Source organism: Pseudomonas paralactis, assembly GCF_001439735.1.
Taxonomy (GTDB): Bacteria; Pseudomonadota; Gammaproteobacteria; order Pseudomonadales; family Pseudomonadaceae; genus Aquipseudomonas; species Aquipseudomonas paralactis.
This window is the reverse complement of record NZ_JYLN01000015.1, coordinates 1-57671: the sequence shown is the minus strand read 5'-3', so window position 1 is coordinate 57671 and position 57671 is coordinate 1. Positions and strand designations below refer to the sequence as shown.

The window sequence follows — 57671 nt, the reverse complement described above, 5'->3', positions numbered from 1 at the left end:
GGTAGCTGTCCACATCGGCACTGGAATTACGGCGCTTGGCATCCAGGTCGCTGCGGGTGTAGCCGGCGGCCGCGCCGACGCGCCAGGCGTCGTCCACTTGCTTGTCGGTGCCGAGCAGGAAGCCGCTGAGATTGCGGTCCAGCTTGGCGGTGTTGCTGTCACCGCCCATATGGCCCCAGGTGCCGAGTACGCGCATCCAACCGACCATCTCGCCGTGGCAACCGGCACTGGTCAGACGGTTTTCGCTTGGCGCCAGGGCATTGCGTGGGTCATCCTCGCGGTAGCAACCGGGTTGGCGCATGCGCTCGTTGACCGCGTCACGTACGTACCGCGAATCTTCGAGCATCGCGCTGGCGGTGCTGGCATGAATCTCGCCAGACAAGCTGTCGAAGGCTGCGCGCGCCCCTGCCACGTCAGAATTGAGCAACGCGTTCTGCACCGCTGCGCCACCGACGGCTGCACCACTGCCCAATGCCGCCGCCACGCCGCGCTGGTTAGCGGTAGCCGCCACACTGGCGTAGCTGACGTTATTACGGCTGACCGCCAGGGCTACCTGGGTTGGGCTGTAGTTAAGCGCGGTAGTGAGGAACGCCAGGTTCTCCAGGTTGGTGGTGGCAAAGGTGCCGTTTACCGCGCCCGCGGTCAGCAGTGTGTAGGTGGTCGCGCCGGCATAGGGTGCCAGGTTGATCACATTCAAGGTGCCGCCCAGGTTAGCAGTGCCGCCCACGGCCAGGGAGCCGGTGGTGGACGGAGTGATTACCAGGTTCAGCGCGCCGGTGCTGGCGTTGGTGAAGTTGCCGGCCACGCTCAACTTGCCGCCATCAGGCGTTACCGAGCCGTTGTTGACCAGCGAACCGACGCTGCCGTTGCCGGTCAGGCCCGCACCGTTGGCCACGGTGACTTGGCCGCCGAGCACGGCGCCTGGGTTGGCCGCGTTGCCCACTTGCAACACGCCCTCTTCTACCGCCACGGTGCCGCTGAACGGCTGGTTGCCGGTCAGCAGGAGCGCGCCTGCGCCTTGCTTGATCAGCGCACCGGTGCCGCTCAAGGTGCCGCTGAATTGGCCATTGGTGCGTTGGGCAAACAACAACCGAGCGTTGTTGAGGATCCTGCCACGCAGGCTGGTGGTGGTGCCCGCAAGCGTACCGCCACTGACGGTAGTGCCGCCGGTGTAGGTATTCGCGCCAGTCAGCAGCAAGGTACCGGCATCCAGTTTGTTGATGCCGCCGGTTCCCACCAGCGGTGCATCGATCTGGGCCGTCACGCCGGAATTGACTCGCACCGCCGCCAGGCTGCCATCCGCCGCGTTGGTCGGGCTCAAGCTGCCGCCTTCGCCGGCCGTCAGCACGTAGCCGGCGTCCAGCACTTGCAGACCGGTAAAGCCTTGGTTACCGACAACCGTCACGGTACCGCCCTGCCCGCCAAATACGGCGAACTGGTTGGTGGACGCCTGCCCTTGGGTGCCGGTGGGGTCGGTCCAGTTGGTGCCCGGGCCCCAGGTACCACTGCCACCGATGATGGTGCCATCGGGGTTGGTGGTGCCGCCGTTCCAGAACTGGATCTGCCCTGGAGCGGTTTGCACCACCAGGTTGAGCTGGTTGGCCAGCGCGGTTTGCAGGCTCACGTTGCCCAAAGCGACGGGCAAGGTGCCAAAGGTCAGGCCGTTATCGGTCAGGCTGCCGCCATAGCGGAACAGTTGATACACGCCCAGACCAAAGCCGCCCGCATCACTGACGTTAAGCGTTCCGTCCAGGGTCAGGTTGCCGGCCACATTCACCGCCGTGCTCGAAGCACCCGGGGCGCCGAGGGCAAAGTCCAGCGTGGTGCCCGATGACAACGCCAGCGAGCCGACCGACAGCGGTGTTGCCGCGCCCGCCTTGAGCACCGAACCGTCCGCCATGCTCACCGCACCGCCCAGGGTGCCGCTGCCGCCCAGGGTTGCGCCGCTGGCTACTTGCACCGCAGCGCTGTTGAGGGTGCCGTTGACCAACAGGCTGCCGGTGTTGACGTTGGTAGCGCCGGTAAAGGTGTTGTTACCGGTCAGCAGCAACGCACCGGTCCCGGTTTTATTCAATACGCCAGTACCCGTGAGGTTGCCGGTGTAGGTACCGTCGGTGGCTTGCTCAAAGGTCAATGCCGCATTGTTGGTGATGGCGCCTTGCAGGCTGGTGGTATTGCCGGTTGTGGTGCCGCCGTTGAGCGTGGTACCACCGCTGTAGGTGTTGGCACCCGCCAGCAGCAAGGCGCCGCTGCCGTTTTTCACCAGGCTGCCGGTGCCGCTGACGACGCCGTTAAGGGCCAGGTCGTGGCTGCCGGCCAGAGTCAACGGGCCACCCAGGTTGATGGCATTGGCCAGTTGCAGGTCAGTGCCTCCATCCAGTTGCGCAGCGCCGCCGACAGTCAGGGCACCGCTGCCCAGTGCGGCGTTGTTGCCCAGCACCAGCTGACCGGCGTTGAGGCCCGTGCCGCCGCTGTAACTGTTGACGCCATTGAGGGTCAGGGCTGCAGCGCCGCTTTTCACCAGACTACCGCTGCCGCTGATGCCACCATTGAGGGTCAGCGCGTTGCTGCCGCCAACCGCCAAAGCGCCGTTGACTACTGCCGCATTGGCCAGGGTCACCGCCGCATTGCTGTCCAGGGTGGTGCCACCCGCCGCTGTCAGCACGCCGGTGCCCAAGGCACTGTTGTTGCCGACCACCAGGGTGCCGCCATTGAGCGCGGTGCCGCCGGTGTAGCCATTGGCGCCATTAAGCACCAGGGTGCCGCTGTCGAGCTTGGCCAGGGTACCGGCACCGTTGAGCGTGACACCGAGGGTAGCGGTAACGTTCGGGTCGACGCGCACCGCGGTGTTGCCGGTGCCGCCATTGACCAGGTTAAGCACCCCCGCAGCGCCGGAGGCCAGGTTATAGCCATCGGTGACGAACTGCATGCCGGTGATGTTTTGCGTGCCGTCCACCGTCACATTGCCGGCCGCGCCCTGGAACACTGCGAAGCTATTGGTCCAGCCTTGGTTGAGCGTGCCGTCGACATTGGTCCAGTTGGTATTACCGGCGCTCCAGGTACCGTTACCACCGTCGATGGCAGCGTTGCCGATCAGGTTATTGCCATCCCAGAACTGCACAGTGGTGTTAGGCGCAGTTACCAGCAGGTTGACCTTGTTGCTGATGGCGGTCTGCACTTGCAGATCGCCCGGCACCACGCTGCCCGGCAATACGCCGAGGGTCAGGCCGTTATTGGTCAGCGCCCCGCCGTAGTTGATGAGGTTGTAAACGCCACTGCCAAAGCCGCCGATATCGGTGACGTTGAGGTTGCCGTCCAGGGTCAGGTCGCCGCCGACATTCAGCAGCCCGGTGCCGCCGCCCAGCACCGGGGTGCCAAGGCCGACATCCAGGTTGGAATTGCCGCCCAGCACCAGCGAGCCCACCGACAGCGTGCTGCCGGTGTTCAGGCCGACATGGCCCCCGTCGGCAACGGTCACGGCACCGGCAAGGGTGCCACTGCCGGTCAGGGTCGCGCCGTTGTTGACCGCCACCGTGGCGCTGGCCAGGGAACCTGTGACATTCAAGGTGCCGCCATTGACATTGGCTGCGCCGCTGATGCCATTGGTGCCGCTCAGGTTGAGCACACCGCTGCCGTTTTTATCCAGGCCGCCGGTACCGCCCAGCGAACCGCCAAAGGTGTTGTCCAGGTTGCTGCCGCCCACCGCCAGCGTGCTACCGCCCGCCACCTGCACCGTGCCGTTGCCGGCCAGGGAATTGAGGCTGGCATTGCCACCCAGGTTGAGACTGGCGCCGCTGCCGACGGTCACGCCCGAGGTAGTGCCCAGCGCGCCGTTCCCCAGCGTGGTCACACTGCCGCCGGCCACGGTGAGTGGGCCGCTGAAGGTATTGCTGCCCGTCAGCAGCAGGTCCGCCGCGCCATTCTTGATCAGCGCCGCGTTGCCGGCCAGCACACCGGCCAGGGTCAGGTTATTGCTGCCTGCGACGGTCAGGTCGCCATTGAGATTGACCGCATTGGCCAGCACCAGTGGCGTGCTGTTGGCCAGGGTTGCCGCACCGCCGAGGGTCAAGGCGCCCGAGCCCAGGGCCGTGGCATTGCCCAGGGTCAACGTACCGGCATTCAGAGTTGTGCCACCGCTGAAGGTGTTGGCACCGTTGAGCACCAGGTTGGAGGCACCGGCCTTGATCACGGAACCGCTGCCGTCAACTACGCCATCAAGGCTCAGATCATTGCTGCCGCCGACTGTCAGCGCGGCATTAAGGCTGAGGTTATTGGCCAGGGCCAGTGCGGCGCTGGTGTCCAGAGTCGCCGCGCCATTGACCGCCAGGGCACCGCTGCCCAGGGCCGACGCGTTGCCCAGGGTCAAGGACCCCGCGTTCAATTGGGTGCCACCGAGGTAGGCATTGGTGCCATTGAGGGTCAAGTTGCCCGCACCGGTTTTGGTCAGGCCGCCCGCACCGCTGACCACGCCGTTCAGGCTCAGATCGGCAGTCCCCAGAATGCCCAGGTTACCCGCCAGGTTCACCGTATTGGCCAAAGCCACCGCCGTGTTGCTGTCAAGACTGGTACCGGCTGCCGCGTTCAAGGCACCACTGCCCAGTGCGGTGTTGGAGGCGACGATCAAGCCGCCGGCGTTGAGTGCGGTTGGCCCGGCATAGGTGTTGTTGCCACTGAGGGTCAGGTTGGCGATGCCATTTTTGATCAGGCTGCCGGTGCCCGCCACGTTACCGGCCAAGGTCAAGGCATTGCTGCCAGCGATGGTCAGCGCACCGTTGAGGTCCACATTATTGGCCAGGTTGACCGCCGCGTTGCTGTCCAACGTAGTGCCATTGGCGGTGGTCAACAGGCCGCTGCCCAGGGCACTGTCGTTACCGACCACCAGCGTGCCGCCATTGAGCGCGGTGCCGCCGGTGTAGCTGTTGGCGCCGTTGAGCACCAGGGTGCCTGTGTCGAGCTTGGCCAGGGTACCGCCACCATTGAGCATGACACCCAGGGTCGCGGTGACGCCAGGGTCGACCCGCACGGCGGTGTTGCCGCCGGTACCATTGAACAGGGTCAAGGCCCCCGCCGTGCCACCCGCCAGGTTGTAGCCATCCGTGACGAACTGCAACCCAGTGATGGCTTGCGCGCCGTCAACGGTGACGGTGCCCGCCGTACCTTGGAACACCGCGAAGCTGTTCGGCGCCCAGGCTGTGTTAAATGCGCCATTGACGCCGGTCCAGTTGCCGGTGCCTGCGCTCCAGGTGCCGCTGCCGCCTTCGATGGCGCCGTTGCCGGTGATCTGGCTGCCATCCCAGAACTGCACGTTGGTACTGCCGTTGACCAGCAGGTTGACCTGGTTGCCGATGGCGGTTTGCAGGTCCAGGTCGGCAGCCGGGATATTCACCGGCAGGCTGCCCAGTTGCAGGCCGTTATTGGTCAGGCCGCCGGTGTAGTCGATCAGGCGATAGATACCGGTGCCGAAGCCGCCGATATCACTCACGTTGAGCGTACCGTCCAGGGTCAGGTTGCCGTTGACCTGTACCAGTGCCGTACCGCCGGTGGATGGCGCGCCGAGGCCCGCATCCAGGTTGGAGTTGGCATTGAGCAGCAACGCGCCGGTGGTCAGGGTTGCGCCCGAGTTAACCGCCAGGTGGCCGCCATCGGCGATGACCACATTGCCCAGCAAGGTACCGGTACCGCCCAGGGTCGCGCCGCTGCCCACATTCACATTGGCGCTGGCCAATGAGCCGTTGACGAGCAGGCTGCCGCCATTGACCAGCGTATCGCCGGTCAACACGCTGAGGCCACCGAGGGTCAGGGCACCCGTGCCATCCTTGGCAAAGTTGCCGAGCCCCGCCAAAACGCCACCGAACGTGCTGTCGAGGTTATTGGCGCCGACACTCAAGGTATCGCCTGCCCCGACTGTCGCAAGCCCAGTGCCGGTGAGCGCGCCCAGGCTGGCGGTGCCGCCCAGGTTCAAGGAGGTACCGCCCGCCAGATTGACGCCGGCACCCACACCCAATGCGCCATTGCCCACGGTGGTAAGGCTGCCCGCTTGCACATCGAACAAGCCGTTGAAGGTGTTGTTGCCGGTCAGGCTCAAATCAGCCGTGCCGGTTTTGATCAGGTCACCGCTGCCTGCCAGCACACCCGCGAGGGTCAGGTTGTTATTGAGGCCGCCCACGGTCAGGCTCGCATTGAGGTTGATCGCGTTGGCCAGCACCAGCGGTGTGCTGTTGGCCAGGGTGGCCGCACCGCCGACCGTCAAGGCCCCGGTACCCAGCGCCGCTGCGGTGCCGAGGGTCAAGGTGCCCGCATTGAGGGTGGTGCCGCCTTGATAGATATTGACGCCATTGAGCGTCAGGTTAGCGGCCCCGTCCTTGACCAACGCGCCAGTGCCACTGAGCAGGCCAGCCATTGTCAGGTCATTGCTGCCGGCCACGGTCAGCGCCGAGTTCAGGATGGCATTATTGCCGACGGTCAAGGCTGCATTGCTATCCAGGGTTGCTGCCCCTCCGACGGTGAGATTGCCCAGCCCCAGCGCCGCCGCATTGCCCAGGGTGAGCGTACCGGCGTTCAGTGTGGTGCCGCCGAGGAAAGCATTGGCGCCTGTGAGGGTCAGGTTGGCCGCACCGTCTTTCGTCAGGCTGCCGGCGCCATTGACCGCACCGGTCAGCGCCAGGTCGGCGGTGCCGCCGATGCCCAGGTTGCCCGCCAGGTTAATTGCATTGTTGACGGTCAGCGCAGTGCTCGCATCCAGAGTCGTGCCGCCCGCCGCATTGAGTACACCATTGCCCAACGCGGTATTGGCCGCCAGCACCAGACCACCTGCGTTCAAGGCCACCGGGCCAAGGAAGGTATTGCTGCCGCCCAGGGTCACACTGGCGGCGCCATTTTTGATCAAGCCGCCTGCGCCGCCAATCACGCCGCTGAGCACCAGCGCGTTGCTGCCCGCCAGGTTCAAGTTGCCGTTGAGGGTAATGTCATTGCCAAGCGCTGCTGCGGTATTGCTGTCCAGGGTGGTGCCCGCCGCTGCGGTCAGGGCGCCAGTGCCCAGCGCGGTGTTGCTGCCGACCACCAACGTGCCGCCGTTAAGCAAGGTGCCCCCGGTGTAGCTGTTGGCGCCACCGAGTACCAGTGTGCCGGTATCGAGTTTATCCAGGACGCCCGCCCCGGTGATATCCACGCCAATAGTCGCGGTCGCCAGCGGGTCGACACGCACCGCGAAGTTGCCGCTGCCGGTGCTCAGCTGCCCGCCGGTGCCATTGACCAGGTTGTAGCCATCGGTGACGAATTGCATGCCGGTAAGAGCCTGCACGCCTTCCACGCTGACCGTACCCGCCGCGCCCTGGAACACCGCAAAACCACCGCCCCAGGTCTGGTTGAGAATGCCGTCGGCCGAGGTCCAGTTGGTGCCGCCCGCCGTCCAGGTGCCGCTGCCACCGTTAACGCTGCCGTTGGCCACGGTTTCGCTGCCGTCCCAGAACCGGATGTTCGGTGCCGACACCACCAGATTGACCTGGTTACTCAACGACGTTTGTACCAACAGGTCACCCAGGCCATAGCCCAACGGCACGCTGTTGACGTTTAATGCGCCGGTCAGGCTGCCGGTGTAGTTGATCAACCGATACACACCGGCGCCGAAGCCACCGGCATCGCTCACATTGAGGTTGCCGGCCAGGTCCACATTGCCCCCGACATTCAGCAACGACGTCAGCGAAGGCGCACCGAGCGCCACATCCAGATTGCCGCCAGCGCTCATGCTCAAGCTGCCGGCGGATAAGGTCGCCCCGCTGTTCAAGGCCAGGTGCCCGCCGTTATTGATATTCACAGCCCCCAACAGCGAACCGGTGCCGGTCAGGGTGCCGCCGCTGTTCACGTCAACCACTGCACTGCCCAGGGAACCGGTGAGGTTCAAAGTGCCGGCGTTGATCTGCGTGTTACCGCTGATGCCGTTGATCCCGGTAAGGTCCAGCGTGCCGGTGCCGACCTTGATCAAGCCACCCGCGCCACTGAGGCTACCGTCAAAAGTACTGCTGGTGCTCAGGCCACCTACGCTGAGATTGAAACCTCCGCCCACCGCCACGTCGCCCGTGCCGCTGAGGCCGGCCAGGCTGGAATCCACATTCAGGTTCAGCGCCGCACCGGCTGCCACGTTGGCGCCGGAACTGCCCGCCAGGGCATCGGCACTCAACAGTGTGACGCTGCCGGACAAAATATCCACGGCGCCAGTGAAGGTGTTACTGCCCGACAGCGCCAGATCGGCCAAGCCATTTTTGATCAGGCCACCCGCGCCGCTGATCACGCCGTTCAGGGCCAGGTCGTTGTTGCCTGCCAGGCTCAAGTCGGCATTCAGGGCAATGGCGTTGCCGATCCCGAAGGCTGCGCTGTTATCCAGGGTGACGGCGCCGCCGACCGTCAAGGCGCCGCTGCCCAGCGCGCCCGCTGTGCCGAGGATCAAGGTACCTGCATTGAGGGTGGCGCCACCGCTGAAGGTGTTGGTGCCGTTGAGGGTGAGGTTGGCCAAGCCGTCCTTGATCAGCGGGCCCGCGCCGCTGATGGCATTGCCCAGGGTCAGCGCGTTGGTGCCGCCCAGGGTCAGCCCGGCATTGAGAACAATGCCATTGTTCAGCGCAACCGCGGTGCTGCTGTCCAGGGTCGCCGCACCACCGACTGTCAGTGGGCCAAGGCCCAGGGCCGTGTTGCTGCCGACGGTCAGTGTGCCTGCATTCAGGGTGGTGCCACCCAGGAAGCCATTGGTGCCGCTGAGAATCAGGTTGGCCGCGCCGGTTTTAGTCAGGCTACCGGCACCATTGATGCCACCGCTCAGGGTCAGGTCGGCGGTGCCGCCGATGCCCAGGTTGCCCGCCAGGTTGACCGCATTGGTCAAGGTGACGGCCGTGCTGGCATCCAGAGTCGTGCCCGCCGCCGCATTCAAGGCTCCGCTGCCCAACGCGGTAGCGGAACCCACCACCAGCCCACCGGCATTCAGCGCGGTAATGCCGGTGCGGGTGTTGTTGCCGGTCAGGGTCAACAGGCCCGCACCGGTTTTGATCAGGCTGCCGGCACCGGACATGACCCCGCCCAACGTCAGCGGGTTGGTACCAGCCAGCGTCAGGTTGGCGCCCAGCGCCACGTTGTTGGTGAGTAACGACGCACCGCCCGCATTCAGGTTGGCAGCGCCCGTTACACTCAAGCTGCCACTGCCCAACGCCGTGTTATTGCCCAACACCAGCGTGCCGGCACCCAGGCTGGTGGTGCCGGTGTAACCGCTGTTGACACCGTTGAGGGTCAGGCTGCCCGCACCGCTGTGGGTGATCCCACTGGCGCCGGAAATCGCACCCCCCAAGGTCAGCGCACCGGCCACGTCGGTGGTCAGGTTGCCGTTCAGGGTCAGCGCATTACCCAGGCTGACAGTGCCGGGGGCTTGCAAGGTGGTGGCTGCGCTGACCGTCACCGCGCCGCTGCTCAAGGCGAGGTTATTGCCCAGTTGCACCGAACCGCCGGCCAGGTTTGTCGCGCCGGTGTAGGTATTGGCACCGCTGAGGATCAGTTGCCCGGTACCGGCCTTGGTCAAGCCGCCGGCCCCCGAGAGCACGCCGCTCAAGGTCAGGCCGGTCGAGGCCCCCTGTACCGTCAAGCCGCCCGTGCCCAGAGTCAGCAAATTGGACAGGGTCAAGCCATTGCCGGTGGCCTCGATGGTCCCGCCGTTGGTGGTCAGTACACCGGTGCCGAAGGTGGTGTTGCTATCGAACTGCGAGATGCCGCCATTGAGAGTGGTGCTGCCGCTGACCAAAGGCCCTTGCAGGGTCCAGGTGCCGCTGTTGATGGTCAGGTTGTTGAAGTTGACATAGTTGGCACTCGACGCGGTGCCCGTCCCCGTGGCACCACCGCCGACGCCGGTGGTGTTCTGCAAGATCAAGGTGTTGCTGCCCAGTGCGCCGCCGTCGACCTGGCCGGTGGGCGCGAATGTCAGGTTCACACCCAGCAGTCCGCCCAGGCTCAGGCCCGCACCGCCGCCGTTCGTTACGCTTGAACCCGTCACAGCAGTGAAGGTGTTGATGCTGCCGGCCCCCATCGACACACCGCCGGAGATGGTCCCGGTGTTGATAAAGGTGTTGCCGGTGGCGGAGCTTTCGAACGCTACGCGCCCGGTCAAGGTGCCGTTATTGGTCATGTTGACCTGCCCGCCGCCCTGTACTGCCACCACCGGGGTATCGGAAGTGAACAGTGAGACGCCGAGCAAGGACGAAGAGCCGATGGTGCCGTTGTTGACGATGGTGGTGATGCCGCCTGCGCCGTTGGTGGCGTTCAGCGCCATGCCATCGAGCGAAGCCAGGTTGACCCCGAGCAGCGCACCGGTGCCGCGCATGATGCCGCTGGCGGTGTTGGTGATGTTCAATGCGCTGGCTGCCGTGTTGCCGATCACGACGCCACCGCTCAACAATGAAACAAATCCGAGGAGTGCCGGGTCAATGGTGCCGGAGTTGTTCAACGTCGTGTTGTTGCCGGTCAGGGTCAATGCTTTGCCGCCCAGCGTTGCGTTGAGTTGCGCCCCGGCGTTGACATTGACCGTCAGGTTGTCGACCGCGCTGCTGAAGGTGTTGAGGAACAATGGCAATGACGGCACGCCCGTACAGGTGACCGTCGCGCCGAACGCAGGACTTGCCGGGGTGCAGGCGGCGAGCACATTCGGGCTCGCCAGGCCCATGACCAGACCGGCCACGCCCAGGCGGATAGCAAGAGAAAGCGCAGAAATACGAGGTACAGCGGCAGTCACAAGTCTTCTATCCACGTTCTACTCCTTGTGGTGCAAGCGTTTCGTCCATGAATGCGTAAAGAGCCCGGGTTTAACCTTCCACACGCATCGAATTCGAAATACCTGACCGTGGTGACTAACAATCCAGTTTGTCGAAACGTTAGTAGAGCCACGGAAAAGTCATTGAATTAAATGGTATTAATACTTTCGTAAAACCCAGGAACGAGCGGGGTAACAACCAATATCCATTGACTGTCGCGACAAAAATACAAGTTTCAAAATGTGAAAAAGCGCTCTAATAGCGCCCTGCCCCCTCTGCGCTGGAGCGCTTTTTTGTGGCGAGGGAGCTTGCTCCCTCGCCACAGCAGCGGTTAGCCGTTGATTCAAGTAAACAATGGAGTTCGCAATGCCCCATGAAGGCAACCTGTTACAAGCGGCCGTAGTGTTCCTGCTCGCCGCCGTGCTCACCGTGCCCCTGGCCAAGCGCCTGCAACTGGGCGCGGTGCTGGGCTATCTGTTTGCCGGTGTGATCATCGGCCCGTCGGTACTCGGCCTGATCGGCAACCCGCAAAGCGTGGCGCAGTTCTCTGAATTGGGTGTGGTGCTGCTGTTATTCATCATCGGCCTGGAGCTGTCGCCCAAACGCCTGTGGGTGATGCGCAAGGCTGTGTTCGGTGTCGGCCTGGCCCAGGTGCTGCTCACCGGGTTAGTCATGGGCGCGGTGGCGCTGTGGCTGTTTGGCCAGCCCTGGAATAGCGCCATCGTGCTGGGCCTGGGCCTGGCGCTGTCCTCGACCGCGTTTGGCCTGCAAAGCCTGGCCGAGCGCAAGGAGCTCAACCAGCCCCACGGGCGTCTGGCTTTCGCCATCCTGCTGTTTCAGGACATCGCGGCTATCCCGCTGATCGCCCTCGTGCCTCTGCTGGCCGGTGGCAGTCACCCCACCACCGAAGCCGAGGGCTTGCGCCATGGTTTGCAGGTACTGGGCAGCATCGCCGTGGTCATCATCGGTGGGCGCTACCTGTTGCGTCCGGTGTTTCGCATCGTCGCCAAGACCGGCCTGCGCGAAGTGTCCACCGCCACCGCGCTGCTGGTGGTGATCGGCACCGCCTGGCTGATGGAACTGGTGGGCGTATCCATGGCCCTGGGGGCCTTCCTCGCCGGCCTGCTGCTGGCGGATTCGGAATACCGCCACGAACTGGAATCCCAGATCGAACCCTTCAAGGGCCTGCTGCTGGGGCTGTTTTTTATCAGTGTGGGCATGGGCGCCAACCTCAGCCTGCTGCTCAGTACGCCGCTGGTGGTGATCGGCCTGACCCTGCTGTTGATCGGCTTGAAACTGCCCCTGCTGTACGCCGTTGGCCGCATGGTCGGCGATCTCAATCGCGAAAGCGCCTTGCGCCTCGGCGTGGTGCTGGCGGCCGGGGGTGAATTCGCCTTCGTGGTGTTCAAGATCGGCCGCGATCAGGGGCTGTTCGAACCGCACCTCTACGATGTGCTGGTGCTGACCATCACCCTGTCCATGGCCTTGACCCCGCTGTTGCTGCTGGTGTGTCCTAAGCTGTTCAGACCCAAGGTCAAGCCGGTGGAAGTGCCGGAGGAATACCGCGCCATCGAAAGCGACGGGCCCCGCGTGGTCATCGCCGGCATGGGGCGGATGGGCCAGATCGTGGCGCGGATCCTGCGTGCGCAGAACATCTCGTTTATCGCCCTCGACACCTCGGTGGAAACCATCGAGCTGACCCGCAGTTTTGGCGGTATGCCGGTGTTCTACGGTGACCCCCAGCGCCCGGAAATCCTCCACGCGGCCAAGGTCGATCAGGCGGAATTCTTCGTCATTGCCATGGACGACCCGGAGATCAATATCAAGACCGCCGCCCTGGTGCGCAGCCTCTACCCGCACATGAAGATCATCGCCCGTGCCCGTAACCGTCAGCACGTGCACCGCCTGGTGGACCTGGACGCTTCACCGGTGCGCGAAACCTTCTATTCCAGCCTGGAAATGAGCCGCCGCACCCTGGTCGGCCTGGGTTTGAGCCAGGCTCAGGCAGATGCGCGCATCAATCGCTTCAAGACCCACGACCAGCAAGTGCTCGCCGCGCAACACGCGGTGTACGACGATGCGGCCAAAGTCATGCAAACCGCCCAGGAAGCCCGTACGGAACTGGCGCGTTTGTTTGAGATGGACAGGCTTGAGGAAGAGTCCGACAAGGTGTGACATGGAGAATGAACGAAATTGCGAATTTTCTGACAGAATACGCCGCAATTTCGTTCATCCCTGGAGCGCCACATGGCCACGTTCACCAAGACCGCAGTGCTGCTGGCCCTCGCGCTTACCGCCGGCAGCGTGTTCGCTGCCGCCAAGCCGACCACGCAAAAAATTTCCACCCTGGGTGGCAAGTTCACCTTCAACCTGCCCAAGGCTTACAGCGCCGACACCCTACCCTCCGGCAAGGCTGAGGACGGCACCGCCGATACCCAGGGCACTCTGTATGCCAATTCAACAACGAAAAGCGTAGTGATCGTCGCCGAAACCGTGCGCAACGATGGGGCAACTATCAAGGATAACGACCCGCAGTTCCTTGATGGCGCCGTGGCTGATTTCGTCAAGGACCAGAGCGCCGCCCTGCCCGACTTCAAGAAGCTCGGCGAGAAGAAGCTGACCTACAAGGGCCTTGGCTTGCGCCAGGTGGACAGCAGCGCCACTCAGGGCGGCGGCAAGACCTTGAACTCCACATTCCTCGGCGGTTCCGGCAATCACTTGCTGGTGATTCAGGCGATTTCCCGGGCCGATGATGTGAAGGGTCATGCACAGTTGGTCAAGCAGATTACGGGCGGTAAGTAATTCACCGCCCTTTGCACATTTTTACTGGATGTTTAGTTCAGGCTTTTCTCCAGCCAGGCTTTCAAGTCCTGCACTTCGGCTTCGCTGATCGTGTGATTCATCCCCGGGTACCCATGAAACTCCGGCTTCAACCCCAACCCCACCAGCACCTCGTTCGCCTGGGTGCCCGACGCATACGGCAGCGCCTGGTCCAGGGTCCCGTGGCCAATAAAAATCGCCAGCTTGCCCAATGATTCCTTGGGCTTGAGCTGCGCCTTGAGCACCGGCAACACACTGCCGCTCAACGCCGCGATACCGCGCACCAGCTCGGGCTGACGCAGGGCCACTTCGTAAGACATGATCGCGCCCTGGCTGAACCCCACCAAAAACACCCGGTCGCTCCGGGTGTGGTACTTGGCGGTGGCTTTGCCGACAAAGTCTTCGATCAGTTTGGCGCTGCTTTGCAGGTCAGCGGTTTCGCCGTTGTAGTCAGGCTCATCGGTCTTGGTAAACCAGCGATAACCCTGGGGCTCTACCGGCATCGGCGCACGCACCGACAGGTAAGTCCAGGTCGGCGGCAACGCGTCCTTGATGCCAAACAAATCCTCCTCGTTGCTGCCAAAACCATGCAGGAAAATCACCAGCGGCTGGTTGCGCGCGTCGCCCTGGGTTTGTTCCAGATAGGCCAGCGGCAAGTCGTTGTGCAAGGTGGAATCGGCATGTGCGGCACTTGCGAACAGGGTCAGCGCCAGGGCAAAAACTTTGAGCATGGAAAGCGTCCTCAGGGTTTGCGCAACAAATAAGTGTCCATGATCCAACCATTGGCCAGGCGCGCCGCCTTGCGTACACGCTCGATCTCGGGCGCCACTTCACTCACTTTGCCGCTGATCAGGATTTCGTCCGGCGTGCCCAGGTAGGCGCCCCAGTAGATGTTAAGGTCCTGGTCGGCAACGCTGCGGTAAGAGTCTTCAGCATCAAGCATCACCACCAGGGTATCGGCATCACTGGCCTGCCCCGCCGCCAGGCGACGCCCGGTAGTGATTTCGACGGACTTGCCGATACGGTTGAGCGGCACCTTATGCTGGGCCGCCAGGGCCTGCACGCTGGTGATACCCGGGATCACTTCGAACTCGAACACGCACCGGCCGCTGGCCAGGATCGCCTGCAAAATGCGAATAGTGCTGTCGTACAGCGCAGGATCCCCCCAGGCCAGGAACGCCCCCACTTCACCGTCAGCCATTTCTTCGTTGATCATGCGCTCGAAGGTGTGCTGCTTATCGCGGTTAAGGTCTTGCACGGCGGTGGTGTAGTCAATTTCACCACGTACGCGCTCAGGGCAATCGGCCTCGACAAAACGGTAGCCGGGCTCGGTGATGTAGGTCTGGCAGATCTCACGGCGCAGGTCGATCAGCTTGTCCTTGCTCTGGCCCTTGTCCATCAGGAAGAACACGTCGGTACGGTTCAGCGCCTTCACGGCCTGCATCGTGATGTAGTCAGGGTTGCCGGCGCCAATGCCGATGATCAGGATGCGTTTCATGGGGTGCTCTCAGTGCGGGGCGTTGATTTTGCCATGATCTGCGCCCCACGCGTGAGTTTCCAGGCGCAGGCGCCAGACGCTGTTGAAGCGCAACTCAATGGCCGACAAGGGTTCGACGTCGATCCGATAGAACATCGAGACCGGGAACTGCATGACGCAGCGCATCGCGGCGCGAATCACGAACGGGTGGGTCACGGCGACTGTATGGCCGGGGTGGGTTTCGAGGGATTGGAGCCATCGGCCCACACGCGCGCAGAGCTGATCCACCGACTCGCCGCCGTGGGGTGCGCAAGCGCTGTCGGTGCTCCAGGCCATCAACGCTTCGCTATCGAGTTGGCTGATGTTCTGGCCTTTCCACGCGCCAAAATCAGCATCGCGCAGCGCCATTTCCACCTCGGCGTGGGCGCCGAACAAGCCGGCTGTCTGGCGGGTTCTGGCCTCGGGGCCGCAGAGCAGGCGCGGTGGTTTTTTGTAGCGTCCGGCCAGAGAGCAAGCAGCACTTTGCCAGTCCATCGAGACGGACTCATCGTCGGGAAAACGCCCATTTTTTTGCAGGGGGGTGATGGCGTGGCAGATCAGGGTCAAACGGGTGGCGAGCATCGCATTTCACTTTGTTTTCGGTAGGTTACTGCCCCACTATCAACGATTAACCTGATGAAGGGTAGGAGCGAGCTTGCTCGCGAAAAACGTCAACGATAAAGCGTGCTTCCTGAATGAACGCGGCGCCTGTGAGTCTTTCGCGAGCAAGCTCGCTCCTACAGGTATTAGGGCAAGCCCCCCTCCCATGTTTAGTTAGGCGGGCGACGTCTCACTGACCGGCGCAGCTGCCGCCTGGGCCTGCAACTGTGCGGCTTGCTGGCTGTATTCGCGCAGGTAGACGATAAATTCCTGCAGCAGGCGATCCCACAGTTCCAGCTGGCTACGCAGATGCGAGGCGCCGACACCGGCCACCACCACGTCCATCTCCATCAACAGGAACTCCCCCTGCACCGACAACCGCGCAAAGCGCCGCGAGGCATTCCACACCTGGGCCAGGCCCTCAGGCAATTCGCCCTGCACCCGCAGCGCGCAGCTGTAGGTAAAGTCCACATAACTGCCCTGCTCGGCCGCCGGGTTGCCGAAACGCACGGCAAATCCGATGCCCTGGCTGGCGCTGAGCAATTGCACAACGCCATTTTGCTCGGACTGGTTGACCCGGTACCCGGCTTCCTGCAACAGCTCGGTGAGGCTTTGAATGGATACGCTGGTGATCAGTTGAACATCGCTCATAGTGGTCTCTTCCTTGTTGATCATTGATTAAGGCGGTGTGTGAGCATCGAACCGATTAAGGTATAGCTCATTGCCAAAACCTTGGGTCAATTCCTCGCAAATGACCCATCCTCATCACAACAACGACTGGCTCCGTTTTTTCGATCATGCTGCATCAGTGAGATAAGAGTCGGCTATGAGGCCGTCTTCGGGAGCAAGCCCCCTCCCACATCGGCAGGCGCTTGAATCGGGTGACCGCTGGCGACAAAATCCTCCTTGCGCAACAGCACCAATGCCACCAACGACACCACTCCGGTGGCGACGTAGAAATACCAGGGCGAGGTAATGTCGCCCGTCACCTTGATCAACCAGGTGGAAATCAACGGCGCGCTGCCGCCGAACACCGCCACCGGCACGTTATAGGCCACCGCAATCCCGGTAGAACGAATCCGCGTCGGCAGCAGTTCACTCATCAGCGCATAGGTCGACGACGCGTATAGCCCGAACAAAATCGCCACCGCCATCAACGGAGCGAAGAACGACGCCGGGGTCGCGGTGGGTGCCGACTTGAACAGCCAGAACATCGCCAGGGTCGCCAGAGTGCCGATCACCATCAGGAACGGCTTGCGCCCGTATTTATCAGTAAAGGCCCCGCCAAACGGCATCACGAAGGCCGCCGAGAAACTGGCGACGAACACGTAGAGCAAGGTGGTGCCGCTGTCGAACTTGAGGATCTTGGCCATGTAGGTCGAGGCGAAGGTCAGCACCAGGTAGAAGATCGAGCTGTGCAAGGTGATGATGAAGAACACCAGGGCAATCGCGCGCTTCCACTGCCAGACTTCCCGCAGCGGCGCCCTCGATGTTTGCCCGGCGCGTTGCAGCGCCAGGAACTCAGGGCTGTCTTCAAGCTTGAGGCGGATGTACATGGAGATAAAGCCCAGGGGCGCGGCGATCAGGAACGGTACGCGCCAAGCCCATTCCTGCATGACCTCGGCACCCAGCATCCAGGTCATGCCATTGGCCACAGCGCCGCCCAACAGCAAGCCGAGCACAGCGGTGACCATCAACCAGCAGGTGGCGAAACCGCGGCGACCGGGGCCTGCGTATTCGGAGATAAAGCTGGTGACGGTGCCGATTTCGCCGCCCGCCGAGAAGCCTTGCACGCAGCGCACCAGGATCAAGAGGATCGGCGCGGCGATGCCCAGGCTGGCGTAGGTCGGCAACAGGCCGAGCATCACCGTGGAGCCAGTCATCATCACCAGCGCCATGATCAGGGTTTTGCGCCGGCCGATCTTGTCTGCCAGCGGGCCAAAGAACAGCCCACCCAGCGGGCGGATAAAGAAGCTCAAGGCAAACGCGGCGAAGCTGGCCAACAGGCTGGTGGTGGGGTCATCGGAGACGAAAAACGCCTGGCCGATATAGACCGCGAGAAATCCATACACGCCGTAGTCGTACCACTCGATCAAGTGGCCCGAGGTGGCGCCGAGAAATGCCCGGCGGCGCTTGCGGACGGTGTCTGGTGCGGGATTGCCCATCGTGGGGACTCCTTGTCTGATTATCGATCCTTGTTAAAGCGCGGCGATACTCGCTGCTTTCAACCACTGCCGCAAGTCGGTCTTCAGAATCTTGCCGTAGCTGTTTTTGGGCAAGTCGCTGCGCCATACATATTTTTTCGGTTTCTTGAACGAGGCCATACGCGCCAGGAACCAGGCGGTGAGTTCGCCCTCGTCCAGAGGCTGGCCGCTGCGCGTCACCACAAAAGCCACCACCGACTCGCCCCACTGCGCGTCCGGCTCACCCACCACGCACACTTCAAATACCTGCGGATGCTGGGCCAGCACTTCCTCGACTTCACGGGGGTACACGTTGCTGCCGCCGCTGATGATCACGTCCTTGGAGCGATCCGTCAGGGTCAGGTAGCCGGCCGCGTCGAGATAACCGATATCACCGGTCAACAGCCAGCCGTCCACCAACGTTTGGCCAGTGGCCTGCGGGTTTCGCCAGTAGCCTTGCATTACTGTGGCGCCACGCACCGCGATTTCGCCGCGCTCGCCGGTGGGCAGTGGTTGGTGCGCGGCATCAAGAATGCGGATTTCCACGCAAGACTGCGCATGGCCCACCGAAGCGGCCAGGCTCTCCCAGTCGGGGCGCTGGCGTTCGGCAATCACTGCACGGGGCAACACGCTGATGGTCATCGGGCTCTCGCCCTGGCCGTAGATCTGCACCAGGCGCGGGCCGAAAGTATCGACAGCTTCGCGCAGATCAGCCAGGTACATCGGGCCGCCGCCATACACGATGGTCTTGATGCCTGCGCCATGATAATTCTGGCGCCGCGCCTGTTCGACCATGCGTTTGACCATGGTCGGCGCGGCAAACAGCGACACATTGCCCACGTGCTCGGCCAGCCCGAACAGCTCGGCGGCGTCGAAGCCATGGGAGGCCGGCACCACGTGGCGGGCGCCGCAGCGCACATGGATGAAGTTGTACAGGCCAGCACCGTGGGACATCGGCGCGGCATACACCGCGGCATCGTCGGCGCTGACCGCATCGACATCCGTGGCGTAGCACAGCGACATGGCGACCAGGTTGCCATGGGACAGCATCACGCCCTTGGAACGCCCGGTCGTGCCGGAGGTGTAGAACAACCAGGCGAGGTCCTGGTCCCGGCGTAGCACCGGTTGCTCCAGGGTCGGCCAACCACGATTGGGGGGGAGCAGATGGCCGTCCAGTTCCTTGCAGCGCGGCGGCAAATCCCGCGATGAAAACACTCGGCCGCCATCGGTAAAGATCAACCGAGCTTCGGCATTATCGGCAATCCACGCCGCTTCGCTGGGGTGCAGCTTGGCATTGATCGGCACTGCCACGGCGCCCATCCACCAGATGGCATAGAGCAATTCCAGGTAGTCGCAGCTGTTTTTCATCAGCAGCGCCACCGCGTCCCCGGGCACCAGGCCGTGCTGGTCCACCAGGTGCGCGGCGCGTTGGCGCACGTGGGCGGCGAAGGTGGCGTAGTCGGCCACCTGGGTGGTGCCGTTGAACAGCGCCGGGCGTTGCGGGGCCCGACGCTGGGTGTCGTGCAGCCAGTTGGCAATGTTCATGGCTCAGCTCCGGCGTGCTTGCAGGACCGACGCGTAGTTGGCCACCGCCATGCCGCCCATGTTGAACACCAGGCCGAACTCCGGGTTGGGTACTGCCAGGCCGATCGGTTCGCCGGTCAATTGCCGGAACGCCAAAGCATGCATGGACACACCCGTGGCGCCGACCGGATGCCCCTTGGCCTTGAGCCCGCCGGACAGGTTCACCGGCAAACGCCCGCCGGCACGCACCACGCCGCTGTCGAGTACGCGATGCCCTTCGCCCTTGGGCGCCAGGCCCATGGCTTCGTAAATCAGCAACTCGGCAATGGTGAAACAGTCGTGCACCTCGGCGAAGCTCAGGTCTGCCAGGGTCACATTCGCTGCGCGCAACGCTGCATGGATCGCGCGTTGCGGGCCTTCAAAGGCAAGGATGTCGCGCTGGGCGATGGGCAAGGTGTCATTGACCTGGGTCATCGCCCGGATCTGCACTTCGCGGCGAAACGCCCGTGCACGTTTGGGCGAGGCCAGGATGATCGCAGCAGCGCCATCGCTGATCAGCGAGCAGTCTGTCAGGCGCAGGGAATCGGCCACGAACGGGTTGCTTTGGGACACATTGTTGCAGTGCTCGAAAGTCATCTCCCGATGCATCTGCGCCAGCGGGTTGGCCATGGCGTTGGAGTGGTTCTTGGTGGCGATGGCGGCCATTGAGCCCAGCGGGCAGTGGTAGCGCTCGGCATATTGGCGGGCGGCGCGGCCGAACAATTGCGGGAAACTCAGGCCGGCTTCGGCCGGGTCGTTCTGGTAGCCGGCGCCGGCCAGGGCTTGGGTGACGGCGGCGGTGCTGGTGTGGGTCATCTTTTCAGCGCCCACCACCAGCACCAACTCGGCGCTGCCGGAGAGAATCGCATGGACTCCCGCCTGGATCGCCGCCGAACCCGAAGCGCAGGCGTTTTCGCAGCGGGTGGCAGGTTTGAAACGCAGCCCGGGGTCAGCCTGCAACAACAACGAGGCGGCAAACCCGTCGGGCACCAACCCTGAGTTGAAATGCCCCAGAAACAGCGCGTCGATTTGCGACGCATCAATTGCAGCGTCGTGCAGGGCTTCACGGGTAACCTGGACGATCAGGTCTTCCAGCGTGGTGCCTTCCAGGCGACCAAAACGGGAGTGACCAGCGGCAACAATGGAGACGCAATCAGCAGGCATAATCAATTTCTTCTGTTCTTGATCCGGACTTTACTTACAATGACCCACCCCTGGTCCCGCGCCAATTCGTGTAACTACTTACATGGGTAAGTAGCGCGCCAGGGAACCGAACAACGAGGCAGGATGCCCCATGAACATGCTTGCACAGCAATTCCCCGACCTCGAACGCCTGGCGTTCAAGCTGTCCCCTGCCCCGCAGATCGTCACCAGCGACCGGGTGATACTCGACTGCAACGATGCCTTCCTGAAGCTGTTCGGCTATACACGCCAGGCGCTGGTCAATCAGTTGACCCTGCTGATCTACCCGTCCCAGGCCGACTACCACGCCATCGGCAAGCGCAGCCATGACTGGCTGCTCGACAGCGACAACGGCTTCTACTCCGATGAACGCTTCATGCAGCACCACAATGGCGAAGTGTTCTGGGCCAAGTCCCACGGCTACACCCTCACCCCCAAAGACCCGTTCAAGCTGATGATCTGGCACTTCGAACGCCTGGACCGCCAGCATCAGGGCACCGGCGACCTCACGCCGCGGGAGCGGGAGATTGCCATGCACATCGTCAATGGCTTCAAGTCCAAGGAAATCGCCCTGCGCCTGGCGATTTCCCACCGTACGGTGGAAGTGCACCGGGCGCGGCTGATGAAGAAGTTGCAGGCCAAGACCGTGGTGGAGCTGGTGTCGAAGATCATTCTGGTGGCGTGACAAACAACATCTATTGAGCAGGCTGCCCTCCCACGCCTGCCCCATTTCAATCCAACAGCCGATTCAGCTGCCTTATCCCCCTTTTCAGCTTTCCCGGCTGAGCTGCCCCGCTGTTTCAGCCGGGATCCTTCCACCCTATGGCACAAAATAGCGTCACAAGATCCCCCATGGACCCGTGCCCCCATGCAAACCACCAACACCGTCCTGATGATTCGCCCGGCGCGCTTTGCCTTCAACCCGGATACCGCGATCAACAACCGCTTTCAACGCCCGCCGCCGGACCCGCTCAGTGCACAGCACAAAGCGCTGGAAGAATTCGACGGCTATGTCGACACCCTGCGCCGGCACGGCGTGGAAGTGCTGGTGGTGCAGGACACCCCGGCACCTCACACCCCGGATTCGATCTTCCCCAACAATTGGTGGAGCAGCCACGCCGACGGCAGCCTGGTGCTCTACCCCATGCAAGGCCAGAACCGACGACTGGAGCGCAACAAGGGCGTGCTGCAAGTGCTGGAGCAGCGCTTTGCGATCAATACCACCATCGACCTCAGCCACCTGGAACAACAGGATATCTTCCTCGAAGGCACCGGCAGCATGGTGCTCGACCGCCAGCACCGCATCAGCTACGCCTGCCATTCCGGGCGCACCCATCACGCGGCGCTGCGCCAGTTTGCCGAACGTCTGGACTACCAACTCTGCGTGTTCCACGCGCTGGACCGTCACCACGCGCCGATCTACCACAGCAACGTGATGATGAGCGTCGGCCGCGACCTTGCAGTGGCGTGCTTGCAAGCCCTGCCCGACGAGGGCGAACGCCTGGCCCTGGAGCGCTCCCTGCGCGACACCGGCAAGGACATCCTCGCCCTCGACTTCGACCAGTTGGAAGCCTTCGCCGGCAACATGCTCGAAGTCCACGACCGTGACGGCCAGCCGCTGCTGGTGATGTCTGCCAGCGCCTGGCGCGCATTGCAACCGGCGCAGCGCCAGCAGGTGGAGCGCCATACGCGGCCAGTGGTGGTGAATATCGACAACATCGAACGCATCGGCGGCGGCAGTGCCCGTTGCATGCTGGCCGAAGTGCATCTGCCGGTGCGCCCCTCATTTCAATAAGGAGTCTTGCCATGACCCGTTATATCGACGTCAACGACCTCAGCTACCTGGTTTCGCAAAAAGGGTTGCAAACCTGCATCACCGAGATGGCCGAGTACATCCGTGCCGACTACCTGCGCTGGCAGGACTTCGAGAAATGCGCACGCCTGGCCAACCATTCGCCGGATGGCGTGATCGAGTTGATGCCTGTCTCGGACGCCTCGCTGTACGCCTTCAAATACGTCAACGGCCACCCCAAAAACACCCTGGCCGGTATGCTGACCGTGATGGCCTTTGGCGCCTTGGGCGATGTGGACACCGGCAAACCCGTGCTGCTGGCGGAAATGACCCTGACCACCGCCATCCGCACCGCTGCTACCTCGGCCCTGGTCGCCCGCTACCTGGCGCGCGACAACAGCCGCAGCATGGCGTTGATCGGCAACGGCTGCCAAAGCGAATTCCAGGCCCTGGCCTTCCACGCCATGCTCGGCATTAACGAAATTCGCTTGTTCGATATCGACGCCAGGGCCACCGCCAAACTCGCCGCCAACCTCAAGGCATTCCCGGCGATCAAGGTGATCCTGGCTGATAGCGTGGCCGAGGCGGTCAAAGGTGCGGATATCGTGACCACCGTCACCGCCGACAAGGCGTATGCAACCATCCTCACCGACGAGATGATCGAACCGGGCATGCACCTCAATGCCGTAGGCGGCGATTGCCCGGGCAAGACCGAGCTGGACCGGCGCATCGTTGAACGCGCCCGGGTAATCGTGGAGTACGAACCGCAAAGCCGCATCGAAGGTGAGATCCAGCACATGCCTGAAGATTCGCCGGTGACCGAGCTGTGGCAAGTGATCAACGGCCAGAAGCCCGGCCGCGAGAATGCGCGCCAAATCACCCTGTTCGACTCGGTGGGTTTTGCCATCGAGGACTACTCGGCCCTGCGCTATGTACTGGACGTCGCCAAGGCGCTGGACGTGGGCAGCGAACTGGAACTGGTACCCGACCTGGCTGACCCCAAAGACCTGTTTGCCCGCCTGGCCCAGCAGCCGGTCGCACAGCAGAAAAAGCGCGCCTGAGAACGCTCTGGCCTGCCGCTTTGCGTCGAGGGTGGGCCGGACCTTCCTGGGTTAAAAGCCGATTCGGCGGGTTAAACAGCCGATTACGCTGCATTGTCAGTTTTAACAGCGCAATTTGCGCTTTATGCAGGGGGTAAACGACACAAAAAACGCACCATCATGAAGCATTCTCTGCTCCCAGTTATTCACTGCCCTGACATCAATTACAAAATATAGGGACCTCCACATGACTCCACTGCGATCACTCTTCGCTGCGTTGCTGTTGCCTCTGTGCGCCACCGCCGCCCACGCCCAGGACTGGAAGGAAATCCGTTTTGGCGTGTTCCCCGAATACCCACCCTTCGAATCCGTAGCCGCCGACGGCAGCCTGCAAGGCTTCGATATTGAGTTGGGCAACGCCATCTGCGCCAAGCTCGAAGTGAAATGCACCTGGGTACACAACGAATTCGACGGCATGATCCCGGCCCTGCGTGCGCGCAAGTTCGACGCCATCATGTCCTCCATGGCCGTGACCCCGGCGCGTGAAAAAGTCATCGACTTTACCGACCGCCTGTTCCTTAGCCCCACCTCGGTGATCACGCGCAAAGGCGCCGACTTCGGCGATACACCCGAATCGCTCAAGGGCAAGCAAGTGGGCGTGCTGCAAGGCTCGCTGCAGGAAGCCTACGCCCGTGCGCACCTGGCCAAGCTGGGCGCACAGATCAAGGCGTACCAATCTCAAGAGCAGAACTACGCCGACCTGCAAAACGGGCGCCTCGACGCCACCCTGACCGACAAGCTCGAAGCCCAGCTCAACTTCCTGTCCAAACCCGAAGGCGCCGACTTCAAGACCGGCCCGGCCTTCAAGGACCCGACCCTGCCGCTGGACATCGCCATGGGCCTGCGCAAGAACGACCAGGCACTGCGTGAGCTGATCAACAAAGGCATCGCCGCCGTCCAGGCCGATGGCACCTACGCCCAGATCCAGAAGAAATATTTTGGCGATCAGGACATCTACAACGAGTAACCGGCAACCCGTGCCCCTGTGGGAGCGGGCTTGCCCGCGATAGCGGTGCTTCAGGCACCCACGCCGTGACTGCACCACCGTTATCGCAGGCAAGCCAGCTCCCACAGTAAATCCGTGCACTCCTTCGAGATCTTCCCCATGAACGAACTCCTCAACCTGCAAGGCTACGGCCCCATGCTGGCCCAGGGTGCCTGGATGACGCTCAAGCTGGCCTTCCTCGCCCTGGCCTTGAGCCTCACCCTGGGCCTGGTCGCCGCGGGCGCCAAACTGTCCAGCACCAAGTGGCTGCGCGTGCCGGCCACGCTGTACACCACGCTGATCCGCAGCGTGCCGGACCTGGTGTTGATCCTGCTGATTTTCTACAGCCTGCAACTGTGGCTCAACGACCTGACTGAAGTGTTCGGCTGGGACTACTTCGAAATCGACCCGTTCACCGCCGGGGTGGTGACCCTGGGCTTTATCTACGGCGCGTATTTCACCGAGAACTTTCGTGGCGCGATCCTCAGCGTGCCGGTGGGCCAACTGGAAGCCGCCACCGCCTATGGCCTGAGCCGCTGGCAGCGCTTTCACCTGGTGCTGTTCCCGCAACTGATGCGCTTTGCCCTCCCGGGCCTGGGCAATAACTGGCTGGTGTTGCTCAAGTCCACGGCGCTGGTGTCGATCATCGGCCTGTCGGACCTGGTGAAGGCCGCGCAGAACGCCGGCAAGTCCACCAGCGAGCCGTTGTACTTCCTGATCCTCGCGGGGCTGGTGTATTTGCTGATCACCACCCTCTCCAACCGCATCTTCAAGCGCCTCGAACGGCGCTACAACCTGGGCATCAAGGGGATGGCGCGATGATCGAACTGTTCCAGCAATACGGCCTGGCCTATCTGTTCAGCGATGGCAGCGGCTTGTCCGGCGTCGCCATGACCTTGTGGCTGTTCATCATCTCGGTGGTACTTGGCTTTTGCCTGTCGATTCCTCTGGCACTGGCGCGGGTTTCGCAGCATGTCTGGCTGCGCTGGCCGGTGGAGATCTACACCTATCTGTTCCGGGGCACGCCGCTGTATATCCAGCTGTTGATCTGCTACACCGGGCTATACAGCCTGGAAGTGGTGCAGGACAACGCCTTGCTCAACCAGTTTTTTCGCAATGCGCTGAACTGCACCTTGTTGGCGTTTGTGCTCAATACCTGTGCCTACACCGTGGAAATTTTCGCCGGAGCGATCCGCAATATTCCCCACGGCGAAATCGAAGCGGCACGCGCCTATGGCCTGCACGGCTGGCGGCTGAATCTGTTCGTGGTGGTACCTGCCGCCTTGCGCCGCGCATTACCGGCCTACAGCAATGAAATGATCCTGATGCTGCACGCCACGTCACTGGCGTTTACCGCCACCGTCGCCGACATCCTCAAGGTTGCCCGCGATGCGAATGCCGAAACCTTCCTGACCTTCCAGGCGTTCGGTATCGCCGCCCTGCTCTACATGCTGCTGTCCTTTGCACTGGTGGGCCTGTTCAGGCTGGCCGAACGTCGCTGGATGCGTTTTCTTGTTCCTACCCGAGGCTAACCCATGAATCAGTCCGCGCAGGCCCTGGCCGCTTATCCGGTGGATGTACCGGTTGTCGAAACTGCAACTGCTGCCATCAAGCTTCAAGTCGAAGGCATTCACAAACGCTACGGCGACCACGAAGTGCTCAAAGGTGTGTCCCTGAATGCCCGTCAAGGCGATGTGATCAGCCTGATCGGCGCCAGCGGCTCGGGCAAAAGCACCATGCTGCGTTGCATCAACTTTCTGGAACAGCCGGACGCAGGCGTCATCACCCTGGACGGCATCAGCATCGAAATGCAGCAAGGCCGCGCCGGCACCCGCGCGCCGCACCAGGCCCAACTGCAAAACCTGCGTACGCGCCTGGCCATGGTATTTCAGCACTTCAACCTGTGGAGCCACATGACGGTGCTGGAAAACATCACCATGGCCCCGCGCCGGGTGCTGAACGTCAGCGCCGCCGAAGCAGAAAAACGTGCGCGCCTGTACCTGGACAAAGTCGGCTTGCCTGGCCGCGTGGCGGATCAATACCCGGCGTTCCTCTCGGGTGGTCAGCAGCAGCGCGTGGCGATTGCACGGGCATTGGCGATGGAGCCGGAGATTATCCTGTTCGACGAACCGACCTCTGCCCTGGACCCGGAACTTGTAGGCGAAGTGCTCAAAGTCATACAGACGTTGGCCGAGGAAGGCCGTACCATGCTGATGGTCACCCACGAAATGGGCTTTGCCCGTCAGGTGTCCAGCCAAGTGCTGTTCCTGCACCAGGGCCGAGTCGAGGAACACGGCGGCGCCGAGATCCTCGACCACCCCAACAGCGAACGCTTGCAGCAATTTCTTTCCAACCGTTTGAAGTGAACTCATGGATACCAAGGCCAACGGACCCCATTCCTCCCCTGCGCTGGATCGCATCGACGAGGCGATCATCGACGTACTCAGGCACCAGGGGCGCATCACCTATGAAAAGCTCTCGTCACTGGTGCACCTGACCCCCAGACCCTGCCTGGAGCGGGTGCGCAAGTTGGAGCGACGCGGGGTGATCCGCGGGTATGGGGCGATCATCGATGTGCAGATGGTCTCACCAGGGCTGTCGCTGCTGGTGCTGGTGGCCTTGTCCAACCAAAGCGGGCGCTCGGCGCAAAAGGCCTTCGAGGCCTGCGTCAAAGCCTGCCCGCAGGTATTCGAATGCCAACTGATCAGCGGGCCGTTCGACTACAGCCTGCGTATGCGCTGCCGGGATATGGAACATTACCGGGTGCTGACGGAGATCTGGTTGAACAATGATGAGTTGCACATCGATAAATTGGTGGCGCATCCGGAGTTGGCGGTGGTCAAGAACACCGCGACCGAACTGGCCTGACTCCCACTCCCCCAGGCTGCGAAAATCAAATGTGGGAGCTGGCTTGCCTGCGATAGCGGTGCATCAGTCATCTCACATCTGACTGGTCGACTGCCATCGCAGGCAAGCCAGCTCCCACATTGACCGGGTTTGCAATTCTTTTGCCTGGCTTGGCCCCCACCAATTTCGCCTGCCCATCCTTCTGCTTGCCCGTACGCGCCTCGCTGATCAACCCTGGGATCAACTTGCCCTCCGGCAAATTCTTCCAGAACCGGCTGGGCAAATGCCCTTCCATGACCTTGGGGTTCAACCGCGCCGGGTTGAAGATATGGCTGTAGTAGGTCAACCACATGGCGCTGTGTGGATCTTCGACATTCTGTGCCAGTTGCTGCCACGCCTCGGGGCAGCGGCGTTGATGAATCAGCTGCTCGCCGTCGTAATACACCCCGTCCAGGGGCGTGGCGATCATCCAGCGATGGCGGCCCATGCGCCCGACAAAGTGCTGGCTGGCGCTCTTTAGAATGTCGTGGGCCGGTTCATGCCAGGCCACGTATTCCGGCAGTTCAGGCCCCGCCTCGGCCGGCAGGGCAATAAAGCGCACAAACGCGTGCAGGTGATGGGCCTCGCGGCTGACTTGCTTGATGCGCCGCTGCAACTCGCTGCCCAGCTTATCCCCGGCGAGCATCGCGGTGCGATCACCGTGGCTGACCCGCCACAACACTTCATACAGCAAGCTCCAGCGTTGATCACCGTGATAACAGGCGGCGGACTCCAGCAACGCCAACAGCGCCTTGGGAATCCGCGCCTGAAACGGCCCCAGCCCTGGCGGGATCGGCTCATCGGTGGCGAACAGGTCAGCCGCTTGTGCCTCGCCCCAGCTCACCTGGCTGGGGTCGACCTGATGGCTGAGCAGCCAGCGCGCCTGTTCGCGCCAGGTGCTGAACAGGTTGTCGCATTCCAGGCTGATCATCCCCACAGCCCCATCTGTTGCGGCTGCGGACGGTCGCGCAATTGTTCGCGCAGCAACACGCTGGTGCTCTCGGCCTGTTGCGGGTGGTAGTCACTGGTAATGAAGAACGGCTTGGCCTTGGCCAGTACGCAGCGCATACGCGCCAGGTCTTCGAAGCGGATCTTGCGCTCGCGGCGCAGGTCCACCAGGCGCTGGGTGGTGCGCAGGCCAATCCCGGGAATGCGCGCAATCAGGGTGGGCTCTGCGCGGTTCAGGTCCAGGGGGAACACCTCGCGATGCTCCAGGGCCCAGGCCAGCTTGGGGTCGATGTCCAGGGCCAGGTGGCCGGGGCCGGCAAACAGCTCAGTGGCGCTGAAACCGTAGCTGCGCAGCAGGAAATCGGCCTGGTACAAGCGGTGTTCGCGCATCAACGGCGGCGCGGCCAGGGGTACGCTTTTCGGGCTGTTGGGGATGGGACTGAACGCCGAGTAGTACACGCGGCGCAGCTTGAAATTGCCATACAAGGCTTCAGCCCCGTGAAGGATGGTGCTGTCATCGGTGTCGTCCGCGCCGACGATCATTTGCGTGCTCTGCCCGGCCGGTGCGAAACGCGGGGCGCGAGGCTCGTTGAACACCGTCTGTTCACCGGTATAGATGGTCTGCATGGCCTGCTTGATCGACACAATCTGCTTCTCCGGCGCCAGGGTCTGCAGGCTGGCCTCGGTGGGCAGTTCGATATTCACGCTCAGGCGATCGGCATAGCGGCCGGCCTCGGCGATCAGAGCGGGGTCGGCATCGGGAATGGTCTTGAGGTGGATATAGCCGCGAAAGTCATGCTCTTCGCGCAGCAACCTGGCGACCCGCACCAGTTGCTCCATGGTGTAGTCCGACGAACGGATGATGCCCGAGCTGAGAAACAGCCCGCTGACACAATTGCGCTTGTAGAAATCCAGGGTCAGGGTGACCACCTCTTCCGGGCTGAAACGCGCACGGGGCACGTCGCTGGAACGGCGATTGACGCAATACTGGCAGTCGTAGAGGCAAAAGTTGGTGAGCAACACCTTGAGCAGCGACACGCAACGGCCATCGGGCGTGTAGCTGTGGCAGATGCCCATGCCATCGGTGGAACCCAGCCCCGCCTTGCCCTCGGAACTGCGCTTGGGCGCGCCACTGCTGGCGCAGGACGCGTCATACTTGGCGGCGTCGGCGAGAATGCTGAGTTTTTCGATCAACTGCATGGGGGGCTACCGATACTGGTTTTTTGTACAGTACCAATAGCCACACTTTGTCACAAGTGCCGTCTGTAGGAGCGAGCTTGCTCGCGAAGAACGCAAGAGCGCCGCGTTCATTCAGATGAAGCGCGTTATCGTTGACGTGCTTCGCGAGCAAGCTCGCTCCTACAGAGGGGATCGGTCAGCTGGCGGTGGCCAGAAGCAAATCCTGCACCGACCGCGCCTTGCCATGGTGACGGTCCAGCGCATACAACGACGCCGCAATCTCATCGGCGCGAATCGGCAGCACCGACAGCAAGGTATCACTCAAGCCATGGCTGGCCTGGCTGAAGCCCTGGATGTAGATACCGGCCTTGCAGCGCTCGTCGGTGACGATGCGGTAGTCGCGGGCCACTTCGAAGTCGCCCATATAGGCGTGCAGCGGTGCCAACAGTTCGCGGTGCATCTGGCGCTCGTAGCCGGTGGCGAGGATCACGGCGTCGTAGTGGTTGACGCTGGTTTCGCCCGTGGCGTTGTTGCGCAACACCAGTTCGATACCCAGCGGCCCGGGCGTGGCCTTCTCCACCACGGTCAGGGTGCGAAACGCCTGGCGGGCAATGCCGGAGACTTTCTGACGGTAGAAAATCCCGTAGATGCGCTCGATCAGGTCCAGGTCCACCACCGAATAGTTGGTGTTCTGATATTCGGCGACCAAACGCTCACGCTCGGCACCGACTTGCTGGAACACCAGGTCAGTAAAGGCCGGCGAGAACACTTCGTTGACGAACGGGCTGTCATCGGCCGGTTTGAGTGCCGAGCCGCGCAGGATCATATCGACCTGTACCGACGGGAAGCTGTCATTGAGGTCGATAAAGGCTTCGGCCGCACTTTGGCCACCACCGATCACCGCAATGCGCATCGGCTTGCCGTCCACGCAGGGCTGGCTCGCCATGCGCTCCAGATACTGGGAATGATGGAACACGCGGCTGTCGCCCTTGAGCCCCTTGAACGCTTCGGGAATACGCGCAGTGCCACCGGCGCTGACCACCACCGAGCGGGTGGTGCGCACATGCTGCTCGCCTTGTGCATCGCGGGAAATCACGCGCAAGGCCTCCACCTGCTGCTGATGCAGGATCGGCTCGATGGCCAGCACTTCCTCACCGTAGTGGGCCTGGGCCTGGAACTGCCCGGCCACCCAGCGCAGGTAGTCGTTGTACTCCATGCGGCAGGGATAGAAAGTACCCAGGTTGATGAAGTCCACCAGGCGATCGTGGGCCTTGAGGTAGTTGACGAAGGAATACGGGCTGGTGGGGTTGCGCAGGGTCACCAGGTCCTTGAGGAAGGAAATCTGCAGTTCACTCTGGGTTACCAGGGTATTGCCGTGCCAGCGGTAGTCGGCTTGTTTGTCGAGAAACAGCACGTCCAGCTTGCCCTGGGCCTTCTCACGCTCCTGCAGGGCGATGGCCAGCGCCAGGTTCGAAGGGCCGAAGCCGATACCGATCAGGTCGTGAACCGCGGGCGAAGCAATTGCCTGTGTCATTCCAGTGTCCTCTGGATAAGCCCCTTGGCGGTGGGGCGGGAATACCTTCATGGCCTGAACAACAGGCCGTGTGTTGATAGGAAACGAGGACAGTGAAATAAAATTTAACTAACCGGCGATCAGTGCGCTTCCCACTCGCGCATACGCACCCGGCAATGCTTCATGGCGTTGACGATGTGTTTTTCCACCAGGCTGCGGGAAATCCCCAGGCGCGCGGCGATTTGCACATGGGACAGGCCTTCAAGCTTGCGCAGCAGGAAGCTGTCGCGGCACGCCGCCGGCAACTCGGCCAGGGCACGCTCAAGCATCTCCAGACGCTGGCTGTGGTCGTGACTGGCGTGGGGTGAACAGGGGGCGAAACGTTCTTCGCTGTCCAGCACCTCAAGCGGCTCGGACTGACGCAAGGCATTGCGCCGGTGGCCGTCGATCACCAGGTTCAATGCCGTGCGGTAAAGAAACGCGCGCGGCTGTTCGATCGGGGTATCGCTTACGCGCTCCAGTACCCGCACATAAGCGTCATGCACCACATCTTCGGCCACCTGACGGTTGCCCAGCTTGGCGTTCAGGAAACACACCAGCTCGCGATAGTAGTTTTCCAACATGACTCCTGACCCCACGGCCTTGGTACAAACGACACCCAGCCCCTGTAGGAGCGAGCTTGATCGCGAAAAACCCAAGAGCACATCCCTTTACCTGGATGCGCTCGCAATCAATGGCGGTTTTGCCATCACCGATGATGGCAGTTTGTGAGAGTGTGCAATTTATAGTAATTCTCATCTACTTTTAAAGAAGTCTTGCACTCACGTACGGTTTTTTTCGCCGACACAGCTGTTACTGCGTGTGTAAACGCCTAAATATTCGCGCATTTTTCTCGTATAACAGTCAGCTCTTCGCCACTTCGGCCCCCTTTCCCTGGCTGGAACCAACGCATGAAACGCCCTCGCCCCGCCCGCCTCGCCCTGCTTGCCGTGGCGTGCCTGATCCCCATTGTTGCGCTGGCTGCCTGGCAGCTGTTGCCGTCGGCTCGAGATAGCTTGCCCACCGTCACTGTGGTGCGCGGCAACATTGAGAACAGCGTCACCGCACTGGGCACCCTGCAACCACGACGCTATGTGGACGTCGGCGCCCAGGCCTCCGGGCAGATCCGCAAGATCCATGTCGAGGCCGGTGACCAGGTCAAGGAAGGCCAGTTACTGGTAGAAATCGACCCTGCCACGCAACAGGCCAAGCTCGACGCCAGCCGTTACGCCATCGAAAACCTGGAGGCTCAGTTGCAGGAGCAGAAAGCCCAGCATGAACTGGCGCGCCAGAAGTATCAGCGCCAGCAACGCCTGAGTGCCGGTAACGCCACCCGTGAAGAAGACGTGCAAACTGCCAAAGCCGAACTGAGTGCGACCCAGGCGCGGGTCGACATGTTCAAGGCCCAGATCCGCCAGGCCCAGGCCAGCCTGCGCAGTGATGAAGCAGAGCTGGGTTACACCCGCATCTACGCACCAATGACCGGCACCGTCGTTGCCGTGGATGCGCGGGTTGGCCAGACCCTCAACGCGCAACAGCAAACCCCGCTGATCCTGCGCATCGCCAAGCTGTCGCCCATGACCGTATGGGCCGAAGTTTCCGAGGCCGACATCGGCCACGTCAAACCCGGCATGAGCGCTTATTTCACCACGCTGAGCGGCGGCAGCCGGCGCTGGAGCAGTACCGTGCGCCAGATTCTGCCCATCCCCCCCAAGCCCCTGAACGAAACCCAGGGCAACGGCAGCCCGAGCAGTTCTGCCAAGAGCGGCACAGGCCGAGTGGTGCTGTACACCGTGCTGCTGGACGTCGACAACGCCGATAACGCGCTGATGGCAGAGATGACCACCCAGGTGTTTTTCGTCGCCGGCCAAGCCAGGGATACCCTGACCGTGCCCGTCGCCGCCCTGCAAGGCACCTCCGGCACCGAATCGCAAATCGCCCGGGTGGTCGCCAAAAACGGCGCCATCGAGGAGCGTAAGGTGCGCCTGGGTATCAGCGACCGTCTGCACGTCGAAGTGCTGGAGGGCCTGAACGAAGGCGATCACCTGTTGATCGGTCCGATTGATAGCAATGGGGGTTGAAGTGACCACGCCCCTGATTGAGCTCAAAGGCATCCGCAAGTCCTACGGAGGCGGCGACAGCCCGCAAGTCGACGTATTGCGCGGTATTGACCTGTCGATTCATGCCGGGGAATTCGTCGCCATTGTGGGCGCTTCGGGTTCGGGCAAATCGACGCTGATGAATATCCTGGGCTGCCTCGACCGCCCTACCGAGGGCGACTACCTGTTCGCCGGCGAAAACGTGGCCCACCTGGGCAGCGACGAACTGGCGTGGCTACGCCGCGAAGCCTTCGGGTTTGTGTTCCAGGGCTACCATTTGATTCCCTCGGGCTCGGCCCAGGAGAACGTCGAGATGCCGGCGATCTATGCCGGTATCAGCGCCACTGAACGCCATGCTCGCGCCAAGGCGCTGCTCACCCGCCTGGGCCTGGCCGAGCGCACCGCCAATCGCCCGCACCAGCTTTCCGGCGGGCAACAGCAACGGGTATCCATCGCTCGCGCGCTGATGAACGGCGGCCATATCATCCTCGCCGACGAGCCCACCGGCGCCCTCGACAGCCACAGTGGCGCCGAGGTCATGACCCTGCTCGACGAACTGGCGAGCCAGGGCCATGTGGTCATTCTGATTACCCACGACCGCGAAGTGGCGGCGCGGGCCAACCGCATCATCGAGATTCGCGACGGCCTGATTATCAGCGATTCGGCTGAAACCAGCGCGGTCAAACCCACCGTGGCGGCCGGCGCCTTGCACGCTGTGGACCTGCGCCAGCGCCTGGCCGACGGCGCCGAGCATAATGGCGCCTGGAAGGCCGAACTGGTGGACGCGGTACAAGCGGCCTGGCGGGTGATGTGGATCAACCGCTTCCGCACCGCCCTGACCCTGCTGGGGATCATCATCGGCGTAGCTTCTGTGGTGGTGATGCTGGCAGTGGGCGAAGGCAGCAAGCGCCAGGTTATGGCGCAGATGGGCGCGTTCGGCTCCAATATCATCTACCTCAGCGGTTCTTCGCCCAACCCGCGTACGCCGCTGGGTATCGTAACCCTGAGCGATGTCGCGGCCCTGGCGACCTTGCCTCAGGTCAAGCGCATCATGCCGGTCAATGGCACGGATGCGGGCGTGCGCTTCGGCAATGTCGACTACATGGCGTATGTGGGCGGCAACGACACCAACTTCCCGGACATCTTCAACTGGCCGGTGGTCGAGGGCAGCTACTTCACCGAGGCCGACGAACGCGCGGCAGCCACGGTCGCCGTGATCGGCTCAAGCATCCGCGCGAAACTGCTCAAAGACGTAGCCAACCCGATCGGCCAGTACATTTTGATTGAGAACGTGCCATTCCAGGTGGTTGGCGTGCTGGCGGAAAAAGGCTCCAGCTCCGGCAACAAGGACAGTGACGACCGTATTGCCATCCCTTACAGCGCCGCCAGTGTGCGCCTGTTCGGCAGCTACAACCCCGAGTACGTGGCAATTGCCACCACCGATGCACGCAAGGTGCATGAAGCCGAGCGCGCCATCGACCAGCTTATGTTGAAGTTGCACAACGGCAAGCGCGACTACGAGCTGACCAACAATGCCGCGATGATCCAGGCCGAAGCGCGAACCCAGAACACCCTGTCGCTGATGCTCGGCTCGATTGCCGCGATTTCCCTGCTGGTGGGCGGCATCGGCGTGATGAACATCATGTTGATGACCGTGCGCGAACGCACCCGCGAAATCGGTATCCGCATGGCCACCGGGGCGCGCCAGCGCGACATCCTGCGCCAGTTTCTCACCGAGGCGGTGATGCTCTCTGTGGTCGGTGGCCTGTTCGGTATCGCCCTGGCATTGCTGGTAGGCGGTGTGCTGCTGCTGGCTGAAGTGGCGGTGCAGTTTTCCCTGGTGGCGGTGTTCGGCGCGTTTGGCTGTGCGCTGGTCACCGGCGTCGTATTCGGCTTTATGCCGGCCCGTAAAGCTGCCCGGCTCGATCCGGTTAAGGCGTTGACCAGTGAATAAACGATCCATCGCACCGCAACTGTCGGTGCTTAGCCTGTGCCTGTTACTCAACGCCTGTGCCGGCACCCCGCCTACCCTCGACAGTGGCATTGCTGCGCCCGCTGCCTGGCAATATGCCGAGCGCGACGCCGACCAGGCCATCAACCAGCGCTGGTGGACGCAGTTTGGCAGCCCTGCGCTGAACAGCCTGATCGACCAGGCCCGGCGCGACAGCTTCGACGTGGCTGCGGCCATGGCGCGGGTGCGCCAGGCCCAGGCCACAGCGGTGATTGCCGGCGCACCGTTGCTGCCCGAGGTGAAGTTCAACCTCACCGCCAGCCGTCAAAGGCTGTTGCGCGGCAGCGGCAACTCGGACCTGGACGCCACCGCGAGCAACAGGACCGTCAACAACTATGACGCCAACCTCTCGGCCAGCTACGAAATCGACTTTTGGGGTGGCCGCGCCGCTGCGCGCGACAGCGCTGTACATAGCCTGCACGCCAGTGAGTTCGATCGGGCCAACGTGGAGTTGACCCTGCTCAGCAACGTCGCCGACCGCTATGCGCAAACCCTGGCAGCGCGCCAGCGCTTGCAAATCGCCGAGCTGAACCTGGCCAATGCGCGCAACGTGCTGAACCTGGTGCAAAACCGCTACGACGCCGGTTCCGCCACGGCCCTGGAGTTGGCACAACAGAAAAGCCTGGTGGCCAGCCAGCAACGGCAACTGCCGCTGATTCAGCAATCGGCCGAAGAATCGCGCATCACCCTCGCCGCCTTGCTCGGCCAGCCCGTGCAGGCCCTGGCGCTGGGCAACGAGCCGTTCCAGGCGCTGACCTGGCCGAGTATCGGCCCCGGCGTGCCTAGCCAGTTGTTGCGCCGACGCCCTGATATCGCCCAGGCAGAGGCACAGCTGGCGGCGGCCAGTGCCGACGTCACGGTGGCGCGTGCGGCCATGTTGCCCACGGTGACGTTGGGCGCAACCCTCGGCTCGGGTGCGAACAAGGCTGAAGAGATTTTGCGCAGCCCGTTCTATACCTTGACCTCGGGCCTGGTCGCACCGATTTTCAACAACGGTCGCCTGAGCGCCGAGCGTGACAAGGCCCGGGCACGCCAGGATGAGCTGCTGCAAACCTACCGCGGGGCGATCATCAACGGCTTTGCCGATGTGGAAAAAGCCCTCAGCAGCCTGACGCGCCTGGACCAGCAACGCCAGTGGCAAAGCGAAGAACTGCAACAGGCGCAGACGGCCTTTGAGATTGCGCAAAGCCGCTACGAGGCTGGCGCCGAAGACCTGCTGACGGTGCTGGAAACCCAACGCACCCTCTACGCCGCTCAGGACCTGAACGTGCAACTGCGCCTGGCGCGACTGCAAGCCAGTATCGCGCTGTACAAGGCATTAGGGGGTGGCTGGAAGACCGATAGCTGATAAGCGAAATCGGTATTTCTTACACGAACTGTTTCTTAGCCTTACATTTTCCACACCCAGGTCCTTGGTAAAAAAGCCGTTACATACGGCTGCCCCCGGACCTCGTGATGACACCCAGCGTTCTTGTAAAAAGCCTGGTCTGCATAAGCTGCTGGCTGATAGCACATGCAGCTCGCGCCGAGCCCCTGATCGCGCCCACTGCAATCGACTGGCTGTTGGATTGCCCCCTCACTGCCACTGCGCGTCTGGACCCTGAGGTAGTCGGGCGCACCCAATGTGGCCTGGTCAGTGTGCCCCGGGACCACGCGGCCCCTGGACGCGGTCGTATACGCCTGAGCGTGACGCGTGTGGGCGCAAGGCAACCGCTCAACCGTGAGGGGGTGGTGTTCATCCAGGCGGGCGAACCGCCCCAGCCCGCCAACGCACCTTTCGTGCTGCAGGTGGCCAGCCGCTGGGAGTCGCTTGCCACCCGCGCTTATCGCACGCTGGTCGACCGTTATGACGTGATCGAACTGAGCACCCGTGACCTGCGCCAGCCAAACGCGGTCGAGCAGGCGGCGCTGGACATGGAATACGTGCGCGGGCAGCTCGGCGAAGCGCGCCTGCACTACCTGGGCAGCGCTGCCGCGACCCGCCTTGGCAGCCGCTACGGCACGCTGTTTCCCGAGCGCATTGCACGCATGGTGCTGATTAATGCAGAGCCTGGCGACCCCATCGCCGCAGGCGTCGAGCAGCTATTGCTCAAGGAGTCCAGGCACTCGGGGGCCGACGGCTGTGTCAGCCGCTGGCTGGGGGATTTCCTCGCCTACGGCAAACAGCCACCAGCATCCGCACGTTGCCTTGACCTCGGTGCCTGGGAGTAACCGGCGCATTTGCGACCTGTTGCCATCGAAAACGACACCCTGCGTTGACGCTCCGATGCAATCGTTATTAAGTGCTATTTATCCGCATTAATACGATAAATCGCACCCATGCTGACTCGCCCGCTACGCCGCAAACGCCAGAAGCTGTCCGATGTGATTGTGGAGTCGGTCAAGCGCTCGATCGTCACCGATGCCTTGAAGCCCGGCGACCGCCTGCCCACTGAGCGCGAGCTGATGGAAAGCTTCCAGTGCTCCAAGGGCTCGGCGCGCGAAGCGCTCAAGGCGCTGGAGGTCGAAGGGTTGGTCAGTACGCGCACCGGCCCCAGCGGCGGTGCCTACCTGAACCAGGCCGGCACCGAACCGGCCAGCCGCGCCTTGCGCAATTACCTGCACTTTCAGCACCTGGATGGCGAGCAGGTCTACCAACTGCGCAAGGTCATCGAAGTGGAACTGGCAGTGTCGGTGCTCGGGCGTTTGAGCGAAGACGATTACGTTGCCCTGCAAGCCAATGTGGATTTTTGCAGCGCTCCCGAGGACAGCGAAGCCGGCCAGCGCGAACAGCGCCTGGCGGAATTGGAGTTCCACAACCTGCTGGCCCGGGCCTGCCCCAACCCACTGCTGAGTTTTATGGCGCAGTTTCTCAATGACCTGCTGCGCGACCTGGTGGTGCTCAAGAAAGCCTACAAACCCAAGCGCAAGCAGTTCGACGCGGCCAACCTCGATTATCACAAGCAACTGCTGATCGCCTTTCGCGCCGGGGATGAAAGCGCGGTGCGCAGCTTGATGCATGAACACATGTGCGATGCCGAACACCATATGACCGCGCTGGAAGGCCAGGTGAGCCCGCACTTCCTTCTGGAGTTTGATCACCGTTAGGAACAACACCCGACCAATGTGGGAGCTGGCTTGCCTGCGATGGCATCGGCTCGGTCCCCCTGTAACACCGAGGCGCCCGCATCGCAGGCAAGCCAGCTCCCACATTTGACCGTGTCCATCTGTTGAACCGAGTTACCCAATAACAAGCCTGCCCACAGGCCCTTGCTCCACCGTATCGCCCTTGCCGCTCCTGCCAATAACTAAACCAGGGAGTCACCCCATGCAGCGTCGTACGTTATTGAAAGCCAGCCTTACCGCGGCCGCCGCCCTCAGCTTGCCGCTGAGCGTGCGTTCGGCCTTTGCCGCCGAGCCCTTTACCTTTTACGGCCTCAAGTCCATGTCTGGCGCGTTTGCCAGCTACGGCAAATTTGCCGACATGGGGTCGCGCCTGGCCGTGCAACAGCATCCCGAGATCCTCGGCCGCCCGCTGACCTACAAGGTTATCGACACCGAAGGCAACGCCGGCAAGGCGGTGCGCAAAGTGCAGGAGGCGATCGCGCAGGATGGGGCTCGGTTCTTCCAGGGCTGCACACTGTCGTCTTCCGCCCTGGCCGTGGCCAAGGAAGTCGACAAAGTCGGCGGCGTGTTCATGACCCCGGTGGGCGCCGATGAAGTCACCGGCAAGGATTGCAACAAGGCGACTTTCCGTTGGTCGGTACCGACCTACGGCGCGATCCGCGAAACCATGGTGCCGCTGATCAAACTGCTGCCGGACGCCAAACGCTGGTACACCATCACCCCGCAATACGTATTCGGCGAAGCCTTGCTTGAAGGCGCCAAAAATGTGCTCAAGGAGCACGGCCTGGAACACGTGGGCAACAGCTACCACTCGCTGCAGGAGCAGGAATTCTCCGGCTACCTGACCAACGCCATTTCCACCCGTCCCGACGTGCTGGTACTGCTCAACTTCGGCAGCCAGTCCTCCAACACCCTGCGCCAGGCCGTGAACTTCGGCATCAAGGAGCGCATGAAGGTGCTGCTGGTATGGTCGGCCGGCCTTGACCAATTCCAGGAGTTGGGCAGCGATGTGCTCGAAGGCGTGTACCTCGGCGCGCAGTACTGGCATCAGGTCGATACGCCCCTCAACCGCGAACTGGTCAAGCTGACCCAGGCCAAATACGGCATCAACCCCACCTACCCCCTGGCCGCCGACTACATCAGCACCAAAGTCATGCTCGACACCATCATCGCCACCGGCAGCCTCGACGGCGCGACCGTGGCCAAGGCCATGCAGGGCTTGAGCTATGAAGGTCCGACCGGCAAGGAGTCGATCCGCGCCGGCGATCACCAGGTGATCAAGGATTACTACCTGCTGATCGGCAAGGCCAGCGGCGACATGGCCGACAAGGACGACCTGGCCAAGGTGCTCAGCGCCGGCCAATCGTTCCCGCCGGTTGAGGCGACGGGCTGCTCGCTCGGCTGACCGCTTACATTTTGTCGCGCAGGGCCGCGCAAGCGGCCGTCTGCGGAGGGTTCCTGCATGCTTGATTTGTACCTGTTCCAGATTCTCAACGGCCTTGGGCTGGGGATGATCTACTTTCTGATCGCGGTCGGGCTGACGATCATTTTCGGCCTGCTCAACTTCGTCAACTTCGCCCACGGCGCGTTTTTCCTGCTCGGCGCCTACATCTGCTACACCGCCGTAAGCCTTACCGGCAGCTTCTGGCTGGCGCTGCTCGTCGCGCCGCTGGTGGTGGCTGCCCTGGCCTGGGTGATCGAGCGTTTGCTGATCCAGCGGATCTACCACTTGCCGCACATGTTCCAGATTCTGGTGACCCTGGGGATCGCGCTGATCATCCAGGAAGCCAGCGTGATGATCTGGGGCCCGGTGGGCAAAAGCGTTGCCGTACCGGAATTGCTGCGCGGCGTGCTGGTGGTGGGCGATTTCGTCTACCCCTACTACCGCCTGTTTCTGATCGTATTTTCCGGGTTGGTCGGCCTGGGCCTGTGGCTGCTGCTGGAACGCACGCGCTTCGGCGCCCTGGTGCGCGCCGGCAGTGAGAGCACTGAAACCGTGTCACTGCTGGGCACCAATATCTTCCGCCTGTTCTCCATGACCTTTGCCCTCGGCGTCGCCCTGGCCGGTGTCGCCGGGGTGCTGTTCGCACCGTTGCGTGGCGCCCAGCCCTTTGTCGGCCCGGAGATTCTCGGGGTGGCGTTCGTGGTGGTGGTGATCGGCGGCATGGGCTCGTTCAGCGGTGCGCTGGTCGGCGGTTTGCTGGTCGGCGTCGTGCAAAGCCTGATGACCACACTCTGGCCCCAGGGTGCGAGCCTGATGATCTACGGCGCGATGGCCGTGGTGATTCTGGTGCGCCCTTACGGCCTGTTCGGGAGAGCCTGACATGAGCGAGAAAAATCCCCTGCCGTTTGCCAAGACCCAATCCAAAGCCATGCTGCTGTGGGTATTGGCGGTACTGATCGGCCTGCCGTTGATACTGCCCTCGGCCACCCTGGCCACCGAGATTCTGATCTTTGCCATGGCCGCCCTCGCCTGCAACCTGCTGTTGGGCTACACCGGCTTGCTGTCATTCGGCCAAGGCATCTTCTTCGGGGCCGGCGCCTACTGCGCGGCGTTGCTGATGATCCACCTGCAACTGGGGTTGTTCACTGCATTGCTCGGCGCCGCAATTGCCGGTGGTTTCCTCGCGCTGTTGGTAGGCGCCCTGGCGATTCGGCGCACCGGCATTTACTTCGTGATGCTGACCCTGGCGTTCAGCCAAATGGCCTACTTCGTCGCCTATACCCTGAGCGACTGGACCGGCGGCGACAACGGCCTGCTCAGCGTGCCGCGCCCGGAAATTCGGGTGGGTGAGACCGTGCTGCTGTCCTTGGCCGATGCCCGCGCCTTCTATGGTTTTGTCGCCGTGCTGTTCCTGCTGATCTTTATAGGCGCACGCCGGGTGATCGCTTCGCCGTTTGGCAGCACGCTGATGGCGATCCGCGAAAACGAAACCCGTGCCTCGGCCATCGGCTATGACACGCGGCACTTCAAGATCCTGGTTTTCGTGCTGTCCGGTGCGGTCACCGGGATTGCCGGGGCGCTGTACGCCATGCTGCTGCACTTTGTGCCGCTGTCCAATATCGATCTGGCAATGTCCGAAAACATCCTGATCATGACCATCGTCGGCGGCACCGGCTCGTTGTTCGGTTCGTTGCTCGGCGCCGGCTCCATCGTACTGTTGGGGGATTTGCTCTCCGACCTGTGGCCGCGCTGGCTGATGCTGCTGGGGGTGATCCTGATCCTGGTGGTGATCTTCATGCGCGGCGGTTTGTGGGGCGGCCTGGCGTCGCTGTTCGAGAAGGTGCGCGGCACGCGCAAACGCGCGGTCGGCGCCAAGGAGCAAGGGCTATGAGCATCCTGCTGGAAACCCAACACCTGGAACTGGCCTACGGCGCGTTCCATGCGGTCAATGGCGTCAACCTCAAGGTTGAAGCCGGCACCATCCACACCATCATCGGCCCCAATGGCGCCGGCAAGACCAGCCTGTTCCATTGCCTCACCGGTGAACGCCAGGCCACCGCCGGGGCGATCCATTTCGACGGCAAGAACCTGATGCGCAAGCCCGCCCACGGCCGCGTCGGCCTGGGCATGGCGCGTTCGTTCCAGCTCACCAGCCTGTTCCAGAACCTCAGCGTGCGCGAGAACCTGCGCCTGGCCGCCCAGGGCCGCGACGGCGCCCGTGCCTTGAACTTCTGGCGTCGGGTAGACAGCAAGCGCGAGCACCTGGAGATGGCCGACCAGGTGCTGGAACGCCTGCAACTCACCGCCCGCGCCGACACCCTGGCCGGTGAGTTGTCCCACGGCCAGCAGCGGGTGCTGGAGGTGGGCATGTCGATCTGCTCCAAACCCAAACTGTTGATGCTCGACGAACCTACCTCGGGCATGGGCATCGACGATATCCCGATCATGACCCAACTGATCAGCGACCTGGGGCGCGACCACACGGTGCTGCTGATTGAACACAACATGAGCATTGTCATGTCCATCAGCCAACGCATCACGGTGATGAGCCACGGGCAGATCCTGGTGGAAGGCACGCCGGAGTTTGTGCGCGCCGATGAACGTGTACGCACTGCCTATCTTGGGGAGGCCGCCTGATGCTGATCGTCGAGAATATCCATTCCTACTACGACAAGAGCCATGTGCTGGAGGGCGTGTCGCTGAGCGTCAACCCTGGCGAACTGGTGACCCTGCTCGGTCGTAACGGCGCCGGCAAGACCACCACCCTGCGCAGCATCCTTGGCATCATTTGCCCGCGCCAGGGCCAGATTCACTTCAACGGTCAGGCATTGGTGGGGCAAAAAATCTTTGAAATTGCACGCCAGGGCCTGGCGCTGGTGCCGGAAAACCGAGGAATTTTCCGCCTGCTCAGTGTCGAGGAAAACCTGCGCATCGCCGTGCGCAAAAACAGCCGCTGGCAGCTGGACGACGTGTACGCCATGTTCCCGCGCCTCAAGGAACGGCGCAAAAACGCCGGCCATGCGTTGTCCGGCGGCGAACAGCAAATGCTCGCCATCGCCCGCGCCCTGCTCAACGACCCCAAGCTGCTGATTCTCGACGAACCCACCGAGGGCCTGGCCCCGGTGATCGTTGACGAGCTGGTGAAGATCCTGCGCAAGGTCAAGGACGATGGCTTGCCGGTGCTGCTGGTGGAACAGAACCTGATGGTCTGCGACAAGCTCGCCGACCGCCATTACGTGCTCGAACAGGGCCGCGTGGTGTACGAAGGCAGCGCCGCTGACTTCCGTGCCGACCCGTCGATCAAGAACCGTTATCTGGCCTTGAGTGCCTGACTGGAGATCTCTGATGAATAGTCTTGCGCAACCGCTTCAGAGCAATGCCCCGCTGATCAACCGCGACCGCCTGTGGCAATCCCTGATGGACCTGGCACGGCTCGGCGCCACGGCCAAGGGCGGCGTGTGTCGCCTGGCGCTTACCGACCTAGATCGCCAGGCCCGCGACCTGTTTGTACAGTGGTGCGAGGCCGCCGGGTGCAGCGTCAGCGTGGACGCCATCGGCAATATTTTTGCCCGTCGCCCTGGACGCAACCCCGCCCTGCCCCCGGTGATGACCGGCAGCCATATCGACACCCAGCCCACCGGCGGCAAGTTCGACGGCTGCTATGGGGTGATGGCCGGGCTGGAAGTCATTCGCACCCTCAACGACCTCAAGATCGAAACCCAGGCGCCCATCGAAGTGGTGGTGTGGACCAACGAAGAAGGCTCGCGCTTCCCGCCATGCATGATGGGCTCGGGGGTGTTCGCCGGGAAGTTCGACTTGCAGGACACTCTCGACAAGCTCGACGATCAGGGCCTGTCGGTGGGTGCCGAATTGCAGCGTATTGGCTACGCCGGTTCGCGCGCAGTGCCGGGCCATGCGGTGGGTGCGTATTTCGAAGCGCATATCGAGCAAGGCCCGGTGCTGGAAGACCAGGCCACCACCATTGGCGTGGTCATGGGCTGCCTGGGCCAGAAGTGGTTCGACCTGACCCTCACCGGCGTCGAGGCCCACGCCGGCCCTACCCCGATGCACTTGCGCAAGGACGCTCTGGTCGGTGCCGCCGAGGTGGTCAGCGCGATCAATCGTATCGCCCATCAACAACAACCCCATGCCTGCGGCACCGTCGGTTGCCTGAACCTGCACCCAGGCTCGCGCAATGTGATCCCCGGCCAGGTGCACATGACCATCGACTTGCGTCATTTACATGCAGATAAACTGCAAGCCATGGTCGATGAAGTGCGCGACGTGATCCAGGATTCGGCGGCGCGGCACGGGTTGACGTTCGAGCTGACGCCCAGCGCCGACTTCCCACCGCTGGACTTCAACCCGGCCTGCGTCAACGCCGTGCGCGACGCTGCCCAGGCGTTGGGCTTGAGCCATATGGACATCGTCAGCGGCGCCGGGCATGACGCGATCTTCGTCGCCGAACTGGGCCCGGCCGGGATGATCTTTGTGCCGTGCGAAGGCGGCATCAGCCATAACGAAATCGAAAACGCCGCGCCGGATGACCTGGCGGCGGGTTGCGCGGTGTTGCTGCGCGCCATGGTGAACGCGGCCCAGGGGGATCTGGCATGAGTGAGATTGGCCAACTGACAGCGGTGCAGCTGTTGCAGCATTTTCGCGACAAAAGCTTGTCCCCCGTGGAGGTTACTGAAGATGCGCTGCTGCGCATCGAGCGCTACAACCCGGTGGTGAATGCCTACTGTCATGTCGACCCGCAAGGCGCACTGGACGCGGCGCGAGCGTCGGAACAGCGCTGGCTCAAAGGCGAACCTTGCGGCGCACTGGATGGCTTACCGGCGTCGATCAAAGACCTGACACTGACGGTCGGCATGCCCACGCGCAAAGGCTCACGCACCTCATCGGCCGTGGGTCCATGGGACGTGGACGCGCCCTTCTCGGCCTTCATGCGCAAGGCCGGCGCTGTGCTGCTGGGCAAGACCACTACCCCGGAATTCGGCTGGAAAGGCGTGACCGACAACCCGCTGTACGGCATCACCCGCAACCCGTGGGACACGCGCACTACCGCCGGTGGTTCCTCCGGAGGTGCCGGTGCGGCAGCGGCGTTGAACCTGGGCGTGCTGCACCAGGGCAGCGACGCCGGTGGCTCAATCCGCATTCCCTGTGCGTTTACCGGCACCTTCGGGATCAAGCCGACCTTCGGTTATGTGCCGCAATGGCCGGCCAGCTCTATGACGATCCTGTCGCACCTGGGGCCGATGACGCGCACCGTGGAAGACAGCGTGCTGATGCTGCAAGCCGTGGCGCAGCCAGATGTGCGGGACGGCTTGATCGGCGCGCCGCGAACCACGCCCTGGCTCATTCCAGGAACGGACTTGAAGGGGTTGCGTGTCGCCTACAGCCCCACGTTCGGCTATGCGAAGGTCGACCCGCAGGTCGCCCAGGTGGTGGATCAAGCTGTGCTGGGCCTGGTGCAACTGGGCGCCCATGTCGAACACATCGACCCTGGCTTCAGCGACCCCCTGGAGGTGTTCAGCACCCTATGGGCTGCCGGCGCAGCACGCCTGACCGGCACAATGAGCGAGGCGCAAAAGCAACAGCTCGACCCCGGGTTGCTGCGTATTGCACAGCGGGGCGAACGCTTGAGCCTGAATGATTTCAACACGGCCCTGGAAGCCCGAGCGGCGCTGGTGGCACGGATGGCCGCGTTCCATGAGCATTACGATGTGCTGGTGTCGCCGATGATGCCGATCACCGCATTCGAAGCCGGGCACAACGTACCGCCGGGTTCGGGGATGAGTGAGTGGATGGAATGGACGCCGTTCACCTACCCGTTCAACCTCACCCAGCAACCGGCGGCGTCAGTGCCCTGTGGGTTGGCAGCGAATGGCTTGCCAGTGGGCTTGCATGTGGTGGGCGCGCGGTTTGCCGATGAGCAGGTGTTGAGGGTGTGTCACGCGTATGCAAAGGCATTCCCCACAGAATACTTGCACACACCGAGAAGCCCGACCTGAAATACCCACCACAGTGGGAGCTGGCTTGCCTGCGATAGCGCGGGTTCAGTCAGCACATTGACCTCTGACACACCGCCATCGCAGCTTCTACACAATTTTGTAGGTTATAGCAGCCAACGGTAACCACGATGCGAAGCGAGCCGCTCTTGATCTTGCTCTTGATCTGCTTTTGATCTCAGGCGCCCCGTCAAACCACGCTGGCCGGAATTCGCCAGGGATTTGGGGGGTAAACCGGCAGGGATGCCGGTTTAGCCGCCCCGCGCCATGGATGGCGCGTGGCGGCGGCCCCCCAAATCACTGGAGGATTACGGGCACACCGAGCCTAGGCGAGGTGCCGAGTGGTGGGGCAAGAGCGTTTTGCTTACTTTTGCGCTTTTTTTCAAAAGTGAGCCGCTGTCAGAGCGGAACCCTAAGTGGCCGTTACCGCAGCAATGGATATGTACACAATCCAACTGTGTTGACTGCCAGGCCGCCATCGCAGGCAAGCCAGCTCCCACATGGATCGCATTCCAATCGCGCATCGCTCTACAATGCCCCCATTCATCACCCGGGGCGCTTATGGACATAGAACTGGCACGCACCTTTCTCGAAATCACCCGCTGCGGCAGCCTCGCTGCAGCCGCGGAGAAACTGCACGTTACCCAGACCGCCATCACCGCCCGGGTGAAGAACCTGGAGAGCCAGCTGGGCAGTACGTTGTTCGTGCGCAACCGTGCCGGTGCGCGCCTGACCGCCGACGGTGAGGCCTTTGTGGTGTACGCCAACCAGTTGCTGCAAACCTGGGAAGCGGCGCGGCGTGACCTGCCGCTACCCGATGGCTATCGCAATGTGCTGCACATCGGCGGCGAGGTCAGTCTGTGCAATCCGCTGATGCTCGGTTGGGCCAAGGCGTTGCGCGAGCATATCCCCGGACATGCACTGCGTACCGAAGTGCGTGAAGGCGAATACCTGCTGCGTCAGCTGGAGTTGGGCGTGCTTGACGCCGCGCTGGTGTTCCAGCCGCAGTACTGGCCCGGTTTGCAGGTCGAGCAAGTGCTGGAAGAAAAACTGATCCTGGTGCAATTGGCGAGCAAACCCGAACCCTACGTGTATATCGACTGGGGCCAGGGTTTCCGCCAGCAACATGACGCCGCCCTGCCCGACCGCGCTCGTGCCGCCGTGAGTTTCAACCTGGGGCCGCTGGCATTGCAGTACATCCTGGAAAACGGCGGCGCCGGGTATTTCCGTACGCGAGTGGTGCAAAGCTACCTGGACAGCGGCGTGATGCAGCGCGTGCCCAAGGCGCCGGAGTTCAGTTTCCCGACGTACCTGGTGTATTCGCGGGCGCGGGATTCGGCGGTGTTGCAGCAGGCGCTGGCGTTACTGCGCGAGGTGGTCAAGGCTGAAGGTGACTGGTCGCAACGCTGGGACCCGCTGATTTGAATCACCCTGGGCCTGCACACATGCTAGCCTGCTGCTGTGTCCTCTCGCAGCCTTACCGATGAACAAGAAAAAGTCCGTCACCATCAGCGACATCGCCAAACGGGTCGGCATGACCACCATCACCGTGTCCCGGGCGCTGAGCAAACCTGACCTGGTCAAGCCCGCAACCCTGGCGCGCATTCTGGAAGTGGCACGCGAGCTCGACTACGTGCCCAACGCCTTCGCGCGCGGGCTCAAGCGCAGCGAAAGCCTGATCATCGGCGTGATCACCGCCTCGGTAGACAACCCGTTCTACAGCGAAATGATCAAGGCCATTTCTCGCGAGGCGAAACAACACGGCTACACCATCATGCTGGTGGACACCGATGAACTGGAAGAACTGGAAAGCAAGGCAGTCGATACGCTGCTGGGTTACCGCGTGGCGGGGATCATCCTGTCTCCGGTCTCCGACGAGCCAAGCTACCAGCCCGACTACCTGGAGCGCCTGGGCAACGGCAAAACCCCGGTGGTGCTGCTGGACCGCACGATTCACGACAGCCCGTTCAGCCTCGTGGTGCTCGACAACTACCACAGCGGCATCCAGGCCGCGCACTACCTGTTGCGCCAGACGCCGCACCTCAAGCGCCTGCTGGTGCTGACCGGCCCCGAGCACTCGCGCATCACCGTGGAGCGCCTCAAAGGCTTGCGCGAAGTGCTGGCCGCGCATCCCCAGGTGCAGGTGGAAGTGCAAGCCGGTGACTACACGCTGATGCCATCCTACCTGCACACACTCGACTACCTCGCCGAACACTCGGCGCCGGACGCGATCATGGGGTTTAACCAGTTGATCACGCTCGGCGCCCTGCGCGCGCTGCGCATGCACAACATCCCCCATGACAGCCTGACCATCTGCGGTATCGACCGCCTGCCCTTCGCCGATATCTTTGGCGTACCGATTGCCTGCGTGGCCCACGACGCGTCACTGGCCGGCAGCAGCGCGGTACGCTTGCTGCTCGACCGCCTGGAAGATCCGTACAAACCGCGGGACAAGGTGGTCATCGCCGGCCAGCTGGAAAACGGCTAGCGGCTGGTGTAGCCGCCGTCGATGGGCAGGCTGACGCCACTGATCATGCTGGCGGCATCGCTGAGCAGGAACAGCACCGGCAACGCCACTTCTGCAGGCTGCGCAAAACGCCCCAGGGGAATTGCCGCCAGCGCCGGATCGCGCTTGGCCGGGTCGGACCAGGCCATGGCCGCCATCGGCGTAAGCGTCACCGTGGGGTTGACGCTGTTCACCCGAATACCAAAGCGACCCCATTCGGCGCATTGCACGCGGGTGATTGCATCCAGCGCGGCCTTGGAGGCGCAATAACCGAGATGGTCGTCCAGCGCCACCAACGACGCCTGGCTGGAGACATTGACGATGCTGCCGGCGATATGCGCCTCGATCATCCTGGCCGCGACGCGGCTGGCCACCTGAGCAGCGGCGCGAGCGTTGACGTTCATTACCTGGTCAAACGCCTCGGCGCTGATGGCGGCGGCGGGCTCCAGCCGCGAGATACCGGCGCAGTTGACCAGACCGTGCAGTGGAGGCAGGTCTTGCAGCGCTTTATCGACGGCCAAGCTGTCGGCGATATCCAGGCTCAGGGTGTGGCAACCCAGTTCGGCCAAAGCCTGGGCGTCGCGGCCGAGGGCGAACACTTGCGCGCCGCTGGCGATCAGTTGAAGCGCGATTTCGCGACCGATGCCACTGCTGGCACCGGAGACGAGGATGCGATGCCGAGTAAAGTCGAAGACTGCGTTCATAGATAAAAATCTCAAGAACAATGAAGATCCACTGTGGGAGGGGGCTTGCCCCCCGATAGCGGCCTCAGGGCCGACCTGGATGTTGGACTTTGACCGAGTACATATCCGTTATTTGGGTCACGGCGGCTATGGGTTCCGCCCTTACGGCGGCTCACTTTTGAAAAGCGCAAAAGTAAGCAAAACGCTCTTGCCCCACCACTCGGCACCTCGCTTAGGCTCGGTGTGCCCGTAATCCGCCATGGATTTGGGGGGCCGCCGCCACGCGCCATCCATGGCGCGGGGCGGCTAAACCGGCATCCCTGCCGGTTTACCCCCCAAATCCCTGTCGAATTCCGGCCAGCGTGGTTTGACGGGGCGCCTAAGATCAAGATCAAAAGCAGAGCAAGAGCAAGAGCGGCTCGCTTCGCATCGTAGTTACTGTTGGCTGCTACCAAGTTGTGTAGATACCTATGCTCATTGGGACAAGCCCGCTCCCACATTTTTGTTTGGACTGTGTTGGGTCAGGTGGCTTGCAGGTTGTGCATGATCGGTTTCAGGGCCGGATACAGCTTCAGGTACTCGCCAAACGCCTGGTCGTAGACCGCGACATTTTCGCGCCTGGGCTGCGCCCGCTGCTCCAGTTGCACCCAGCCCGTGTCCATCGCCTCATCACTGACCAACCCCACCGTATGCGCCGCCAGCAACGCCGCGCCCAGGGCCGCTTCAACCTCCTGGACAATGGTGTACACCGGGTAGCGGGTGACATCGGCAATGATCTGCATCCACAAATCCGAATGGCTCGCCCCGCCCACCACGATCAAACGCGGGTCGAGGGAATGCGCGCCCTGGGTGCCCGCTTCAATATTGTGGCGCAGGGCAAAACTCACCCCCTCCAGCACCGCGCGGTACAGGTGGATGCGGCTGTGATACAGATTAAGCCCGACAAAACTGCCGCTGGCGCGGTCGTCCCATACCGGGCTGCGTTCGCCCATCAGGTACGGCAGGAACACCACGCCTTCACTGCCCGCCGGGATCTTGCTGGCGCTCTGCTCCAGCAACACCAGGCTGTCTTGCCCTGTCGCCCGGGCTTGCTGCTCTTCGGCCTGGCAGAACTGCTCGCGAAACCAGCTGACCGACGCCCCGGCGGTGATCGCACCGCCGAAGATATACAGGTCGCGGTGGCCGTTATAGACGTGCGGCATGCTCACCAGCCCGTGGTGCGCATCCACCTGCTGGTTGAGATAGCCCCAGCACATGCTGGTGCCGATCATCGCCACATGGTTGCCCGGCTCGGTAACGCCTGCGGCCAGGGTGGCCATGGCGGCATCCACGCCACCGGCGAGGATCGGCGTGCCCGCCTGCAAACCCAGGCGGGCGGCCCAGTCTGCGCACAAACCACCCACCACCTCACCGGAATACACCAGCCGCTCAGGCATCATCGAGCGTGCGATGCCCAGCGCATCCAGCATCTCGCCTGACCAGTTGCGCGCCGCCACATCGTAGACACCGCCGATATTGCCGGCGCTGCTGTGGTCCACCGCCAACTCGCCGGTCAGGCACCAGTTGATATAGCTGTTGGGCGGCAACAGGTAGCGGGTGTTCGCCCACACCTGGGGTTGATGCTGCTTAAGCCAGAGCATCTTGGTGAAGCCGTAGTAACTGTCCACCGAGTTGCCGGTGATCGCGAACAGCCGCTCCAAATCCACATGCTCACGCACCCACTCGACCTGCTCGCCAGCGCGGCGGTCCATCCAGATCAGGCACGGGTGCAACGGTGTCATCTGCGCATCCACGGCAATCCCCGAGCCGCCGTACAGGCTGCTGATGCACAGCGCCTTGACCTGCCCCGCCGGTACGCCCGACTTGGCCATGCACTGGGCAACGCAGGCGTGCACAGCATCCAGCCACACCTGCGGCCATTGTTCGGCCCAGCGCACTTTGGGGGTATCCACCCGATAGCTCTGGCTGTGCTGGGCGATGAGGGTGCCCTGGGCATCCACCAGCAGCGCCTTGGTACTCTGGGTGCCGATGTCGACACCCATGACGTAGTTCATGCTGTTACTCATGGGCGGGCAGCACCGGTTTCAACAGCACCTTGATCGACTTGGTCGAGTTGGCCAGTTCGAACGCTTCGGCCCAGTCATCCAGCGGGAAATCATGGGTGACAATGCCTTTAGACGTGACCAGGCCACGCTCGAACAGGTCGATGGCAATCGGGTAGCAATACGGCCCCAGATGCGCGCCGCGTACGTCCAGTTCCTTGCGGTCGCCGATGATCGACCAATCCACGCTGGTCTCGGCGCCAAACACGCTGAACTCGACAAACCGCCCGAGCTTGCGGATCAGGTCCAGGCCCTGGGTGACACCGGCCGGTACGCCGGTGGTTTCGATGTAGACGTCGCAGCCGTAGTTGTCGGTGAGGCCGTTGATGATCTCACGGGCGTTGTCACGGGTGGGGTTGATCACCACATCGGCGCCGAAGCGCTTGGCCAGTTCCAGGCGCTCGTCAACCATGTCGATCACCACCAGTTTTTTCGGGGTCTTCAGCGCCGCCACCTGGACCATGCACAGGCCAAGGGTGCCCGCACCGGCAATCACCACCACGTCATCGAGCTGGATGTCGCCGCGGTTCACGGTGTGGATCGAGCAGGCCATGGGTTCCACCAGCGCCGAGTCTTCCAGAGACACCGCTTCGGGAATCTTGTGCACGATGGCGGTCTTGGGGATGCGCATGTACTGGGCCATGCCGCCTTCGGCCACTTCACGCTGGAAGCCGAAAATATTGTGTACTTCGCACATCCAGTATTTGCCCGACTTGCAAAAACGACACTTGCCGCACGGCACGATCTGTTCGGCGATGACCTTGTCGCCGACCTTGGCCTCGAAGTGTTCCTCGGCGTCCTCGCCCGCTTCCACTACGTAGCCGAAAAACTCATGGCCCGGCACCACGGGCGCCTTGACCCAGGGGTTGTCACCGCCCCAGAACATCGCAGCGCCAGAGTGGCACTTGCAGTCACTGGCGCAGATGCCGCAGGCGGCGATGCGGATCACCAGTTCATGGGCGCGGGCCTGGGGTTTGCCGATGCGTTCCAGGCGGTAGTCTTTGGGGCCGTGGCAGACGACGGCTTGCATATCAGTGTGCTTGTCCATGGTGTTCGGTCCTGTGTGGTGAGGTATTTATCGATGGCGCTGACGGCTGATAAAGATCGCCAGCAAAATGATCCCGCCCTTGATCACGCTCTGCACGTAAGGCGACACGCCCAGCATGTTCAAGCCGTTGTTCAACACGCCCAGCAGCATGGCGCCGAGCAAGGTGCCGATGATCACCCCGCGCCCGCCGGCGATCGACGCACCGCCGAGTACCACGGCGGCAATCGCATCGAGCTCGAACGACACTCCGGCGTTGGGCTGGCCGCTCATCAGGCGCGAGGTGAGCACCAGGCCGGCAATCGCCGCAGTCAAGCCACTGATGCCGTACACCAGCAGCTTGAAACGCGCCGCACGCACCCCAGACAAGCGCACCGCTTCTTCATTGCCGCCGATGGCGTAGATGTAGCGGCCGACACGTGTGTGTTGCAGCAGCACATAGGCGGCCAGGTAAGTGAGCAGCATGATCAGGATCGGCACCTGCATACCGAATACGCTGCCGCGCCCGAAAAAGGCGAACCACTCCGGCAACCCGGAAATCGGATAGCCGTCGGTGTACATCAGCCCGAATCCACGGGCGATGCCCATGGTCGCCAGCGTGACGATGATCGGCGGCATGTGCAGGTAAGCCACGAACAGCCCGTTGCCGATGCCGAAGGCCACGCCTACCAGCAACCCGGCGCCAATCGCCAGGCCGGGCGGCACACCGGCCACCATCAAACCGGCTGTAAGCGTGCCGGACAACGCCATCACCGGCCCCACCGACAAGTCGATGCCGCCGGTGAGAATCACGCAGGTCATGCCCACCGCAATAATCGCGTTGATCGACACCTGGCGGGCGATGTTGGAAAGGTTGCTGGCGGTTAGAAAAGTGTCGCTGGCGAGGATCATCACCAGGGTCACCACCACCAGCCCCACGAAGGGGTAGAACGCCGGCGAGCGCAGCAGCCGTGCCACATTCAGGCGCAAGCGCCCGGTGTTTGCGGTGTTAATGGACGTATTCACTTGAGCCCCCTGTTGCATGGCGCATGACCTCTTGAGGATTGACGGCGGACGCTTCCAGCACCTTGACGATCGCGCCCTTATGGAACACGGCGACGCGGTCGCACATGCCGATGACTTCCGGCAGTTCGGAGGAAATCATGATGATGGCGTAGCCTTGTTCGGTGAGGCTGCGCATCAGCGCGTAGATCTGCGCCTTGGCGCCGACGTCGATACCGCGAGTGGGTTCGTCGAACACCAGCACGTCGCAGTGGTGGTTGATCCAGCGTGCGATCACAACCTTCTGCTGGTTGCCGCCGCTGAGGTTAAGCACCCGGCTTTCAGCGCTGGGCGCCTTGATCGACAGTTGGCGCATGAGTGCTTCGACGCTTTCGCATTCCCTGGCCTTATCGATCAAGCCTGAAGCGTGCTGGTACTTGGGCAGGTTGTTCAGGGAGATGTTTTCGCGAATGCTGAAATCGGTGATCAGCCCTTCGCTCTTGCGGCTTTCCGGGAGCAGGCCGATGCCGTGCGCCAGGGCTTGAGCCGGGTCATCCAGGCTGACCTTTTCGCCGCGCAGCCACACCTCTTTGCTCACTGAGGGCAGCGCGCCCATCATGCCCAGTGCCAATTCGGTGCGACCCGAGCCGACCAGTCCGGCAAAGCCCAGGATTTCGCCCTTGTGCAGTTGGAAGCTGTTGTGTGGGCCATTGCGCACCAGCTGGATGTCTTTGACCTCCAGCAACAGCGGGCCGCGTTCGATAGCGGGTTTGGGCGGGAAACTGCATTCCAGGCGGCGCCCCACCATCATCTCCACCAGACGGTCGATATCGCTGTCGGCCACGTCGGTGATACCCACATTGGCGCCGTCGCGCAGTACGCTGATGCGGTCGCAGACCTGAAAAATCTCTTCCAGGTGGTGCGAGATAAAAATCACCGCCACGCCCTGGCGCTTGAGTTCACGCATGATCTCGAACAGCAGCTCGGCTTCACTGGGGGTCAGCGTCGCGGTCGGCTCATCGAGCACCAGCAGGCGCGCGTCCAGGGCCAGCGCCTTGGCGATTTCGACGAACTGCTGCTCGGCCACGCTCAGGTGCTTGACCGCGCAATGCAGGTCGATGCTCACCCCCAAACGCTCGAACAACGCCTGCGCCGCCTCGGCCATCTCGCGTTTGCGCAACAGGCCAAAGCGGTTGCTCAACTCATGGCCGAGAAAGATGTTCTCCACCGCCGTGAGATAGGGAATCAGGCTGAACTCCTGGAACACGATGCCGATACCGGCGGCGATTGCGTCGCGGTAAGTGGCGAACTGCTGGGCGTGGCCATCGATGAGGATCTGCCCTTCGTCCTGATGCTCGACGCCGCCGAGGATCTTCATCAGGGTGGATTTGCCCGCGCCATTCTCACCCAGCAAGGCATGGATTTCGCCACGTTCCACTTGCAGGTTGATGGCCTTGAGGGCCTGTACCCCCGGGTAACGCTTACAGATGTTTTCCAGCTTCAGAAGACTGCTCATACCGCCGACCTCGCGCTCAGAAGGAAGACCTGGGCCCCACGGCTTGCGTGGGGCCTGGGGGATTTACCAGCTGAAGTCCCTGGCCTTGGCCTGGTCGATCAAGGTGATGTCCACCGGCACGCTGGCCGGGACTTGAGAGCCCCATTTTTTGGCCAGGGCAATGCCCAGGGCGAGACGGATCTGGTCGCGGGGGTATTGGGCCGAGGTGGCGATGAAATGGCTGCCGGGTTTCTGGATCGCCTTGATCGCTTCCGGCGCACCGTCGACGCTCACCAGTTTTACGTCCATGCCGCTGGCTTCAATGGCCGAGAGCGCACCGAGGGAGCCGTTGTCATTCACACTGAAAATGCCCTTGAGGGTCGGCTGGGCCTGCAGCATGTTTTCGGTCACGGTCAGCGCCTGGTCACGCTCCTGCTTACCGTTCTGGATGCTCACGATCTTGAGGTCCGGGTGTTTGGCCACCGCCTCTTTGCAACCGCGCACACGTTCCAGAATCGGCACCACGGCGATGCCGTCAAGGATGGCGATATTGCCTTTGCCACCGATGTTCTTGGCCAGGTATTCGCAGGCCTGGAAGCCGGCGTCGAAGTTCTTCGACCCCACGAACGAATCCAGCGGGCCGTCCGCCTGGGCATCCACCGCCACCACCACCACGCCTGCGGCGTGGGCCGACTTGACGGCGGACTGTACGCCGACCGAGTCGGTGGGGTTGATCAGCAGGATATCGATGCCTTTTTGCAGCATGTCTTCGACGTCACTGACCTGCTTGGATACGTCGTGGCGGGCGTCGGTGATGATCAGCTTCGCACCGATGGTCGCGCCCGCTTCTTCCAGGGCGTTTTTCATGGTGACGAAATAGGGGTTGTTGATTTCCTGGAAGGAGGCGCCGATACGAATAGGCGCGGGCGGTGTGGCGGCAATGGCTTGAGTACCGAAAGTGATGCCGACAGCCAGTAAACACAGGGTTTTCGGGAGCATTTTCATGGTGTGAGTCTCTGTTTTGTTTTTATTGTTAGAGCAAATGTTATCGTTAACATTTTGCCAGAAGCTAACAACTAAACAGAGGTGACGCAAGCCCCCGTTGGTCGCTTGAAGCGTAGTAATGGATGAGGTCAGGTAGGGACAAGCTTGAGCTTGTAACGGCCTTGGCACCCACCCGTCTGGATGGGTCGTACGCGGTGAAGGTGTGTGAGGAGGTTTGCCCTGATGCCGGTCAGTTAAGGCTTTTGTAGGAGCGAGCTTGCTCGCGAAAAACTCACAGGCGCCGCGTTCATTCAGCAAGCACGCGTTATCGTTGAGGTTTTTCGCGAGCAAGCTCGCTCCTACACTGGCATTAAGACTTGCCCCTCTCCCACATTTGATCACTCTATGGCTTGGATCAGCGTTGTTTCATGCGGTCGATAACAACGGCCAGGAGCAGGATAGAACCGCGAATCACGTACTGGTAAAACGTGTCGATATTCTTCAGGTTCATCGCATTTTCGATGATCGCCAGGATCAGCACCCCGGCAATCACATGGCGAATCATGCCGATGCCGCCGCTCAGGGATACGCCGCCCAGCACACAGGCCGAAATCACCGTGAGTTCGAAACCCTGGCCGATCATGGGCTGGCCCGAGGTCATGCGTGAAGCCAGGATCACTCCTGCCAGGGCGCCGATCAGGCCGTGCACGGCGAAGATCAGGATCTTGGTACGATCAACGTTCACCCCCGCCAGCAGCGCCGCTTCCGGGTTGCCGCCGATGGCCATGGTGTTGCGCCCATAAGTGGTGTAGTTGAGCAGCCAGCCAAAGAACAGAAAGCACACGATGGTGATCAGGATCGGCACCGGCACGCCGAACAGCTGGCCGTTGCCAAATACAAAGAACTGCTCCTGGGACACCCCCACCGCCTTGCCGTCGGCGAAGATATACGCCAGGCCGCGCACGATCTGCATGGTCGCCAGGGTGGTGATCAAGGCGTTGACGCGCAGTTTGGCGATCACGATGCCGTTGATCAACCCCACCATCAGGCCCATCAGCAAGGCCGCGCCGATGCCCAGCATCACGCTGTCGGTATCGCGCATCACAATCGCCGCCACCACACCGGCGCAGGCGATCACCGAGCCCACCGACAAGTCGAAATGCCCGGAGGCCAGGCAGAACAGCATGGTGCACGCCGCAATGCCCACGGTGGAAATTGCCAGGCCCAAGCCGCGCATATTCAGCGGCGAGAGGAAGTTATCGATCAGCAGCGCGCACAGCACGAAGATGCCCACCGCTGCCAACAGCATCGCCCAGTTGTCGAGCAAGGCGCGCATATCGAGGGGTTTGCGTGCCGAAGGCAGCGCGTTGTTTTGAATGGTCATGGTCTTCTCTCAGTTCGCCAGGCCGCGCGGCAAGGCCAGCTGCAGCAGGTTGGATTCAGTCGCGTGCTCGCGCGGTTGTTCGCCGCGCATGGCGCCTTCGCACAGCACCAGGATACGGTCGGAAATACCCATCACTTCCATCAGGTCGCTGGACACCACGATCACCGCAATGCCGCTGGCCGCCAGGTTATGGATGATTTGGTAGATCTCCGACTTGGCGCCGATGTCGATACCGCGGGTGGGTTCATCAAGCAGCAGCACCTTCATCGGCATCGACAGCCAGCGGCCGAGAATGGCTTTCTGCTGATTGCCGCCGGAGAGGTACATGATCTTCTGCGCCGCGTTCGGGGTTTTGACCCGCATCGCCTGGATCTGCCGCTCGGCGTTGCCCTTCTCCCAGCCCTCGCGCAACAGCCAGCCAAAGCTGGAATGGGCGCCCCGGGCGCTGATGTTGATGTTTTCCGCGACGCTGCCCAGCGGGATGATCCCTTCTTTCTTGCGGTCCTCCGGGCACAGCAGGATGCCGGCGGCGATGGCATCGCGAGGTGAGCGCAATTGCAGCGCTTGCCCGCACAGTTCCAGGCTGCCGGCACTGGCGCGCTCCAGGCCGCTGAGCAGGCGAAACAGCTCGGTGCGCCCTGCCCCCACCAGCCCGAACAGGCCCAGGATCTCGCCTTTGCGCACCGCAAAGCTGATCGGCTCGCGCAAGCCCGGGCCGAGCAGGTCGTTCACCT

44 protein-coding genes (1 of these 44 running past the window's edge) are annotated in these 57671 nt (G+C 62.5%); 24 read left to right on the top strand and 20 right to left on the bottom strand.

Features of this window, described 5'->3' with window-relative positions:
* On the bottom strand, positions 1-10777 hold the 5' portion of the coding sequence (locus TX23_RS25270) for an autotransporter-associated beta strand repeat-containing protein (protein ID WP_057704508.1). It extends 614 nt beyond the left edge of the window; 10777 of the gene's 11391 nt are visible here — the first part of the coding sequence; the start codon lies at positions 10775-10777; its stop codon lies beyond the left edge, outside the window.
* A gap of 370 nt (positions 10778-11147) precedes the next feature.
* On the opposite strand from TX23_RS25270, the gene TX23_RS25265 reads away from it, so the two are divergent.
* Together TX23_RS25265 and TX23_RS25260 are read left to right on the top strand one after the other, a co-directional pair.
* Complete coding sequence (locus TX23_RS25265) at positions 11148-12956, top strand: monovalent cation:proton antiporter-2 (CPA2) family protein (protein WP_057704507.1); 1809 nt, start codon at positions 11148-11150, stop codon at positions 12954-12956.
* 72 nt (positions 12957-13028) lie between these two features.
* Positions 13029-13583 carry a DcrB/PsbP domain-containing protein gene (locus tag TX23_RS25260; protein ID WP_057704506.1) on the top strand — a complete coding sequence of 185 codons (555 nt, stop codon included), beginning with the start codon at positions 13029-13031 and terminating at the stop codon, positions 13581-13583.
* A 32-nt stretch (positions 13584-13615) separates the two neighbouring features.
* Here the strand turns inward: TX23_RS25260 and TX23_RS25255 are convergent, their stop codons facing one another.
* The 7 genes from TX23_RS25255 to TX23_RS25225 all read right to left on the bottom strand — a co-directional run bounded on the left by TX23_RS25255 (position 13616) and on the right by TX23_RS25225 (position 20627).
* On the bottom strand, positions 13616-14332 hold the full coding sequence (locus TX23_RS25255) for an alpha/beta hydrolase (RefSeq protein ID WP_057704505.1): 717 nt from the start codon (positions 14330-14332) through the stop codon (positions 13616-13618).
* Between the two features lie 11 nt (positions 14333-14343).
* Positions 14344-15099, bottom strand: coding sequence for a precorrin-6A synthase (deacetylating) (gene cobF / locus TX23_RS25250; protein ID WP_057704504.1), 756 nt, complete (start codon positions 15097-15099; stop codon positions 14344-14346).
* A gap of 9 nt (positions 15100-15108) precedes the next feature.
* Positions 15109-15699 carry a histidine phosphatase family protein gene (locus tag TX23_RS25245; protein WP_057704503.1) on the bottom strand — a complete coding sequence of 197 codons (591 nt, stop codon included), beginning with the start codon at positions 15697-15699 and terminating at the stop codon, positions 15109-15111.
* A gap of 192 nt (positions 15700-15891) precedes the next feature.
* Entirely contained in the window at positions 15892-16368 is a 477-nt protein-coding gene (locus TX23_RS25240) for a YbjN domain-containing protein (RefSeq protein ID WP_057704502.1), read from the bottom strand.
* 173 nt (positions 16369-16541) lie between these two features.
* Complete coding sequence (locus TX23_RS25235) at positions 16542-17882, bottom strand: MFS transporter (RefSeq protein ID WP_057704501.1); 1341 nt, start codon at positions 17880-17882, stop codon at positions 16542-16544.
* Between the two features lie 33 nt (positions 17883-17915).
* Positions 17916-19445, bottom strand: coding sequence for a class I adenylate-forming enzyme family protein (locus TX23_RS25230; RefSeq protein ID WP_057704500.1), 1530 nt, complete (start codon positions 19443-19445; stop codon positions 17916-17918).
* 3 nt (positions 19446-19448) lie between these two features.
* Positions 19449-20627, bottom strand: coding sequence for an acetyl-CoA acetyltransferase (locus TX23_RS25225; protein WP_057704499.1), 1179 nt, complete (start codon positions 20625-20627; stop codon positions 19449-19451).
* 130 nt (positions 20628-20757) lie between these two features.
* Between TX23_RS25225 and TX23_RS25220 the strand changes: the two genes are divergently transcribed.
* The 8 genes from TX23_RS25220 to TX23_RS25185 all read left to right on the top strand — a co-directional run bounded on the left by TX23_RS25220 (position 20758) and on the right by TX23_RS25185 (position 27390).
* Positions 20758-21330 carry a LuxR C-terminal-related transcriptional regulator gene (locus TX23_RS25220; RefSeq protein ID WP_057704498.1) on the top strand — a complete coding sequence of 191 codons (573 nt, stop codon included), beginning with the start codon at positions 20758-20760 and terminating at the stop codon, positions 21328-21330.
* 183 nt (positions 21331-21513) lie between these two features.
* A complete protein-coding gene (ctlX, locus tag TX23_RS25215; RefSeq protein WP_057704497.1) occupies positions 21514-22440 on the top strand; it encodes a citrulline utilization hydrolase CtlX in 927 nt (308 codons plus the stop codon).
* A gap of 11 nt (positions 22441-22451) precedes the next feature.
* Positions 22452-23498: an ornithine cyclodeaminase gene (locus TX23_RS25210; protein ID WP_057704496.1), complete on the top strand. Its 1047-nt coding sequence runs from the start codon at positions 22452-22454 to the stop codon at positions 23496-23498.
* Between the two features lie 226 nt (positions 23499-23724).
* The gene (locus TX23_RS25205; RefSeq protein WP_057704495.1) at positions 23725-24504 is read left to right on the top strand and encodes an ABC transporter substrate-binding protein; all 780 of its coding nucleotides are present in this window, start codon (positions 23725-23727) and stop codon (positions 24502-24504) included.
* 138 nt (positions 24505-24642) lie between these two features.
* Positions 24643-25344, top strand: a complete 702-nt coding sequence (locus TX23_RS25200; protein ID WP_057704494.1) for an ABC transporter permease — start codon at positions 24643-24645, stop codon at positions 25342-25344.
* Positions 25341-26054 carry an ABC transporter permease gene (locus TX23_RS25195; RefSeq protein WP_057704493.1) on the top strand — a complete coding sequence of 238 codons (714 nt, stop codon included), beginning with the start codon at positions 25341-25343 and terminating at the stop codon, positions 26052-26054. Before TX23_RS25200 ends, TX23_RS25195 begins: the two co-directional genes overlap by 4 nt.
* Positions 26055-26057: 3 nt before the next feature.
* Positions 26058-26888, top strand: a complete 831-nt coding sequence (locus TX23_RS25190) for an ABC transporter ATP-binding protein (protein ID WP_202889065.1) — start codon at positions 26058-26060, stop codon at positions 26886-26888.
* 4 nt (positions 26889-26892) lie between these two features.
* A complete protein-coding gene (locus TX23_RS25185) occupies positions 26893-27390 on the top strand; it encodes an Lrp/AsnC family transcriptional regulator (RefSeq protein WP_005787545.1) in 498 nt (165 codons plus the stop codon).
* 67 nt (positions 27391-27457) lie between these two features.
* Here the strand turns inward: TX23_RS25185 and TX23_RS25180 are convergent, their stop codons facing one another.
* From TX23_RS25180 to TX23_RS25165, 4 genes are all read right to left on the bottom strand, one after another.
* Positions 27458-28339 carry a TIGR03915 family putative DNA repair protein gene (locus TX23_RS25180; protein WP_057704492.1) on the bottom strand — a complete coding sequence of 294 codons (882 nt, stop codon included), beginning with the start codon at positions 28337-28339 and terminating at the stop codon, positions 27458-27460.
* Complete coding sequence (locus tag TX23_RS25175) at positions 28336-29556, bottom strand: putative DNA modification/repair radical SAM protein (RefSeq protein WP_057704491.1); 1221 nt, start codon at positions 29554-29556, stop codon at positions 28336-28338. Before TX23_RS25175 ends, TX23_RS25180 begins: the two co-directional genes overlap by 4 nt.
* A gap of 175 nt (positions 29557-29731) precedes the next feature.
* The gene (locus TX23_RS25170; protein ID WP_057704490.1) at positions 29732-31069 is read right to left on the bottom strand and encodes a lysine N(6)-hydroxylase/L-ornithine N(5)-oxygenase family protein; all 1338 of its coding nucleotides are present in this window, start codon (positions 31067-31069) and stop codon (positions 29732-29734) included.
* A 119-nt stretch (positions 31070-31188) separates the two neighbouring features.
* Complete coding sequence (locus TX23_RS25165; protein ID WP_057704489.1) at positions 31189-31671, bottom strand: sigma-70 family RNA polymerase sigma factor; 483 nt, start codon at positions 31669-31671, stop codon at positions 31189-31191.
* Positions 31672-31998: 327 nt separating this feature from the next.
* On the opposite strand from TX23_RS25165, the gene TX23_RS25160 reads away from it, so the two are divergent.
* The 14 genes from TX23_RS25160 (at position 31999) to TX23_RS25095 (ending at position 48245) form a co-directional block, all read left to right on the top strand.
* Positions 31999-33168: an efflux RND transporter periplasmic adaptor subunit gene (locus TX23_RS25160; RefSeq protein ID WP_057704488.1), complete on the top strand. Its 1170-nt coding sequence runs from the start codon at positions 31999-32001 to the stop codon at positions 33166-33168.
* Complete coding sequence (locus tag TX23_RS25155) at positions 33158-35140, top strand: MacB family efflux pump subunit (RefSeq protein WP_157243951.1); 1983 nt, start codon at positions 33158-33160, stop codon at positions 35138-35140. Before TX23_RS25160 ends, TX23_RS25155 begins: the two co-directional genes overlap by 11 nt.
* Positions 35133-36545: an efflux transporter outer membrane subunit gene (locus tag TX23_RS25150; protein WP_057704487.1), complete on the top strand. Its 1413-nt coding sequence runs from the start codon at positions 35133-35135 to the stop codon at positions 36543-36545. Before TX23_RS25155 ends, TX23_RS25150 begins: the two co-directional genes overlap by 8 nt.
* 107 nt (positions 36546-36652) lie before the next feature.
* A complete protein-coding gene (locus tag TX23_RS25145; protein ID WP_057704486.1) occupies positions 36653-37408 on the top strand; it encodes a hypothetical protein in 756 nt (251 codons plus the stop codon).
* A 108-nt stretch (positions 37409-37516) separates the two neighbouring features.
* Positions 37517-38284 (top strand): FadR/GntR family transcriptional regulator, encoded by a 768-nt coding sequence (locus TX23_RS25140; RefSeq protein WP_057704485.1) that lies wholly within the window; start codon positions 37517-37519, stop codon positions 38282-38284.
* Positions 38285-38504: 220 nt separating this feature from the next.
* On the top strand, positions 38505-39707 hold the full coding sequence (locus TX23_RS25135; protein ID WP_057704484.1) for an ABC transporter substrate-binding protein: 1203 nt from the start codon (positions 38505-38507) through the stop codon (positions 39705-39707).
* A 57-nt stretch (positions 39708-39764) separates the two neighbouring features.
* The gene (locus TX23_RS25130; RefSeq protein WP_057704483.1) at positions 39765-40625 is read left to right on the top strand and encodes a branched-chain amino acid ABC transporter permease; all 861 of its coding nucleotides are present in this window, start codon (positions 39765-39767) and stop codon (positions 40623-40625) included.
* Between the two features lies 1 nt (position 40626).
* Positions 40627-41637 carry a branched-chain amino acid ABC transporter permease gene (locus TX23_RS25125; RefSeq protein WP_057704482.1) on the top strand — a complete coding sequence of 337 codons (1011 nt, stop codon included), beginning with the start codon at positions 40627-40629 and terminating at the stop codon, positions 41635-41637.
* A complete protein-coding gene (locus TX23_RS25120; RefSeq protein WP_057704481.1) occupies positions 41634-42383 on the top strand; it encodes an ABC transporter ATP-binding protein in 750 nt (249 codons plus the stop codon). The genes TX23_RS25125 and TX23_RS25120 overlap by 4 nt, the downstream gene beginning before the upstream one ends.
* A complete protein-coding gene (locus tag TX23_RS25115; protein WP_057704480.1) occupies positions 42383-43078 on the top strand; it encodes an ABC transporter ATP-binding protein in 696 nt (231 codons plus the stop codon). Before TX23_RS25120 ends, TX23_RS25115 begins: the two co-directional genes overlap by 1 nt.
* Before the next feature lie 13 nt (positions 43079-43091).
* Positions 43092-44360, top strand: a complete 1269-nt coding sequence (locus TX23_RS25110; protein WP_057704479.1) for a Zn-dependent hydrolase — start codon at positions 43092-43094, stop codon at positions 44358-44360.
* Positions 44357-45760 carry an amidase gene (locus TX23_RS25105; RefSeq protein ID WP_057704478.1) on the top strand — a complete coding sequence of 468 codons (1404 nt, stop codon included), beginning with the start codon at positions 44357-44359 and terminating at the stop codon, positions 45758-45760. The genes TX23_RS25110 and TX23_RS25105 overlap by 4 nt, the downstream gene beginning before the upstream one ends.
* Before the next feature lie 558 nt (positions 45761-46318).
* Positions 46319-47182, top strand: coding sequence for a LysR family transcriptional regulator (locus tag TX23_RS25100; RefSeq protein ID WP_057704477.1), 864 nt, complete (start codon positions 46319-46321; stop codon positions 47180-47182).
* 58 nt (positions 47183-47240) lie between these two features.
* Positions 47241-48245, top strand: a complete 1005-nt coding sequence (locus TX23_RS25095; protein ID WP_057704476.1) for a LacI family DNA-binding transcriptional regulator — start codon at positions 47241-47243, stop codon at positions 48243-48245.
* On the opposite strand, the gene TX23_RS25090 is transcribed toward TX23_RS25095, so the two are convergent.
* The 8 genes from TX23_RS25090 to TX23_RS25055 form a co-directional block, all read right to left on the bottom strand.
* Positions 48242-48967 (bottom strand): SDR family oxidoreductase, encoded by a 726-nt coding sequence (locus tag TX23_RS25090; RefSeq protein WP_057704475.1) that lies wholly within the window; start codon positions 48965-48967, stop codon positions 48242-48244. The two genes, TX23_RS25095 and TX23_RS25090, sit on opposite strands and share 4 nt — an antisense overlap.
* Before the next feature lie 500 nt (positions 48968-49467).
* Entirely contained in the window at positions 49468-51000 is a 1533-nt protein-coding gene (locus TX23_RS25085) for an FGGY-family carbohydrate kinase (protein WP_057704474.1), read from the bottom strand.
* A gap of 4 nt (positions 51001-51004) precedes the next feature.
* A complete protein-coding gene (locus tag TX23_RS25080; RefSeq protein WP_057704473.1) occupies positions 51005-52096 on the bottom strand; it encodes an alcohol dehydrogenase catalytic domain-containing protein in 1092 nt (363 codons plus the stop codon).
* A 27-nt stretch (positions 52097-52123) separates the two neighbouring features.
* Positions 52124-53116, bottom strand: a complete 993-nt coding sequence (locus TX23_RS25075; protein WP_057704472.1) for an ABC transporter permease — start codon at positions 53114-53116, stop codon at positions 52124-52126.
* Entirely contained in the window at positions 53082-54590 is a 1509-nt protein-coding gene (locus TX23_RS25070) for a sugar ABC transporter ATP-binding protein (protein ID WP_057704471.1), read from the bottom strand. Before TX23_RS25070 ends, TX23_RS25075 begins: the two co-directional genes overlap by 35 nt.
* A 63-nt stretch (positions 54591-54653) precedes the next feature.
* Positions 54654-55574 carry a substrate-binding domain-containing protein gene (locus tag TX23_RS25065; protein WP_057704470.1) on the bottom strand — a complete coding sequence of 307 codons (921 nt, stop codon included), beginning with the start codon at positions 55572-55574 and terminating at the stop codon, positions 54654-54656.
* Between the two features lie 394 nt (positions 55575-55968).
* On the bottom strand, positions 55969-56937 hold the full coding sequence (araH, locus tag TX23_RS25060) for an L-arabinose ABC transporter permease AraH (RefSeq protein ID WP_005787495.1): 969 nt from the start codon (positions 56935-56937) through the stop codon (positions 55969-55971).
* 9 nt (positions 56938-56946) lie between these two features.
* Positions 56947-57671 (bottom strand): ATP-binding cassette domain-containing protein (locus TX23_RS25055; RefSeq protein WP_157243950.1); only part of this gene is annotated, 725 nt, incomplete at its 5' end.

What these genes read in the sequence shown, in the direction of transcription:
- TX23_RS25195 (WP_057704493.1), top strand. Translation starts at nt 25,341, where the DNA reads ATGATCGAACTGTTCCAGCAATACGGCCTGGCCTATCTGTTCAGCGAT.
- cobF (WP_057704504.1), bottom strand. Translation starts at nt 15,099, where the DNA reads ATGAAACGCATCCTGATCATCGGCATTGGCGCCGGCAACCCTGACTAC.
- TX23_RS25120 (WP_057704481.1), top strand. Translation starts at nt 41,634, where the DNA reads ATGAGCATCCTGCTGGAAACCCAACACCTGGAACTGGCCTACGGCGCG.
- TX23_RS25095 (WP_057704476.1), top strand. Translation starts at nt 47,241, where the DNA reads ATGAACAAGAAAAAGTCCGTCACCATCAGCGACATCGCCAAACGGGTC.
- TX23_RS25155 (WP_157243951.1), top strand. Translation starts at nt 33,158, where the DNA reads ATGGGGGTTGAAGTGACCACGCCCCTGATTGAGCTCAAAGGCATCCGC.
- TX23_RS25065 (WP_057704470.1), bottom strand. Translation starts at nt 55,574, where the DNA reads ATGAAAATGCTCCCGAAAACCCTGTGTTTACTGGCTGTCGGCATCACT.
- TX23_RS25165 (WP_057704489.1), bottom strand. Translation starts at nt 31,671, where the DNA reads ATGTTGGAAAACTACTATCGCGAGCTGGTGTGTTTCCTGAACGCCAAG.
- TX23_RS25235 (WP_057704501.1), bottom strand. Translation starts at nt 17,882, where the DNA reads ATGGGCAATCCCGCACCAGACACCGTCCGCAAGCGCCGCCGGGCATTT.
- TX23_RS25070 (WP_057704471.1), bottom strand. Translation starts at nt 54,590, where the DNA reads ATGAGCAGTCTTCTGAAGCTGGAAAACATCTGTAAGCGTTACCCGGGG.
- TX23_RS25245 (WP_057704503.1), bottom strand. Translation starts at nt 15,699, where the DNA reads ATGCTCGCCACCCGTTTGACCCTGATCTGCCACGCCATCACCCCCCTG.
- TX23_RS25265 (WP_057704507.1), top strand. Translation starts at nt 11,148, where the DNA reads ATGCCCCATGAAGGCAACCTGTTACAAGCGGCCGTAGTGTTCCTGCTC.
- TX23_RS25075 (WP_057704472.1), bottom strand. Translation starts at nt 53,116, where the DNA reads ATGCAACAGGGGGCTCAAGTGAATACGTCCATTAACACCGCAAACACC.
- TX23_RS25130 (WP_057704483.1), top strand. Translation starts at nt 39,765, where the DNA reads ATGCTTGATTTGTACCTGTTCCAGATTCTCAACGGCCTTGGGCTGGGG.
- TX23_RS25115 (WP_057704480.1), top strand. Translation starts at nt 42,383, where the DNA reads ATGCTGATCGTCGAGAATATCCATTCCTACTACGACAAGAGCCATGTG.
- araH (WP_005787495.1), bottom strand. Translation starts at nt 56,937, where the DNA reads ATGACCATTCAAAACAACGCGCTGCCTTCGGCACGCAAACCCCTCGAT.
- TX23_RS25190 (WP_202889065.1), top strand. Translation starts at nt 26,058, where the DNA reads ATGAATCAGTCCGCGCAGGCCCTGGCCGCTTATCCGGTGGATGTACCG.
- TX23_RS25160 (WP_057704488.1), top strand. Translation starts at nt 31,999, where the DNA reads ATGAAACGCCCTCGCCCCGCCCGCCTCGCCCTGCTTGCCGTGGCGTGC.
- TX23_RS25185 (WP_005787545.1), top strand. Translation starts at nt 26,893, where the DNA reads ATGGATACCAAGGCCAACGGACCCCATTCCTCCCCTGCGCTGGATCGC.
- TX23_RS25205 (WP_057704495.1), top strand. Translation starts at nt 23,725, where the DNA reads ATGACTCCACTGCGATCACTCTTCGCTGCGTTGCTGTTGCCTCTGTGC.
- TX23_RS25100 (WP_057704477.1), top strand. Translation starts at nt 46,319, where the DNA reads ATGGACATAGAACTGGCACGCACCTTTCTCGAAATCACCCGCTGCGGC.
- TX23_RS25220 (WP_057704498.1), top strand. Translation starts at nt 20,758, where the DNA reads ATGAACATGCTTGCACAGCAATTCCCCGACCTCGAACGCCTGGCGTTC.
- TX23_RS25230 (WP_057704500.1), bottom strand. Translation starts at nt 19,445, where the DNA reads ATGAACATTGCCAACTGGCTGCACGACACCCAGCGTCGGGCCCCGCAA.
- TX23_RS25260 (WP_057704506.1), top strand. Translation starts at nt 13,029, where the DNA reads ATGGCCACGTTCACCAAGACCGCAGTGCTGCTGGCCCTCGCGCTTACC.
- TX23_RS25145 (WP_057704486.1), top strand. Translation starts at nt 36,653, where the DNA reads ATGACACCCAGCGTTCTTGTAAAAAGCCTGGTCTGCATAAGCTGCTGG.
- TX23_RS25140 (WP_057704485.1), top strand. Translation starts at nt 37,517, where the DNA reads ATGCTGACTCGCCCGCTACGCCGCAAACGCCAGAAGCTGTCCGATGTG.
- TX23_RS25210 (WP_057704496.1), top strand. Translation starts at nt 22,452, where the DNA reads ATGACCCGTTATATCGACGTCAACGACCTCAGCTACCTGGTTTCGCAA.
- TX23_RS25255 (WP_057704505.1), bottom strand. Translation starts at nt 14,332, where the DNA reads ATGCTCAAAGTTTTTGCCCTGGCGCTGACCCTGTTCGCAAGTGCCGCA.
- TX23_RS25080 (WP_057704473.1), bottom strand. Translation starts at nt 52,096, where the DNA reads ATGGACAAGCACACTGATATGCAAGCCGTCGTCTGCCACGGCCCCAAA.
- TX23_RS25200 (WP_057704494.1), top strand. Translation starts at nt 24,643, where the DNA reads ATGAACGAACTCCTCAACCTGCAAGGCTACGGCCCCATGCTGGCCCAG.
- TX23_RS25085 (WP_057704474.1), bottom strand. Translation starts at nt 51,000, where the DNA reads ATGAACTACGTCATGGGTGTCGACATCGGCACCCAGAGTACCAAGGCG.
- TX23_RS25240 (WP_057704502.1), bottom strand. Translation starts at nt 16,368, where the DNA reads ATGAGCGATGTTCAACTGATCACCAGCGTATCCATTCAAAGCCTCACC.
- TX23_RS25105 (WP_057704478.1), top strand. Translation starts at nt 44,357, where the DNA reads ATGAGTGAGATTGGCCAACTGACAGCGGTGCAGCTGTTGCAGCATTTT.
- TX23_RS25135 (WP_057704484.1), top strand. Translation starts at nt 38,505, where the DNA reads ATGCAGCGTCGTACGTTATTGAAAGCCAGCCTTACCGCGGCCGCCGCC.
- TX23_RS25225 (WP_057704499.1), bottom strand. Translation starts at nt 20,627, where the DNA reads ATGCCTGCTGATTGCGTCTCCATTGTTGCCGCTGGTCACTCCCGTTTT.
- TX23_RS25110 (WP_057704479.1), top strand. Translation starts at nt 43,092, where the DNA reads ATGAATAGTCTTGCGCAACCGCTTCAGAGCAATGCCCCGCTGATCAAC.
- TX23_RS25090 (WP_057704475.1), bottom strand. Translation starts at nt 48,967, where the DNA reads ATGAACGCAGTCTTCGACTTTACTCGGCATCGCATCCTCGTCTCCGGT.
- TX23_RS25180 (WP_057704492.1), bottom strand. Translation starts at nt 28,339, where the DNA reads ATGATCAGCCTGGAATGCGACAACCTGTTCAGCACCTGGCGCGAACAG.
- TX23_RS25175 (WP_057704491.1), bottom strand. Translation starts at nt 29,556, where the DNA reads ATGCAGTTGATCGAAAAACTCAGCATTCTCGCCGACGCCGCCAAGTAT.
- TX23_RS25170 (WP_057704490.1), bottom strand. Translation starts at nt 31,069, where the DNA reads ATGACACAGGCAATTGCTTCGCCCGCGGTTCACGACCTGATCGGTATC.
- ctlX (WP_057704497.1), top strand. Translation starts at nt 21,514, where the DNA reads ATGCAAACCACCAACACCGTCCTGATGATTCGCCCGGCGCGCTTTGCC.
- TX23_RS25125 (WP_057704482.1), top strand. Translation starts at nt 40,627, where the DNA reads ATGAGCGAGAAAAATCCCCTGCCGTTTGCCAAGACCCAATCCAAAGCC.